A 41,461-nucleotide genomic window follows, 5' to 3' on the forward strand; every position below is an offset into this window, starting at 1 on the left:
CCCGGTGCCCGGAGACGGGCACGCCGGGTTCGGGAGGCGGCTCGGAGAAACCCACTGGTGGAAACACCAGCAGGGCGCCCCGAGTCGACCTCACCAACAGCGCGGTTCCTCTTGAGGCGGTTGATCCCGCACTCGACCGCATGGCGCTCGCGGTAGTCGACCGGGTCGAAGCACGGCGGCCGACCGCTGCGGGAGCCAAGCTTCCGGCGGTTGCGGGCCTGGTCGGCCTTGTCCGGGATGGTGCAGCGGATCACGCGGCGGCGCAGGTAGGCGCGGTTCTTGCGGGAGGCGTACGCCTTGTCGGCCCGCGCGCCTTCTCCAGCACGGGTTCGAACTGCAGCGAGCCCCCGCGCTGCCCTGCGGTCACCACGATCGACATGGGCTTTTGGCCCTGCTCGACGGCCAAGTGCAGCTTGGTGGTGAACCCGCCGCGCGACCTTCCCAGCCTGTGATCACCGGGCTCGGTGAACACGCCGCCAGGCGGTTCCTTCTGCAGGTCGCTCTGCTTGCGGGCCCCGGCCGCATGCTGATGAGCGCGGCACACCGTGGAGTCGACGCTCAGGTCCCACGTGATCGCACCTTCCGCGTCGGCCAGGGACTGAAGACGGGTGAGATCCGGTGCCAGGTGCCGTTCCACTGCCATCGGCGGAACAGGTCGTAGACCCGGCCCCATGGCCCGTACTCGACGGGGACATCCCGCCACGGAACACCGGTACGAACCCGGAACCGTATGCCGTCGATCAGCTGCCGCCGAGGCCAGACGGGTGGCCGCCCCACCTTCGTGCCCTTCGGCAACAACAGCTCCAGCGCCGCCCATTGCTCGTCCGTGAGATCTCCCCGACCCATGAACCGTGATCATTCGCAGCCAAGATCAACTTTCGATACACGGCCTAGCAGCAAACGAGCGGGAGGCTTTCCCTCAGCCTGCCGTGCGGCTGATGACGCGCGCAGGGGGAGACCCGCCACGGAAGGCGAACGGGCCTGCCCCTGCACGCCGGCCCGCTTGCCTCCCCCAAGAGGGCGGGCCCTGTGACCCTCCCTGCGGGTCACTTCCTTCAGCGCGTCATGCACCCGTAGCGTCACGGGGGACGGCTGATGGTTGGGATATCAACGCTGTTGTGAGGGTGGGCACTTGCCGTCGCCATGAGTTGGCCAGGTCAACTGGGGCGAGCGGGCGTCCTCAGTCCCCAAGGCCGTCATTCGGGATCACCCGCGTGGGGCAGGCGGGGGAGAGCGCGTGCCGCGCGGGCACGGTGCTGGCGCAGGGATGAGCTGCCCGGTAGCGGTGGTCGCTTGTGCCGCGATGCGGGCCGCCTCGTGCGATGGCAGGGTGCCTGCGGGCATCCCGCGCAGGACCTCCACATCAGTGAGACGTCACGCCTGAGACGGGCTGTCCTCCGGCAGTGGCTGTGCCGTCCAGACGGTCTTGCCTTCGCGGCTGTAGCGGGTACCCCAGCGTTCGGCCATCTGGGCCACCAGAAACAGACCGCGCCCTCCTTCGTCGGTGGCACGGGCGCGGCGCAGGTGTGGTGAGGTGTGGCTGGCGTCGCTGACTTCGCAGACCAGGGAGCGTTCGCGGATCAGCCGCAGGGTCAACTGGCCGCTGGCGTAACGGTAGGCATTGGTGACGAGTTCGCTGCTGATCAGCTCGGTGGTGAACGCGAGGTGCTCCAGTCCCCATTCGGTCAGCTTGTCGGTGACGAGTGCTCTGGCCCGGGTGGCTGCGGTGGCTTCCCGGGGCAGCTGCCAGGAGGCGACGTTGTGCTCCGGCAGCACCCGGGTGCGGGCGATGACCAGTGCGATGTCGTCGGTGGGGCGGGCGGGCACGAGGGTGTCCACGACTGCCCGGCATGTCTCCTGCAGAGGGTCCGCTGGGCGGCTCAGGGTTGCGCACAGCCGCGCCAGGGCGTCGTCTGCGTCCATGGTGCGCTGGCCGATCAGTCCATTGGTGTAGAGGGTGAGCAGGCTTCCTTCGGCGAGTTCGAACTCTCGGGCCTCGAACGGCAGGCCGCCCAGGCCGAGCGGCGGACCGGGGGGCAGGTCGAGCAGGCTCGCCTGCCCGTCCGGGGTGGTCACCACCGGTGGCGGGTGGCCTGCGCGTGCCGCGGAGCACCGGCGTGAGACGGGGTCGTAGACGGCGTACAGGCAGGTGGCACTGAGGTCCTGTTGGGTCCCCGGTCGTTCGCCGGCTGCCTCTTGCTCGGCTGCCAGCGAGTTGACCAGGTCGTCCAGGCGGGAGAGTACTTCGTCCGGTTCCAGGTCGAGGCTGGCCAGGGTGTGGACCGCGGTACGCAGTCGGCCCATCGTGGCGGCGGCGTGCAGACCACGGCCGACCACGTCGCCGACGACGAGGGCGACCCGCGCCCCGGACAGAGCGATGACGTCGAACCAGTCGCCGCCCAGGCCAGTGCCCGCCCCGGCGGGCAGATAGCGCGGGACCGCCTCGACGGCCGACTGCTGCGGCACCGCGCTGGGCAGAAGGCTGCTCTGCAAGGTGAACGCGGTGTGCTGCTGCTGGGCGAAGCGTCGGGCGTTGTCGATGGAGAGGGCAGCGCGTGAGGCGAGTTCCTGCGCCAGGGTGAGATCGTCGGATTCAAACGGCTCGGGGCGGCGCGAACGCCACAGGGTCATCACGCCCAAGACCAGGCCCCGCGCCGCCAACGGCACAACGATCAGGGAATGCGCGTCGGCTCCCGGAACAGGCCGACCCGTCGGCTTACGGAACAGCCGGTCGGAGACCAGCACCGGTTCCAGGATGGGGCGGCCGTTGGCCAGACAGCTGGCCTGGGGTGTGTCCGGCGCGTACTCGATCGGCTCACCCCGCGGGTCACGCGGGCCGGGTCCCTGCGCGCCGACGCTGCTTGTGGCCGCCCGTACCATGGGCCCCGACGGGGCGGGGGCCGGCTCCTCGCCGTGGGTGACCGGCTGCAGTAGGTCCACCGTGGTGTGGTCGGCGAGGTGGGGGACGATCACGTCGGCGAGTTCCCGGGCGGTCTGTTCCACGTCCAGGGTCGTTCCGATGCGCGTGGCGGCTTCGGCGAGGAGCGCGAGTCGCTGCTGGGCACGGTGGCGATCGGTGATGTCTTCGATCATCTCGGCCACTCCAAGGATCCGGCCGGAGGCATCCTTCATGGGAAAGGACGACACCGATGCGACGCGCTCTCGCGCCGGGTCCCGTTCCAGGCGGACGTACTGTTCGGAGTACACCTGTGGTCTCCCCGTCCGTATCACCTGGCGCACCCGTTCCACGGCCTTGCGTGCGTCGTCGGGGATGAGCATGACGCCGGTGGGCAGGCCCCGAAAGTCTGCGGCCGGGACGCCGGTGAACCGTTCGATCGCCCGGTTGACCCGCAGAACCCTCATGTCGGGGCTGTGCACCACCAGGCCGATTGGGCACCGGCGGTACAACCCGTCGAGGACCGCGCGGTCCCGCTGCCACTGAACGACGTCAGCCGCAGGGGCCCCGGCGAGAAACCACTCGCGGAGCCGGTCACGTGAAATCGCGGAGACCCTCAGCCCCAAGTCAACCCGGTGCCCGCTGCGATGTCGTACCGGAACCAGCCCGAACCAGCCACCGTCTCTCCTGCACCGCACTGCGGCATCCCTGACGGCCGGTAGATCGCCCGGATCCACCAGCACCTCGAATGCCGAACGGCCGATCACATCGGCGCCCGGGTAGCCGATCAGGTCCTGGGCGCGCCGGCTCCATCCGACGACGGTCCCCTAGTCGTCGAGCACTGCCAGGGCGGCCAGGTGCAGGCCGAGCGGATCGTCATCGCTCTCGCTGAGCTGTATCACCAGCTTCTCCACTGCTGGACATCACCTCGTCCACGCTTGGCGACCCTGCCCGGGGCCTGGGCCGCGGCACACCCGGGCCCTGGAGTAGCGAAGCCGGTTTCGGTGTGTCGACACGCCCGTCGACCACCAGACTCCTCGGGCGGGTACATCAGTTTCCGGCCATGCCAACAGCCTCTCCCCATCTGAGCTTGCGTGCATGCGGAGACGGCCGCCAGGGGAGACCACAGCTCTTGCCAGGTCGCCGGTGCGTCCACTGCTTTACAGGGCGCGGAGGAACCGGTGCTCCAGCACGTTGGCCCGCCCTGCCGGTGAGGCAGGAGCGAGGCGGGCCTCACGTACTGGGACGCGGTGCCTTGGTGGGCAATCTTCTCCTCGTGGGGGGCTGCTGCTTCGAGGCACGGATGCGGTCGAGACCCGTCCCAGCGCGGGGCGGGGCGTTGAGTCGCGTCTGCAGGCCGACGGTGCGGTCGGATCGAGCCGCCGGGCAGGATGGCTCCTGTGCTCTTCACTGTCGTAGAGATTCACGTGCCGTTGGAGCCGGCACCGAACCTGACGAACGACACATACCCGTTTCCATGGGTGGAGGCGGTCGAGGATTTCCTGGCGAAACTCGAGGGCCAAGGCGACATAGAGGTCTTTGACGACGGCGAGGAGCACGGGGACGCTTACGTCTTCTTGCTCTCCGGAGCCAGTGAGGAGGACCTTCTGACAGCGGCTTCAGGCGTGGCCGCGTTGCCCGGAGTCCCTGCCGGGACCTTCGCGGTCATCAGCGACGACGAGGCCGAGGACTTCGGCCCGGGGAGACGCGCTGCGCTGCCGTGGTCCACCAGTCGAGACCAGCGCCGTCCTCAGCAGTGTGGGGGCTGATGACGCTCCAGACCGTGCGGAGCCAGCCGCCGGTCAGGCCCGAACTGACGCCGCGTCTTCATCTCCAATCCGTGCCCACGCATGACATCAGCGAGCTGGTCGACCTGACACGCGAACGCCGGCGTCGCCTTGCCGATGTCGTGCACACTCGCCAGCCACACCGCCAGCCGCCGGCTATCCCCCTCACCGCCCGGCAGCACCTCGGATATCAGAGCCCGTACGTTCGCGGGCAGCCACCGGTCCCACAATGCTTCGCCCACACCGTCCGCACTGGCCCCTTGAGCCGATCACCCAGCCCAGAACTGCACTCTCCGTCATGCGCCATGCCTGATACATACAGCCAGATACCGCCTGACAACTCCCCCCTTCAGGAAACCGAACATCATCGCGACTGGATTCCGCCCAGCTCCGCGCAACAGCAGGTCTGACGGCGTACGATGCCCGGTCGGCCGCGACTTGACGACCAATGATGGGGAATTCGCACCATATGAGGGGAATGGCCGTCTCGGTGAAAGTACTTCCTAACGCCACTCGGCAGTCATGAATCCGCAGGGTCACTAAGCGTGCTCCCCGCACCCGCGGGGATGGTCCCGACCCGCGCTGGCGCAAGACCAGCAATGCCCGGTGCTCCCCGCACCCGCGGGGGTGGTCGCAAGAAGGTCACGTTGGGAATCACACACGGCGTAGTACGGCGCATCGACACCCTCGCCAAGATCGACTATGGAGAGAGTGTCGGCGCGCAGACCATCGGCTGCTTCGAGATCGGCATCGACCCCGACAACCCGCCCGCCGACAACGAGGTCAGCCGAGGCGGCGACTCGGGCTCGGTCTGGATGTTCAAGGCCGCGAACGGCCGACCCAGCAAGGTCCTGGCCGGCCTTCACTTCGGCGGTGAGACCGGCGACAACCCGGACTAGCACGCGCTGGCCTGCCTGCCAAGCTCGGTCTTCGAGGAGCTCGAGATCAGCCTGCAGCCTCCGTCGGTCGAGGAAGCCGAGCTCATCAAGGGATACGACCCCGACTTCCTGACAAGACGGATCGACGTCCCCAAGCTCAACGCAGCCATCAAGGACGACGCAGTCCTACTCGGCAGCTCCGAGGTCATCCCCTACACGCACTTCTCGCTGGCCCTCAGCGAGTCGCGGTGCTTCGCATACTGGGTGGCCTGGAACATCGACGGCGCCTCACTCAAGCGACTCAGCCGCAGCGGCATCAAGTTCGTCAAAGACCCACGCATCGACGACGACGTCCAGATCGGCAACGAACTGTATGAAGCCAACCGGCTCGACCGCGGACGCATCGCCCGCCGCGCCGACCTGCTCTGGGGCAGCCCGGCCGAGGCCATGAAGGCAAACCGGGACTCGTTCTTCTACACCAACATCACGCCCCGGATGGATGACTTCAACCAGAGCAGCAAAGGCGGAGTGTGGGGCCGGATTGAGGAGGCCGTGTTCGACGACGTCCAGGTTGAGGATCTGAAGGTCAGCGCGGTCGGGGGGCCGGTCTTCCAGGAGGATGACCGCCTGTTCCGAGACGTCCAGATTCCCCGCGAGTACTGGAAAGTCATCGCATTTTAGGAGAACGGTCAGCTCAAGGCCAAAGCCTTCCTGCTCACGCAGAACCTCAACCAGCTCGAAGCCCTCGAACTCCAGGAGTTCCGCGTCTTCCAGGTTAACCTGAGCGAGATCGAAGACCGCCGCCGGCTCCGCTTCCCCACCGCATTGCGCACGGCAGACACGCTAGTTGTGCCCGAAACACTGGACGGGCGAGCGCCGCTGGAGAGCCTCGCTGACATTCAGTGGCACTAGCGGTGGATCCCGTCATTGTGGTCCGGCTTCAGGGGATGTGGAGTTCCGTGCATGCCGGCCCGTGCTGCGTTTCGGCTTCGCATGCTCCCGGCTCGGACTCGTCTGGGTTAACGGCCGAAACCGCGACCACCGACGTTCCGGCCGGAGGCGAGAGCGGGATGTCGATCCGCTGCGCGACTTTCCCTTGATCGTCGGGCCTGAGCACACTCCAGTAGAGGTCTCTACCCCACTTCCCGGAGGAAAGATTCTGAGGGCTTACGGACACCTCGATGTGTGACCACTTCTGGACGCCGTCGGCGTGCACGCTGAAGTGCAGCCGCATGTTGGAGCGAGGTCCGTCGAGTCTGACGTCGGTGAAGGTCGGGCGGCCGTTTCCGCCCGCGGCCTGGGCGGCGCCGACCACGGCAATGCTCAGGGACGCCATGTAGAAGACAATGCCGAGGACCAGCACGCCCGTCTCCCACAGAACCCCGCGGCCCGTGGGGCGGATGAGCAGTGCGGCGATGCTGCAGACGATGGAGATGATGGCACAAAGCGAGGCCACGTAGATAGGCCAGGACCTGTTGTTGAGGGCGACAAACACGAACTTGCTGTTGAGTCCCAAGGTCGTCATGATGCCAGCCACCGCCACGAGAGCACCGGCCAAAATCTTGGCTACGTCGTCCAGGCGCTTTCCCAGCGTGGCCTGAATCTCTCCGATGGTCGGGGTCGGAGATTCCGTCGGTTTCGATGGCGCATTCGCCCCGCCCATTACGCGCTTCCAATCGTTGAGCCCTGCGGGCCAGGACAATTGTTGGACCACGTCAGGTTCACACACGGCCCGGGGCGGGGCAGAGATTGCGATCGCGGAAGGCCGGGCAGTCGGCGGATGTTCCCCTGGTCGGTCCAGAATGCGACGCCCGGCCCCCTAAAGTCGGCAGCCCGCGGCACCCGCGGCCGAACAGGTCGGGTCGGCGGACGAGAAGCGGTCCGGGACCTGCTGCGTGACGCGGGCGCCGACACCGTGCAGAGCATCACGGAGGTGCGCCGGCTCGTGGACGGGCTCAGGCCACCAGATTTGGACGAGCACGGACTGTCGGAGGCACTGCGGTGGTTGACGCTGCGGGCCGCGCGCCCGGCGCTGCGCGTCGGGGCCCGTATCCCCGACGCGGTGCCGGAGCTCGCGGCGGCCTGCGAGTTCGCCGCCTATCGCATCGCCGCGGAGGCGCTGACGAACGTCGTCAAGCACGTCAAAGCGTCCACCGCCGTGCTGAGCCTGGTCGTCGACGACCACGACCTGGTCCTGGAGGTCGTGGACGACGGGATCGGGATCGGGGACGGCAGGCGCTCTCAAGGGGATCCAGTACCGCCCTGACCTCGTCGACGGCTGCATCGCTGCGACCGGCCTGAGCTTGGACGGCTGACCGAATCCGGGAACCGGTCCCACATCACTCGTCCCAGTCCGCGTAGTCCCCGATCGCCACGTCGTCGCAGAAGGTCTCCCAGAACCCGTCGTGCACGAGAGCGGTCTCGTCCATGCCGGAGACGAGATCGCGCAGCTCTCCCGCCACCTCCTCGAACCTCTCCTCCTCGTCTTCCGCGTAGAGCGGGAAGCGTGCGATCACAGCCGCAGCGCATCGGTTGAAGGAGTCGAGGTTGCTGTTTACGTGACTGGCCGTCGCTGACTCGATCGTGGGAATCTTCACCACGTGACCAGTGGCCACGTCGACGGCAATACGTCCGAACAGGCCACTCGTCGCGATGGCGACCACCCCCCGCTCACCGATCCCTCCGAGGTACACCGGCTCGCTCAGCGGCCGGTACTCGTATCCGATCAACCCAACTGGGATGCCAGTGTCCCCGAGGTCGACAGCGATCCGGGTGGGCACCTCGGGTGGGGCATCGATGCGAAGCAAGACGAACTCGGGCTTCGACAACTGCGGCAGGGGCTGGCTCACAGGAGGATCCTCTCCCGACGGACTGCCCGACAACACCCACAGGCCTGCGAGCAGAGCGACTCATGTCGGGTGTCCGGTCCCGACATCGCGCATTCAAGTTCAGTAGTCCAGCTGGCCGACGACGGCTGTCTAAGTGCCTGTTCAGGCCAGAGGAACATGTTCGCCCAAGGATGCCCAGGTGAGCTCTGCGACGATGCCCGTGACGGGGAACAGTCCTGCGTTGGGCAGGGCTCCTTCGCTGGCCTGAAAGGCCTTCACGGCGATGAGGGTAGCCGTATCGAAGGTTCCTTGGGTGAAGGTGCCGGGGGGCAAGAAATTCAGACGTGACGGTCTGAACATGCCCTGTATGACAGCGATATCGTTAGCTTGGGGTCCGTCAACATCACCGAGCTGCTGTCGGGGACGGCTGCCGGGGATGGGGAGGAAGAGCACTTCCGGATCGCTGGCCGGGGGTTCTGCGGAAATAGCGGCATTACGGAACAGGCCCCGATTGACTGCGTTGCGTTTCTCCAGCAACGATCCTGCCATGTTGCATTCCCGGGCGGCGGCAAACCAAGTGCGCATACCGATAGCCTGGCGGAGTTTCTGGAACTTGGGCGGGCGCAGACCGTTCGGACCCACACCCCAGGCCATGCTGAGGATGGCGAGCTGAGCATCGGCTGGCCAGTCGTCGAATCCAGGGAAGATGGTGCGGATCGTGGTTTCGTTTTGGTTCAGCCGTGTCATTACGAGGGTGTCGATCGAGTCCTGGCTGAGATGAAGTGTCGTGGCCGTGCTGCCGCCCTTGACCTTGGTCCACTCGGTGGTGATCTCGGCGTTGGTCGCCGCCGTATTGGTGCCGTTCCGCAGCAATGGTGCCCCGAGAGAAGACAGGGCCAGTGCATCCGCCACGGGGTCGATCTTGTTGCCGATGCCGATGGTCACGTTGCCAAGGCTGTCTAGATACATGTGGTTGACTCGTCCCTCTAGCCGGGTAGAGAAGGCCGAGAAGTTGTTACGCACGGAGGGTCGCATTTCGTCAGCTCCTCATTAGAAGCACCGATGCTGCCCGTCGCACCGCTGCAGGTACTCCTTTGTCGTCAGGAGATGAGGCGTATCCCAGGATGGAGGGCCCCTGGGATATTGTCGTCAACGACAAAAGACGCGGGCAATGGGTATGCGTCGGAACTCTGTTGGCTTCCCTCGCGCCTGCTGGCGGCTCCTCTGCCCCACCGGCTATCCCGCTGTTTCGGCGACTCTCGGCGACTCGTGCTCTACGAAGTGCTCGATGTGGTACGCCTTGGCGCTGTGCCGTGGGTCGAACCGTACGTTGTGATTCGCTGCATCTTGCCGGGCTTCGGTTTCGGTGAACCATATTTGTTCGACGAAGCATGGTTCCTGGGGACACCAGACAGCCCAGAAGTCCGTGGCGCCGTCGTCCCCGAGCGATCCGATAGATCCCCCTTGGGCCTTCTTCTCGCCGGGCTCATTCATAAGAGATCAGTCCTCGCCTCTGTTTTGTTCGCAAATGCGATATAAATGCTAGTCGTTGTCGTCCGGGTCAACGAGTGGAGGGTCAGCGGCGTTGACGATCTGATGACGGGCCCTGCCTAATGTGTGCAGACACCGATCGCCCTCCGCCGGAGCATTCGCTTGCCCCGCCACCGGGACAAACCGAGGCCAGGGACCGGCGCCCTGGCTTGGGATCATGTGTCTTGGGCGGACGGAGGTTTGCCTTGGTGCTGCTCCGGACTCTGCACGAAGGTATCGCTCGGGTCACCCTCTGGGCGTCGTTCGGGCACGCGCTTGGGGACCACAGCGGTGCGAGTGGAACGACCGAAGACCTCAACTCCCTTTTCGGAGACAAGGCCGCGGATGCGGCAGGCGGGAGCGCCTGGACGGCGGACGGTGTACAGGTCTGCGGACAGACCGGAGTCAGCGGCGTTTTCCATCGTGCCGGCGTAGACCGGTTCGCCGGTGGTCCGGGTCACCTGCACTACAACGCCGTTCTCAGCGGACCGGTAGAGAATGAGAAGAGCGACGCTCAGAGTGCCGTTCTCCGAATTCATGCTCACGCCGTAGCCGAGCACTGCGGGAGCCGACAGTAGATGGCTGCGGCTCTGGTCATCCAGAAGGTCGCGACGGAGAACAAGGTAGATGGGCTGTTCCCCGCAGGTGATGTCCAGAACGACGTGGGCCTCCGCAGATACTTCAGGCGCCCAGTCGCGCACGGCCGTGAGAACGATGGATGCACGCGTCGCGCCGGTTTCACTCGCCACGAAGGCGTCACCGGTTGATCCTGGGTCGGACAGCAGCGCGAGCGGTGTCGGTTCGTCTTGGCCCCGCAGCCCGAAGCGGTGTGCGAGCAGTGTCCGGGCGAAGTCGCCCCGGGTGACCACCACTGGGCTTGCCTCAGGGGCATCGGCGAGCCCCGCGACCGTCCCCATGTCTGACGGTTCGCCCAGCCGCCCCAGAGCCGTGAGTGCAGCGAGGACGACCTGCTCACCCGGATTGCTCACGTTGCGAGCCGCTGTGACGGCGCGTGCGGGAGCCGTCCTGGCGAGGGCGCCCAGGGCGGCACCGCGGACAGCGTCGGCAACGTCGTGCGAGGCCACGGTCTCCTCCAAGAGGTCATCTCGTCCCGGCAGGTCGACTGCGACATTCGACAGGACGCTCATGGCCGCCTCCGCGGTCATCGTCGCGGAGGCGCCCCGTAGCGCGGCTGCAATAGTGTCGCGCTGCAACTGCGCGGCAGGGATGTCGAGATACAGCATGACGGTCAACTCCTCACGGCAGGCTCGTGAAGCAGTGCTGGGCTATTTGGACGCCTTGAGCGAAGGTGAGGAAAGGGATTCCGCCCGGGCCGCCGGAAGACACGGCGTAGTACATCAAGTTGGCCGGATCGCTGTTGTGGGCGAGACCCAGATAATGGCCGATCTCGTGTGCCATGGCGACGCCGGTAAGGGCTCCGATGAGCTCCACGACCGAGCCACTCATGTCCGGGTAGGTCACGTACTTGTTGCACGGGCCGGCGGGGGCGGGCGAGAGACCGGCTGTGGCAGTCGCATATCCCTTCACGAGGAAGATATCGATGGAATTCCCGGGGATGGTGTAGTCAGACGTCAGCCAGGTCGCTTCCGCGTCGCTGTCGATGTATGCATATCCCTGTGCATCGGCCACTGAGATGGAGTAGGCGTCAAAGCCGAAGATGTCGAACCCCACCTGCCAATAGATCTGGCGGGTTGCCCAGCAGGCCGCGTCGACGACTTCCTTGTCACTAGTGGTGAAATCTTCCCACCCCACGTAGATGAGATTGACGGGGACGTGAGGCATGATGCCTCCCCTTAAAGGAAGTTGAACGTCTGTGACGAAACGCGCGACTGCTGCGCAGATGCTCACCAGAACACCCCGACCGACCCCCGAGGCACGTCGAACTGCTGTCGCACCGTCTATTTGGATCACTCTTAGGGAAATGTGTCCTTGATTTCAGGTTCCAACCGGCAGTGCACTGATGTCAACTGCTCAGCGTTCGCCCCTCTGTGAGTCCCTCGGTATGCCGGAGAGCAGCCGGCGGTACGCCACGCGGCGGCTTGGTTTCCTGCTCAACAGATAACAGCAAGAAGCTGACGCCAACTCTCAGTCCTGCTGCTGCAGATCCGTCCTGGCTCATCACGGACCATCCTGAACCTAACGTGCTCACCGACGGGAGCTTGTGCGTGGACGGGCCGGTGAAGTCCCTGGTCCAACGCTGGCTGGCGGTCGAGCACCGACCGGGGGGACGGGGCCCTGCATGCAGTGTTGGACCGGGGCTGGCTGGAGCCGACGCGGTTGCACTGCACGCTGGCCTGCCTGCCGCTGCCGAGGGCGGCCGACGGGCGGATCGTGCTGGCCTTGGATGCCAGCAACTGGCTTTGCCCGAAGGCCCCGATCAGCGACGACCGGCTGTTTCTGCCATGTCTACGGCCGCGGAGACTGCAAGGCGGATCAGTTCGTGCCGAGCTGGCTGTACTCCTTCGTCGCCGCCCTGGAGAGCGGACCAACTTCTTTTGTCGCATTGCTGGACGCCGTGCGCATCGGGCCGGCGGATGTATCGACCGCCGTTACTGCTGCCCAACTGCGAATGTGGTAACGAGGGTGACGCAGGTCTGCCTGTGGCAGGCCTGCGCTCCGGAGACCTCGTCGTCATCGATTCCGGCTACGACGCCGCCTGCGCTTCGCCTCAGGCGTGGGGCCCCGTGCCTGAGGCGACCTGGCCGTTAACGGTGGGATGACGGCTCCCGCCTAACGTGCGAGAGAACCGACCTCTGCGGTGTGCATTCGCCGTCCTGAGGTGAACGACCCAAAAGAGATGTGTTGGCCGGCTGGGTTCTATAGATCACGGGAGCTGGTGCCGATGTGCGCTGCGGCCTCGGGGACACCCATGGACGGGACCACCGTCACCTTCCTCCGCCGTGAGGACATGCTCGTCCTGGACTTCACCTTCTCCAACATCTCTCGCTCGGGTTCGGCGGGCGCCGTCGTCCTCGGCCCCACCACGCCGGGCACCGCGGGAACGATCACCGTCCACTTTCCGCCGCAGTCCGCGCTGGAGGAGGCCACGTTGCTGGCGGCGGCGTCCACCGGCATCAAACGGGTGCGGTACTCCGGCGAGAGCACCCTCGCCCTGCGCGTGCCCCCGGGTACGTCCGTGCCGTTCACCGCGGAGGGGCTGCTGTCCTGGGCCGCGCTCCAGGCAGCCCAGGCGGGCACCGTCCTCGAATGCGTCTGGGGCCTCTTCTTCGGGCCCGCCTCCGCCGACCTGGTGTGGCGGCACGTGACCACCCCCGTCACGGGCAGTTCCGGGGCCACCGGCATCTGGCACACCCGGATCGCCCCGAAATCCGCACCCGAGCACGAGGGCGGCCCGGTGGGCCTAGTGGGGGTCGCGTCCCCCCGGGGCGGGCAACCCTTCACCAGTTCGCTCTCCGCGTCCGACCGACAGCTGATCAACAACGCCACCGGCGCTCGGCCGGTGACCGCCCACGGGGTCGTGCTGTCCGCGCTCGGCGCCAGCGTCGACCTCGCCGGCGGCTGGGAGGACCTTCCGGCGCTCGGCATCGCCGGCTACCGCCACCGCTCGGCGGGCGGCCGTGACATCGTCGTCCAGGTCGTCGTACGCGGTTTCCTGCTGCCGTTCGGATTCCCTGTCCAGGTCACCAAGCGCACGGAGCGACGGCTCGACTACGGACTCGTCCAGTCGACCCTGCTGACCGTTCTGAAACCCGAGATCGCCTACGAAGGCGTCGCCGCCCTCCCCAACGGCGGCCGGGCCTTCCCCTTCGTCCGGGTTCGGGTCGACCAGCCGATCGACACCGAGATCTCCGTCGGACCCCGACTCGAAGAGGTCGGCTACTGGGTGCACCGCGCCGACGCGCCCGCCATGGCGCTGCCCTTCGCCCTGAGCGCTGACGACCGGCTCGGCCACCGGGTCCACTTCACCGCCCCTCTCGTCTTCATCCGGGGCGACTTCGCCTACGGCGGCCTGAGCGGCCCCCTCGCCACGTACGAGAACATCACCAAGAACCTCCCGCTGCCCGCCACCGGCCGCCTCGAACTCGCCGACAGCGGCACGGACAACGAGAAATCCACGGTCGACATCGCCGAACTGCGAGTCGGAGCCCAACCGTCGCATGCCACCTCCGCCCAGCTCATGGCCGCCGGACGGCTGGCCGCCCACCCCCGGCTGCTCTCCGTCGGTGCCCGGATCCCGGCCCTGGACGCCCTCGCGCCCCCGCCCGCCGGTACCGGGGGCAGCGCCGCCGCGCCGCCTGCCGTCACCGGTACCGTCCACCAGCTCAAGCTGTACGACCGGTACGTGACCGGCGGCCTCGCCGCCTCTGGCCAGGTTTACGCGAGCCTGCCGAAAGCCGCCGACTTCGCACCACCGCCCGCTGCCTCTGGCGCCGTCGCCGCCCTCGGACTGCCGGTGAGCGGGCTCTCCACCACCACCGGTCTTGTCGGCGGGAAACTGGACAGCGCCGCCGCCGGACAGTTCGACCCGGGCGCATACTTCAAACCGCCCGCGGGCGCCGGCGACCTGCCCACCCGGCTGCTCGGGGTGATCGACCTGACGAAGCTGGTCGAGCCCGGACCCGTCGGCGCTGGCGACGGCACCAGCACTCCGAAGATCATCACCACCGTCGAACACAGGCAGGGGACCACCAAGCCACCGACCGCCGTCCGGACCGAGATGACCTGGCGCCCCAAGATCAAGGTCACCACCATCGGGCCGCTGACGACGACCCGGCCCGACAGCCTCGACATCAAGTCGACCAACCTCGCCACGTTCGGCGACTCCCCCTCGACCGCCGAGGTCCACGGCGAACTGCGGGACTTCAAGCTCAGCTTCGCGAGCATCCTCTCTATCGAGTTCCGCCGGATGGCCTTCACCGGTAAACCGGGCACCAGCCCCGACCTCGACGTCAAGATCGGCAAGGTCGGCTTCGAGGGAGACCTCCGCTTCCTCGACAAGCTCCGCGAATATCTGCCGTCGCCCGCCAACGGGCCCCGCATCGACGCAGACCTCAAGGGAGTCGAGGTCGGCTACGGACTCGCCGTACCGACCGTGGGCGCCGGGGTGTTCCTGCTCCAAAACTTGGTCCTGTCCATCAGGGTGCGACTCCCGTTCGACGGCACGCCCGTCCGCACCACCTTCGGCGTCTCCTCCCGTAACCACCCCTTCCTCGTCACTGTCTCCCTCCTCGGCGGCGGCGGATTCTTCTCCCTCACCGTCGAATCCGGTGAGGTCAAAGTCCTAGAAGCCCAACTGGAGTTCGGTGCAGCCGCCGCCCTCGACCTGGGCGTCGCCAGCGGCTCGGTCTCCATCACCGCCGGGGTGTATCTCAAGCTGGACCACGGCGCGAGCCTGCTGGAGGGGTTCCTGCGGGCCGTCGGCGCCCTCGACGTCCTCGGCATCATCAGCGTCTCCGTCGAGTTCTACCTCTCCCTGAAGACGACCGACGTCCCCAAGAACCCGGCGAATCCGAGCGGCCCGAAACGCAAGGAGATCGTCGGCACCGCCAGGGTGACCGTCCGCGTACGCGTCGCCTTCTTCTCCCAGTCCGTCAGCATGTCGATGGAGCGCCGGTTCGGCGGCGGGGGAGACCCCTCTTACAGCGATGCCTTCCCCACCCAGAACGCGTGGAGCAAGAGGTGCGCCGCCTTCGCCGCCATGGAGGACGCTTCATGATTAAGCAGACCCTGGTATGGACCCTGCTGCCCGACCCGGCGGCCCCCCAGACCGCCGCCGGGACGACCCAGCTGTCCCTCGTCCTCAGCATCCGGCTCTCGAACGACGAGGGCAGCCCACCCGGCACCGCCGTCCTCCCCCTCTCCCGCTACACCGAGATCGCCGCCTTCCCCACCCTCGGCTTCCAACCGCTGCGCGTGATCGTCAAGAAGGCGAACAACACCGTCAGGACCCCCGTCGCCGCCCTCGTCGACGAACCGCCGGACCCCGCGCTCTGGCAGGCGCTCTTCCCTGGGTCGATGCTCGTCGAACCCTTCGTCTTCACCCAGCACGCGATGACGGACCCCATCGAGTCTTATCCCGCCGCGAAGGTGGGGGCGGCCCTGTCCGACGTCTATACCCGCTTCCTGGCCGGTGCCGTCGACGCCGCCGTCCGGGATCCCGACGAGGATCCGTACGGCTCCGCCGACGGGCGCGGGGACGGCCCGGACTGGGAGATGGTCGAACATCTCGTCCGACGGGTCGGCGCCTCCAACCGCTCGGGCCCCGACTCGGACCCCGACATCGAAGCGCTCCGCCGCGAACTGCTGAGTACGAGAGCCGTCGAGGACGACGACGCACGTGACGCCGAAGGCTGGGCCCGGCTCGCAGAGTTCCACCGCGCCATGGCGCCCACGACACGCGAACTCACCCGCATGGGCCCCGGAACGCCGAGCCCGTACGAATTCCACGCCCTGCTCGCCGCGCTCGCCGACCATCCGACGCTGATGGTCCACCTCGGGCTGGTCCGCCGCTTCACCATCTCGCTCCCCACGGACCTGAACGAGCCCGTGACCATCATGGCCGATCCGAACTCGCTCCAGTTCATCCAGAACTACCGGCCACGTACCCGGTGCTTCACTCGCAACGGGAAACTCACCCTCGCCCGCCCTGACGGCACCTCGGCCTCGCTCTTCCTGCCGCTGAACGACAGCGGCGTCTACACCCCGATCGACGTCGACCTTGACGCGGGCGGACTTGCCCTCCAGAACTACGCCCAGGCCCTGAGGTCCCTGCCCCGCGACGAGGCCGCACCCGAGATCAAGCCGCCCGCGCTGCGCTCCGCGGGTATCTTCGTCGCCGAGGCGAACCGCCAGGTCAACTTCCAAAAGCTCCTCGACGTCGTCGCCGCCATCGACGAGGACCTCAAGAACGGCGGCGAGGGCGACAGAAAGACCCTGGATGCGTCCACTGTCCAGCAGGGCATCCGGGTGGATGTCCACGACGCAGGCTCGAACCGCTGGTACCCCCTCTGCCTCCGCGAGGGGAAGTACACCGTCGACGGCTACGGCACTCTGCCCATCAAGGACGAGGGCTGTGTCACCGACGCCATCACCCGCGGCACCGATGAGGACGGCAACGACACCGGGCGCCTCACCCAGGCCATCTTCCGCTGGAGCAACTGGAGCCTGGTCACCAAACCCCACGGCAGGACCATCGGCGTCGACGGCCAAGTGACCGACCCCGGCCCCGAGACAAACCCCGCCCTGCCCTTCGTCGCCGCCGTCGACTGCCCCGCCAACACCCTGCCGGCCCTCCGCTTCGGCCGCACCTACCGCTTCCGCGCCCGCCTGGTCGACCTGGCGGGCCGCAGCACCCCCTTCACCACCGCCCCCGCATCGGGCGAACCGGCCACCGTTCCCCTGCGGTTCTCCCGCTACGACCCGGTGCCCGCGCCCGTCATGGTGCTCCGCCGGCCCGTCACCGCGGGCGAATCCCCGGTCGACCTCGTCGTCCGGACCGACAACGCCGCCCCCGCCGCCCCTGTCGCCGGGCCCACCTGCGAACGGCATCTGCTCGCGCCGAAGGCTTCCGTGGAACTTGCGGAACGGCACGGCGTGCTCGACCTCGCGGCCGGTCACCGGCCCGACCCGGCCGTCCACGCTCTGCTGACGAAGTACGACGGCGGGAAGGTCACCGGCACCCCGGACCCGGGCGGGGGCGGCAGCCCGTACAAGGACACCGACACGATCGAACTGACGTGGCTGTGCGACCCGCTGGGCCGGGGCGTGGCCCTGCGCGGCGTACCGGGAACGCCCGAACTGCTCACCACTTGGCCCGCCGGGGGCCCGGGCTGGTACCAGCGGCTGCCGATGCGGCTGATCGTCGAGGCCGGACCGATGAGCAGCACCCAGTCCACGGCCGTCGTCGACGCCGTCACCCGGACGATCCGGGTGACGCTGCATCCGGCCGCGTCCTTCCCCGCCGTACTCAGCTCGATACTGGCGCGAGGCGACGAGGACCTGCTGGGCCAGTGGCGGTGGTACACCGAGCGGGTGACGGCCGTCAAGGAACCGGACGGCGACTCGGACGAGAGCCCGGACACCGGCAATGGCACCGGTTGCGACGCCGGAACCGGACTGGCCACCAGTACCTATACCGAAGGCGCCGAATCCGATGTCCACGAACTCCTCGCGGACATGGCGAGCACCGCACCCGAGCAGTTCGGGCCCGCCGGGAGCAGCGAGCGGGACGACACGATCCCCGCCCTGTCCGCCCCCGACCACGAAGCCGCCCTCCAGGCCGTCCTCGCAGGCCGGATCGGACAGCTCACCCCGGCGACCGAGCTGACGATGGTCCACGCCGTCCGTTGCCCCGTCACCCCGCCGGCCTTCGCGGGCCCGCGCATCCTGCGGGAGCCCGCACAGACCGTGTACGCCCTCGACGAGGCCGCGATGGCCGTCCACGGAGCCTCCACCCTCACCGTGCACACCCAGGCTTCGTGGACCGAGTACTCCGACCTGACCGGCAAAGGGCTGGTGAAGTCCCCGGCGTCGGCCGTGCTCCGCCCGGAGAGCGACTCCCTCGGCGCCCCCGGCGGCCCGGCACTGAAGAAGATTCCGTTCCGAAGCCGCCACGACCCCGGGGACACCCGCCACCGGCTCATCACCTACACACCCGTCGGCGCGTCACGCTTCGTGCCCTACTTCACCCAGCGTCGTACGGTCGTCCTCACCGGCATCAACCCCGAGAAGATCGCCCAGGCCTTCGTCCCGGGCACCGTCGTCGTACGGGCCGCCGTCCCGGCGCTCAACGCCGACGGCACCCCGGCCAGGCCGGGGGCGACGTACCGCGTCCGCACGGATGCGGACGTGAACGACGACAAGGCGGATGTGGACGTGAACGACGACAGGGGCGAGGTCACCCGGATCCCCACCGGGGCGATCCCGAATGGCGCGTCGGTGGAGGTCTCGTACGTCGTGCCTCCCGTTACCCGCGCCGGGCCATCGGTCACCCTCCACGTGCCGTCGACCGTACGGCCTCCGGCGCCCGTGGTGCACTCGGTGGTGCCCGCCTTCGCCTGGCAGCGGACCATCGCGGGCAACGCCACCACGAGCATCCGCAAGGAGGGCACGGTCCGGGTCCACCTCAAGCGGCCCTGGTATCTCACCGGGGAGGGCGAACTCCTGGGAGTCCGGGTCGTCGACGCCACGACCTCGACGACCGACCCGTCGATGCAGAAGTGGGCCACCGCCTGGGGCCGTGACCCGATCCGGGACAAGGGGGACGCGCCCATCATGGCGTACCCCACCCCCGCGAACCTGGACGAGCGCGCGGTCGACGTACGCCTCGACCAGGGACACGCCCTCGGCTTCCCCGTCGACTACGACGAGCAGCGGCAGCTGTGGTACGCGGACGTCCGGTTCAAGGGGAACACCCTCTACCAGCCCTTCGTCCATCTGATGGTGGTCAGGCTCCAGCCCGATTCGCTGACGGCCCCCGAGGACCTGCGGGCATCCCCCGTGGTCGACGCCGGCTGGGTCCAGCTCCCCGCCTACCGGCGCACGAAGATCGTCGTCGGTGGAACGGCGGCGGGGTCGCCGGTGAAGGTGTCGGTCGTGGGACCAAAGCCGCCGCCCGGAGCGGACGGCCTGACGTCCGAGTTCACCGTGGGCGTGCAGGTCCGCGACCCGCTGCTGCCAAACGACGCCGGCTGGATGGACAGCGCCCCGCCCGCACGGATGAACCCCGAGGCCGGGCTGGTCGGGGTGTGGACCCGGGACGTCGCGCTTCCGGCGGCAGTGGGATCCCGACCGATGCGCGTGGTGGTACGGGAGTACGACGTCCTCCCCGACAGCCCGGAGCCGGGCCGGACGACGCGCCGGATCTCCTACCTCGACACGATCCCCATCTGATCTTCGAGGGTTACGCCGATACGTCGCGCAGCACCTCGTACGCGTACGCCGCGTCGAGCAGCGGGGGGACCACGGACGTACGGCGCGCCGGGGGCCGGGGCCTGGTGACCGCGTCCCGTACCGCTTCGGCGGAGGCGCCCGGGAAGAGGGACCACAGCAGCGCCACGGCCCCGGTGACGACGGGCGCGGCGGCACTGGTACCGGAGAGCCCACGGGGAAGTGCTGGTGCTGTCAGACCGTGGCGGCCGATCGCCCGGCCCAGCGTCGATGTGGGCAGAGGTCGGCCCCCGTCGTCACACGCGACCACGGGGATCACCCAGGGGTGGCGGGCGAGCGGGGGGCCGCCGAGTGCGCCGTCGTTACCTGCCGCGGCGACCACGACAACCCCGTGACGGTGGGCCAGTTCGACAGCGTCGAGCAGCATGCCGATACCGGGGTCGTCCGCGGGGCCCGCGGTCGGGAGGCGCTGGAGCGCCAGACTCAGATTGACCACGCGGGCACCGGCGGCGACGATATCCGCCAGCGCGTCGGCCAGGTCGACGGGCGCGGCGGGCGGGACGTCGACCCCGGGGACGGGACGTACGACGAAGGAACAGCCCGGACAGATACCGGGCGTGGGCGCAGTGGGCCGGGCGGCGAGCGACGAGACGACGAGCGTCCCATGGCCCGGAGGAGCCCCCGGGGCTCGGGCGGGGACCGGGGCGCCGACGAACCGAACGGACTGGAGTGCCAAATCTGGGTGGGCAGGGTCGACGACGGCTCCGTCGACCACACCGACCACGACGTCGGGGCGTCCGGCGGTGCGTGCCGTGAGGGCGGACAGATGGACCGTGTCCACGGCGCCGGTCAGACGATGCACTCGTAGTCGACCACCTTCCGTTCAGATTCCCACGAGTTCCCGTCGCAGTCCCGGCAGGTCTCAACCTGAATGGTTGCTCCATTTTCGTCGCAGTATTGCTTCGTGGTGCAATGCCAGACGCAGAGGCAGTTTTTCATGCAGCGGCTTCGGCACTTCTGGCACTGGGACGGGTTCCTCTTGCACGTATTGGCGCAGTCGACGTTGCACTCGTTCCTGCAGGTTAGGGGGTCGGGTTGGGCGGGGAAGACGCCGTAGGCGCCACGCACACTCGATTCGGCGGTGAATCCGGGAATGGTCACCGCGATCACCTCATCTCAGAGGCTTGGCCCGAGACGGGTCAGCAAATAGGGATTCATACGCCAGACTCAGATTGACCACGCGGGCACCGGCGGCGACGATATCCGCCAGCGCGTCGGCCAGGTCGGCGGGTGCGGCGGGCGGGGCGTCGACCCCGGGGACGGGACGTACGACGAAGGAACAGCCCGGACAGATACCGGGCGTGGGGGCGGTGGGCCGGGCGGCGAGCGACGAGACGACGAGCGTTCCATGGCCCGGGGGAGCGCCCGGGGCTCGGGCGGGGACGGGGGCGCCGACGAACCGTAGGGGCTGGAGGGCCAGATCCGGGTGGCCGGGGTCGACGGTTCCGTCGACCACACCGACCACGACGTCGGGGCGTCCGGCGGTGCGTGCCGTGAGGGCGGACAGATGGACCGTGTCCACGGCGCCGGTCAGACGATGCACTCGTAGTCGACCACCTTCCGTTCAGATTCCCACGAGTTCCCGTCGCAGTCCCGGCAGGTCTCAACCTGAATGGTTGCGCCATGTTCGTCGCAGTACCGCCTCGTGCTGCACTCGTAAAAGCACTGGCAGCTGTTCATGCAGCGGCTCCGGCACCTCTGGCACTGGGACGGGTTCCTCCTGCACGTATCGGCGCACTCGTGTTTGCACTCGAAATCGCAGGTGGCCCAGTCGGGTTGGGCGGGGAAGACGCCGTAGGCGCCGCGCACAGTCGATTCGGCGGTGAATCCGGGAATGGTCACCGCGATCACCTCATCTCAGAGGCTTGGCCCGAGACGGGTCAGCAAATAGGGATTCATATACTGGGTGGACACCAGCACGGAGTACCTCTCCAAGAGGTCGGTGGTGCGGCTGGTATAAGTCACCGTGAATCTCATGACGCCCTGGTCGCCGCCGACCGCCGCCGGGCGGACCTCGATCGAGGTCAACGCGTAGTCGTCGGCGAACGCTTCGAAGGTCTTCAGATACACGGCCTCATACCGGGAGGCTATGAAGTTCGCGGCGCGGGCCGGGGGCGTGGCGCCCGCGTTCTCCGTAATCTGGAGGATCTTGGTCAGCACTTCGTCGGCGGTCGCCCGGAAGCGTTTGGCCGTCATGCTGTCCGGTTTCTTGATCGCTTTGAACAGCGACGGGCGGTCGAAGGAGTAGAGCTGGTGGAACTCCAGGACCGGCAAGGTGAGTCCGGCGCAGGAGTCGGTCGCCGCGAGGGGGCCGCGCACCCCGACCACAACATCGAGATCGAGCGGGGTTGGAGCGGGCCGGACGGCCTCGATCAGCTTGTCGTAGTCGTCCGAGTAGCTCGGCACGACGTCGTACGTGTCCACGCCCTGGATCTGGAGGACGTACTGCATCTGCCGGGCCAAATAGCGGTTTTCGGGCCGGGAGAGCACCTTCCGCAAGACCTCGTCCGTCGTCAGCCCCTTGGTGTCCGTCGCCCCCATTGCCTGGGTGAACTCCTTCTCGACCCCGGGGTCGCGGAACCGGGCGCGGATCTGTCCGATGGCGAAGACGTAGGGATGGTGGTGCTCGTGGGGCTTCTCGGCGGCCGGTGGCGGAGTCGCCGCCTCGGGCGTGAGGGTGTCGTCGCTCATGAGTGGCTCCCGGTGTCCTGTCGGCCGCCCGCGTGCGTCAGCGGCGCCGCTTGGAGAAGGTGATCCATTCGTTCATCCGCCGGGCCCGGCGGGCACAGCCGCCGCACGGGGGTACGCCCACGGCGCTCGTCGCTCGGCCCACCAGGTCGCCGAGGCCGATTTCGTCCTCTCGGACGAACCCGGGGAGACGAATGTCGTGACGCCCTCGCCCGTCGCGCTTCTGGTGTTCGTCGTGCTCCCGTCCCATGTCGGGTGCTCCTGACGTCGACCCCCCTTGCCTTTTCATTGTCCGCCTTGCGACAACGCCCCGCATTCGGAGGGGAGGTGGGGCGCTGCCGGTGTCCGGTCGGGCCCGGGGTCGGCCGGAAGGGGACGTAGCCGACGAAGTCGAACGAGTAGTTGGCCCGGGCGCGACAACAGGCCTGCCCCAGGAAGCCGACCTATGATGAGTGCGGCGGTGAAACAGAGGCCTCGGCCTCGCGAACAGCGTGCAGGGACAGCAATGAATCCCTCCCCCTCACCTCCTCAGCACACCGACCTGCAGCTCCTCGGCCAGTTCCGCCTGGAGATCCAGGGCGAGCCGGTTCCATTGTGCGGCAACGCCCAGCGTCTACTGGCATTCGTCGGACTCCATCAGCGGGTCTGCCGCTCCGTGGTCGCGCAGACTTTGTGGCCGGACGCGACCGAGTCACACGCCCGCGGGAGCCTTCGGACTGCGCTGTGGCACCTGGGTAACGACGGCCACAAACTCGAACTCGTCCACTGTGCGCAGGAGTCGCTTGCCCTCGGCCACGGCGTGAGAGTGGACGCTCACACCCTCGCCCGGACCGCACTCGACCTCGTCCGGAACCACGATCCCCTCTATGCCGATCCCCCGCTGATAGGTCTTCTCGACCGGGGCGATTTACTGCCCGACTGGGACGACGACTGGGTCGTCCTGGAACGGGAATGGCTGCGCCGACTGCGCCTGCAAGCACTCGACACCCTGGCGGAAAGGCTTGCCCGGCACAACATGCCAGCCCTGGCCTTGGAGGCCGCACTGGCAAGCATCCGCATCGAACCGCTCCGCGAGAACCCGCATCGGGCGGCGGTCTCGGCACATCTCGCGGAGGGCAACATGATCGAAGCCCTCAGACACTACGAGGCGTTCCGGCACCTAATGCGCACGGAGCTCGGCGCTGAACCATCCCCCTGGTTTACACGGACGCTCCCTCCCAAACGGCGCTGACGACCCCCGGTGATGACGATGGGATGACGGCACGGACCGACGATCGAGGGCGGGAGACCCTTCCGGAAGGAGACCGACGGTGAACGCTGTTCAGTATGCCCGAGGCAACCAAATCGTCGAGTTGATGCAGCAGCCTACGGAGCAGCGGGACACCACGTGGCTGCACGAAGCGGTGCAACAGGCGATCCTCTTGGAACTCGCCACTCTCCCCCCGTATCTGTGCGGTATGTGGTCGATCGACGACACGAGTGTGAAGGCCAACCAGATCCGCATGGCACTGCGAAGAATCGTCTTCGACGAGATGTCGCATCTCGGTCTCGCATGCAACCTGCTCACCACGATCGGAGGTACTCCCCGCCTCACCGGCGAGACGCTGGTGCCGGCGTACCCAGGTCCACTACCCGGCGGGGTACGGCCCGAACTCACCGTCTTCCTGAGCGGACTGACGACGGACTCGGTGGAGATGTACGCGAAGATCGAGAAGCCCGACCACCCGGTCACGCTGGCCGCCCCAGCTACCTATACCTCGATCGGCGCCTTCTACACCGCGATCCTCAAGGCCTTCCACGCGAACCCCAAGCTCATCACCGGCAAGCGGCAGGTGGAAAGGGACATGGCGCACCACGGTTCGGGGAACAGTCTCGAGCGCCTCGAGACCCTCGGTGACGTCGAGTCGGCCATCGCGGTCATCAAGGAGCAGGGTGAGGGCACATCCACGTCACCCGAGAACCCGTACCCCGGCGAGCAGGGTGAACTTGCCCATCACTACGCCTTTTTGAAAGTCCTGGAGATCCTGCAGCCAGCCGAGCCGCCCCAGATCAAGACCCTGCCGATGGGTGTTGTGCCCCAGGGGGGATGGTCCCGGACGGCCCCTGGCGTGCCCGCTTCCGACCTCGACACGTTCAATCGCACCTACAGCGACATGTTGAGACTCCTCGAACAGGCCTGGCAGCAAGAACTTCCGGACCCCGCCGCTGACCTGCTGCAAGACGCGGTGGACAAGATGCGCGAGCTGCGAACACCCGCTCGGAATCTGATGAAGATTGCTCTCCCTGACGGCAGTGGAAAGAACTACGGACCGGAGTTCCGCTACGTGGCGCCGTGAAGCAGCCCACCTCTGAGAGACACGATGGCTCGCTCGGAATCATGCTCCCCTCCCTGCCTCCGACTGCTCGGCCAGTTCCGGCTGGTGTACGGCGGCGAGGCGGTGCATCTGTGCGGGAATGCGCAACGTCTCCTGGCCCTCCTGGGACTGCGCTCGAGCGTCAGCCGGACGCTCCTCGCGGGGACGCTGTGGCCGGAGGCGACCGAGGCGCACGCTCGGGGCAGCCTGCGTAGCACCCTGTGCAAGCTGCCACATGGTGACCGGGCGCTGGTCACGTGCGGCAGAAACACGATTTCGATCGTCGACTCCGTAACAGTGGATGCCCGTGAGCTCGCCGAGACGGCGCTGCGCCTGGTGCGCTCGTCCGGGGCACCGGGCGACGAGCCGGTGTCGACGGTCTTGTTCGGTGAGGGAGAACTGCTGCCTGGATGGGACGACGAGTGGGCGCTGTTCGAACGGGAACGGCTGCGGCAGTTGCGCCTGCACGCTCTCGACGCGCTGGCCCACCGCCTGGCTAGGGAGGGGCGGCCCGAGCTCGCCCTGGAGACCGCGCTGACGAGCGTGCGAGGCGAACCGCTGCGGGAGAGCGCGCACCGGGCAGTGGTCGCCGCGCACCTCGCCCAGGGCAATGTGAACGAGGCGGTGCGGCACTACCGAGCCTTTCACCAGGCGCTGCGCGAGCAACTCGGAGTCCCGCCCTCGCCGCAGTTCACCCGGATGCTGGGGCTGGTTGCCGGTGTCCGTCCGTCGGCCGGCGACCGCCCGGAGGACGCATCGCGGGGTGATGACGCTGGGGTGACATACGCCCTCTATCATCCATAAGTGGGACGTAATCGCCGACCACTGTTGCCGGGCGGTTTGCCCCACACTGCATCGTCCTTCGCGGCATGCCTTTGAGAGCAGGTGGACCTCCCATGACCGCTACCTACGTCGACGTCTCCGCGCCGTTCCGCATCATCGGACCGGACATGCCGGGCGAGCCGGCGGACGAGCGGGAGAAATTCGCGAACATCACCAAGGAACATCCCGAGAAGAACGCGGAAGCCCTCCAGCGGGCTTTTCTGCAGAGCAGGCTCCGCCTGGCGAGGACCGACCCGGACGAGGATCTCGAAGACCGCGAGCGTATGGCGTCCGCCCTTGCCGAGAGGTTCGAGCAGGACTTCGGCGTCACGGAAGAGCCAGTGCCGGTCCGTCTCGGCTACGGCTTCCTCTATGACATGACGTTCAAACGGTACTTCGCGACAGGCACCTCGCTGGGCTGGGACATCATCTGCCCCGACACCCCGGGGGGCAACGTCAGCGACTTCCTGTACGTGACGGCCATGAACCGCGCGGTCCGGGGGCTCGAAGCGTTCGTCGCCTACTTCGCGCAGAACCCGCCGACCTTCACCGTGTGGGACTGGGCACGGCCCGCTCCAACCCAATTGCAGGTGGACGTGCCCTTGGCGTTCATAGGCGAATACCGCAGGACTGTCGATTCGCATGGTCTGCCCCGACAGGTCATCAGTGTCACGAACACCACTGTGGAGTTGTCCACCGGGACATGGAGCAACATGGTTCACCTCTGGAACCATGTCCAAAAGCGTCACGACCTCATCTACCGGTTCGATTACGCAGCGACGTTGGCCCAGCAGACAGCGATGAGCACCTTTGGTAACTGGGGGCCTATCGTGGAGACCTGGCAGCCCTACTACTCAGGCACCAAACCGCTGGGGTCACTCGGCACCTCCACCTGCACGCGGGACCCCGGCGGCAACTGGGGCCCATGGGGGTTGCTTACGCCCAACCAAAGCAAGGTCCACGACGGCAACGTCGGCTTCCGCGTCGAATTCCTCGACCCCAACTACAACTTCGCGGTCAGGAGCTGATCCCGCAGGAGCCAGCCGACATGTCCTACCTTCCTCCCCGCACTTCAAGGGATGCTGACGGGACCGCGGCATCACCCGGGGAACCGGCGCGAGGACTTCTCCGCATGAATCGCGTCGCGCTCCCCGTGATGCCGCCGCCGAGCGGGCCTTCATCCAGGGCAGGATCGAGATGATCCGCACCGGTCCTCGCATGACGGACGCGGAGAAGGACCGCGCCATCGCCGAGTTCCAGCGCAACCTGCGGACGCTCGCAGCCCCCACAGCCGATGGCCCCGACGTCCGATGCAGGCCCCCCCAAACGTGTGCACCGCGCCGCCGACCAGGCCGAGATGAGCGCCCGAGCAGCCGCCGTACGAGCAGCGCCCAACACCTTCATCCAGCACGCCGCGCAACCAGTCCGCTAGACACCCCCACGCGTTGCCAGCACGGTGGATCGGGAGGGCGTGGCCGTTGCTGTGCCGCACCGTAGGGGGCCGGCCGTCAAAAAGCGGTACAGAAGGCGTACAGCGCGCGCTCAAAGTCCGTCCACGGCGACCTGCTCGTGGACCAGGCGGAGAAAGAGAAGCTGGCCGAACTGCGTGAACTGAGACTGATCGTGCGGCAGGCAGTCCTACGCTGGCCCATCCTCACCCCCTGCGACACCCAAGACCTTGCACCCCGCCTTGACGCCGCAGCCGACTGCACCAGCTGCCAAAACGCCATCGACGAGCCTTTGCGCGCCTTCTTTCAGGAGACGCCACCGCGGGACGGCATCCAGGCCTGAGGCAGTCGACCGGCGGGCTCCCGCCCCCTGGGGAACGGCTCCCGTCCGTGCCGTCCGGCGCTGCCGGAAACCCTGTGCACACACGCACGCGGGGCTGGGATCCTCGGTCACGCAGCCTCGAAAGACTGGGAGCCCGACTGTTGATCATTCTGGACACCAGCATCCTCCGAACGTTCAGCCCGGAGAGCAGCAGCGCTGACCTGCTGCTGGCGATTCGCAGGCTCGACGCCGAACGGGTCGCGGCACCGTGGATGGTATTGGAGGAACTCGCCGCGCAGCAGGCCATCAAGTACCGCGACAAGTACGACAAGGCAGCTCAGGCTCTTCAGAAGCTGTGTCACATCTCCTTCCCGCAGGCCACGGCGCCATGCAGCACGGTGATACTCGGGTTTGATCAGGGGGGTGCAGCCGGGGGAGCCGGCGTAGGGTCGCGCTCTGGCTGGCCGGCGTGACGGGCGAGCTCTGCTGCGATGCGATCGCTGCTCTTCAGGATTGCCGTCTTCGCTTCGGCTGAGGGCCAGACGGTCAGGAGGTAGCGCTCGATCGGGTCGGAGTCGGTGCCGTCGGGGTTGGTACCACGGCCGTGTGCGTGGACGCGGACGCGATACCAGCCGGGCCCTGCCGTGGCCAGGTTGGGCAGCTCCTCGGTGGGGCCGAGGTCGAGGGACTCGGCGAGCAGCTGGCCGGACTGGCACTGGGCACTGACCTCGACGATCTCCTCCCAGGTGGTGTCGTCGTCCGCCGGGGGCGGGGTGTCCCTTGCCTCGGCGGTGACCTGGACGTCGCCTGTACGGATGCCGGTGAGGATGATGGCGCCGTGCGACATGGGTGCGGCCAGGCCGTTGGACCAGTCGGCTGTGTCCACGGGGATGTCTCCGCCGTCCAGCACTCCGAAGGTTCCCTCTGCGACGAACAGTTGAGCGGGGCTCATCTGCGAGCCTTTCCTTACCGGGATGGTTGTGGCAGTCCGTGGCTGCCCAGGCTGCGATGGTACTGCGGTGTGCGGCCGGCCGACGGGCATCACGTGGGACGCGGTGGCCGCCGGCCGGCCGAGGTGAGCGGTTAGGAGATGCGGATCTGGAAGGGGTCGCCGTCCAGCATGCGCTCGCTGCGGAAGAACTGCGTGTTCAGGCCGCCCTGGGCATTGTTGTCAGATGCGTTGATCATGCAGGCGCTGGCTCCCTTGGGGCCGGTGCCCGTGGGGATGTTCGGCAGGCCGCAGCCGGAGTAGGTGCGAGGGGTTCCCCCGGCGCTCAGTCCCTGCTTGGACGTGGCGATGGGGTATTCGTCGCACGATTTGCCCTGGACGCTGGGGGCGTCTCCGCACGCCTTTTGGCGGTTGTCCCGATGATCTGGGCATCAGTGGTGCGCGTCAGAGGACGCTTGAAGGAGCTGCCCGGCAGGCCGGAGGTCTGAGCACGCTTGACGTGCGAGGCCAGGTCCGGGTAGCTGGACTGGGAGTACCACAGGATCGACGGATACCAGGGGACCACGCAGCCGACCTGAGGCCGGCCCGCTGTGGCGTTGTCGCAGCGGAACTCATTGAAGCTGACCGGCAGGAGCGCATCGTTGTAGCCGGGGGCCTGGAAGGTCAGTGTCCAGGTGCTTTTGCACTTGCCCTTCGTGCCGGCGGTGCGGATCGTGGTGTCGAAGAACGACTCTCCAAGCCGCCAGGAGTTCTTGGGCAGCAGCGGCTTGTTCGGGAACTTCGAACTGCTGACCTTGCATGCGCCGCCCTTCGAGGCCGAGCCCTTCACCGAGCCCCTGTTGAGGGCATCGCCCCAGCCGTCTTATGCGGCGACCTCGATCTGGTGGCCGATGGTCCCCAGTCCGGAGTCGCCGTAGCTGTAGCTGATGTACAGCAGCTTCGCCCGGCCGGTCTCGCGCCACACGCCGTTGATCTTCTGTTTGGTGGTGTATTCGACGCCGCCGTCCAGGCACACAGCCTTGCGGATCCCGACGACCTTGCCCTTGCTGTTCTCACACCACTGCGGAGGAGCCACCCCCGCTCGGGCCGTGTCTGCTGCCATGGCAGTCGCGTTCTGGGGTATCGAGCCAGCCGGAACCTGCTCCACGCAGGCCGCCCGGCGCTCCTCGTCGGGCTCCGAACACGCTTCTGCTGTGGAGGACATGGGCGACTGTCGGGGCTTGGCGTACGGCAGCACGGCATCAGGACCCGTGGCGGAGTCTGGCTCTTCCAGTCCGGAATCCTCATCTTCCAGCGCCTCGGACACCGGCGCAGGATCGCCTTCCTCCGACGGCGATTCGGACATCTCGTCATCCACGCCCTGCGAGGCTTCCTCTAACGACGATGCCGAATCGTCGGAGACGGGCGCAGGGTTCTCAGCCGCCTCAGCCGCCTCAGCCGCCTCAGCGGCAACGTCCGGCCCGGTTGGAGGCCCATCAGCTGCCTGCGCGGTGTTCAGGCCGCTGACAAGCAGTCCGAGTGCGACGACGCTTGCAGACAGCAGCTTCCTCGATCTCAAGTTGTTCCCCCTGTCGTTGGTCATACAGCGCGAACACGGCTTACCTACTGACGTGTTCACGCCGGGTCGACAGGGATCAAAACACACGGGTGTGACAACGCGCCTTCGAATAGAGCGGCCCACAGCCGGCCAGGATGGCGACGGCGAGGTCGCGCCCCGTGCGACGTCGGCAAGCGAGGGTTACCGCCGCGCGCTCGCCGCGCACCAGCGGGCCCGCCCCGTCAATCGCGTCGACCCGGCCATCGCGGAAGCGGTGGAGCGGCAGAACAAAGCGATGCGCGAACTCAGCCGCCGTGCCTTCCCCGACCTCGAGGTGGTCCCGGCCGATGCCCCAACTGCGATCGACACGGCACGCGCCCAGCGCCGCCGCCAAGCCGCTGCGGCGTACGGCATGAACGCGCAGGGGTCGTAAGTACCTGGCCCACGAAGCTCGTTGACCATGCCTGGTCCGTAACCGACGGGGAACGGAGCGGCGAGATACCGCAGGACCTTAGTGGTGGCGCCAGTGCTGGTGGACTTGCTGTACGTCGGCTTCAAGGACGTCACGCAGGTCGTCGTCGCCCGCGGGTACGTCCAGGCCCAGGGCGTCAGCGACCGTGCGGTACGACGTCGTCATGTCCGGGTCTCCCGAGGCAACGAGAGACGACAGGAGTGCCTGGTCGGCCGGAGTGCTTTCGTCGACGAGCGTCAGGACCTGGATTCGGTCCGCGAGGGTCATGCGCGGGAGCGCAGAGCCAAGCTGCTGTTCCAGGCGTGCCCAGGTGGTGGTCCTCTGTTCCCGGGCGGACTTCTTCAGGGCTCCTCGCACTGCGGCGGCCGCGGCCTGGAGGACGTCCGGCGCGAGTTCCCGGCGCGCTGGGTTAGGCCGGGCCTGTCTCGGAGTCCGGGACGCTTTCCTGATCCAGAACCGGACCTCGCGCCACTCCTCGGCGGACAGCCAGTCGTCGGCAACTTCGGCGACGGTCTCCAGCTCTCGTGCGAGCTCGCGCTGCTCGTCAGCGGAGAGATGGAAGCGCTGCTTGTCGAGGTGGTCAAGGATGAACCGGGCCCGGCGCAGGGCCGCACGGCGGTCCCGCCGTTCCTGGCGGGAGAGGTTCGGCGCTTTCGTCTGCTGTCTGCCTCGCTCCTTCTTCTTGGGCGCTGGCTGCGGCTTGGGCACTTCCTTCCGTGCCTGCGGCCCGGGTGCGTCATGCGTCCTGACACGTCCGCGCTGGGGGGACGGCGCGAGGAGTGGGTGGAGCACGGGCCGAGCCCCCGACCCGGCAGCCGGGAGGTGATCTTGCTGGCGGAGGAAGGCGCGGGCTGCGGTCACAATGCGCTGCTCGGCCGCACTGGCGCCGCGTCGGGTCAGGGCCGTGGCGGTCTGGAGCTGGGAGCGCACGTCCCAGGCCCGCTTCTCGGATACGGCCGCTTCGAGGTCGGCGAAGACCCGCTGTTGGTAGTCCTCGTGGCCGGTCAGCCAGGACCGGGCCTCGGCCAGGGCCTGCTCGGTTTCGGCGCGTGCTGCCGGGTGGAGGCTGTCGAGAAAGTCTCTGCTGCCGGCGCACAGCCGGCGTACGTGCTCAACAGTGCCTGAGCGCTGGGCGGCCTCAAGGCCGCGTCACTCGGTGAGGGGGACCCACTCTGTGGGATGAGCCAGGCTCTGGGTGCCGATCCACACCCGGCGGCTGGCGCCGTCGCTCTCCAACCGGACCCGGTACACGTACGGGCAACGGGAGAGCACCCCCGGCTCCGGTATGACGCCGGGGCCCAGGACGGGGGTGCGTCCGCCCGCCCAGTCCGGCTGCACCGAGCCGTCCATGTGGACCCGCAGCGCGACGCCGTCGTCGAGGTCGACGTCCAGCAGCGAGCCGATCGGGGGCGGAAAGGCGAAGCGGCCGGCCCGGCCGTAGTCGAGGAGCGAGTGGCACATCGCTGCCTTCACATATAGGTGGTCGGCGCTGGACTCACCGACCTTGGGCCGGCGGCAGGCGTGCGGTGCGCCGGGCTGCGGGTGGTGCTGGAAGTGGCACTGCCGGTCGACGTACAGCTTGTGCGCGAGCTGGGCTCCGCAGCCGCCGAGCAGGAGCCCGCACCAGAACGTGTCGTGGGTGTGCGCGTGGCGAAAGGCGTCCAGCTCGATGGCTTCGGTCGGCAGGACGACGGGCACGTCCGAGTGCTCGTCCCCGATCACTGCCGTCTGCACCAGCCGCGTGTCCCGCACGATGACGACCCCCAATCGTCGGTGCTCAACGATAGGTCTGCAGACGACGCAGTCGACAGGGGACGGCAGGACCGTCCGCCAACAACACGGTCTCGGACCGCTGTTGGAGCACTCGCGCGACGGTGGAAAGACGAAGGGGCACTGTCAGCGCCGGGGGAATGGAAACTGGGATGCCCCCAGACACCTGCCTTCGAAGACCTGCTGGCCCTGGTCCAGGACCGCTCCGCCGCACTGCGCTGCAGTGTCGCGGGCCCCCCGATCTGGATGTCCGCGTCCCCGGCTACCCCGACTGGTCGCTCCGCGACCTCGTTGAGCACGTCACCGAGGTGCACCGGTTCTGGGCGGCAGCGGTCGTGGCCGGTCCCAGCGAGAAGCCACCGACCGTTGCACCGGCCGATGACATGCTGTCAGCCGACCTACTGGCCCGTTCGGCCGCAGCCACCCAGGAATTGATCGCCGCCCTGCAAGCGGCAGGTCCCGCGGTGGACTGCTGGACCTGGTGGGGCGACTCCGACGTCCCGACGACGAGTGGTGCCGTGACGCACGCTCGCCGTCGCCGTCGCCGTCGTAGTGTCCGCGGCCTGCGCGGCGCTGGCGGCCGCCGTCGGGGCCCACCCGGAGCTGGTGATGTGGCCGCTTCTCACCCCGGTCAGCGTGCTGCTCGCTGCCGTCGACCTTGTGGCGCATCGGCTGCCCGACGTTCTCGCACTGCCGCTTGCCGCGGCGGCGCTCGTGCTGCTCGGTGGTGCCGCGTTGCTGCCCGGCGCGGGCGGCAGCTGGACGTCCGCGCTGCTCGGCTCCCTCCTTCTGGGAGCGTCCTGATCGGAACGTTCGCCGGGCACCTGCTCGGCGCGCTGTACGGCATCGGTCTTCTCGCCGTGGGGCGGGCCGGACGGGACAGCAGAATCCCGTTCGGCCCGTTCCTTCTCACGGGAGCACTCGCAGGAGTCCTGCTGGGCTCCTCCCTCTCCTGAACGAGACGCTCTCACCAGCCGCGTTGTGTCCGGAGACGATGTACGGGGCGGATACGGGTCATTGGCCGGTCGGTGCAGATCGGCTTTGCATTGGTAGCGTGCCAGGATGCTGATGAACGACATGGGCGATGACACCGACGCACGCATGGACGACCGCATGCGGTTCAACATCACGATCGGCATCGGCATGTTCAACGGACTGATGCTGCTCGCCGGCCTCTTTTCGTCCGTCCTGCCACGCCTATTGGGCGCAGTGCTCGTCGCCGTAGCCCTTGTTGGCGGCTGGCTGACCTTGCGGGGACATCGCCGCCGTGACGGCAAACTGGTGCTCATAGCCGGCGCCTGTCCGCTGGGCTTCCTCTTGGTACTCCTCGCTCTCGACAAGATCACCGAATCGTGAGCCGTTGATTGGCACATTCCGCCCCCTGACATGAGCTCTCGCACAGCTTCACAAGGAGCGGTGGTTCCAAATGCGCTGCGCGTGCCCGGGAGTTGGTGAGGGACGTGCGGCCGCGGCAAGCCCTGATTTAGGGGGCGGGCTCGTACGTCACCGTCTCCTGGGGACAGCCTGCCGCCGCGCCTTCCAGGGCGGCGAGCTCAACGTCGTCGACGGCCAGGCCCCAGTGGAGCTTGGTGCCCACGCACTCGCGATATACCGGCAGTGCACGTCGGCGGCGGGCAGCAGCCACTGCGCGGGGTCTTGGTCGGCTTTGCTGCGGTTGGAGCGTGCGGTGACGGCGACGAGCGAGGCCTCGGCGCCCTGGTCGTTGGCGTACGCCTCCCGGCGCTGTGGGGTCCAGGCTGAGGCGCCGCTGTCCCAGGCTTCGGCGAGGGGCACCATGTGGTCGATGTCGAGACTGCCCGCGGATGTCACGACGGTGGCGTCGTAGTACGACCACCAGCTGCCGCCGGTCAGACGGCAGCCGGCGCCGATGGTGGGTGGGTCGAGCGCTTCGTGGAGGAGGACTTCGGCGCGGGTGTTGCAGCCGTCGGCCGGGTCGTCGCCGGTGTTCCAGTGGCGGAACTTGTTCCGGTCGTAGCCGTCGCGGGACTCCGTGGCCACGGGCAGACCAGCGACAGCATCGGTCAGGGGGAGAGTCTGTGCGGCGTGGGCAGGCGATGAGACGGTGACCGGCAGGACGGCGAGAGCAGCGGCAGCGAGGCCGCGCAGGACAGCATTGACCATGCGCCGTTGATAGCCCGGATGAAGGGGGCGTGATCAGCGGTTCATCCAGTGCGCCGCCCGTGTGAGTGGAAAGGTCATACCGGAGAAACGGAACGCCCTGCCGCCCCCCAGACCACCAGGGTTCAGACGCTGAACCGGGCTACCTCGCCGGGGGAGAGAGACCTTGAGGCGGGTGCGGTGCCGGCGTGTGGGGTGGCGCCTCGGCCGGCGCTGTCCCGGCGACGTCGACGTCGACTTCCACGATCAGGGCGGACCCCGATCTGACCGCGGGGCTGACTTTGCTGCCGCTGACGGTATCCACGGCTGGTCAGCCGGTCACCGGGTCTGGCTCTTCTCCGCTTCGTGCGCCGAACCGGGTTGCCGGCGCAGGTCCAGGAAGCAGCGCAGCCGCACGCCCGGCTCGCCGGGATCCCGCGTCGTTCGGTCAGCCGGCGCGATTGCCCACCGTTCGGCGAGCAGCTCCTGGATCGCGAAGGCGGTCTCGTCGTTGGCGGCCGCGACCTCGACTACAGCCAGCCCTGGCTCTGCCACATGTGCTTCATTGATCGGCCCCATGGACGGCACCACGCGCTGGTGGCTTGGGTGGTTCTGCGATGGGGAGGGCTTCACCCGACCGAGGCCCCCGGGCGATCTGATGCTCGGGATGTGGTGTAGGTCGGCTGCAGGTGACCCGTTCCGGCCGGGAGGGGCGCGGGTCTGTGGGTTGCTGCTGCCTCCACCATGGGACCCGCGGGAGCCGCTCCGTGCCTCCACGCGGGCCCACACACCGACAGACCTCACCACCTCAGCTGAGACGTCACCACGAACCACCACGACCGTTGTCGCTGCCGCTGGTGTCGTAGCCACTGCTACCGGTGTCGTAGTTGCTGCTGGTGTCGTAGCGGGCGGCACCGGATGAATCCACTGGCGCGGCAGCAGAATCCACCACCGGCTGCCCTGAAGGCGCAGACTCAACCGGCGCAGCAGGCGCCTCAGAAGCAGCGGGGGCTGGAGCAGGAGCCTCAACAGCAGGAGCGGCAGCCTCAGCTGGCGGCGCGGCCGACGCAAGAGCAGACTCCCCGGTTCCGCCACCCTGACCGACCAGTCCCGCCCAGTCCGTTGTACCCGTCCAACCACCACCAGCAGCAGCATCAGCCTGGGAGGCAGCAGTCGGCGCTGCATCCGTACCTGCGGACGTATCCGCGGCCGGCGCCATCGACATGCCCGTCCCCGGAGCCGAGGCAGCAGCGGACCCAGCAGGAGCCCCAAGCCCCGCAAGAGGAGCAACCTTCTCGGACACCGCACCCTTCACACCAGAATCACCCGCAGACAGCCCACCACCAGACAGCTGCTGACCCCACTGATCCGCAGCAGAGGCCGTCGGAGCCGCAGCCTGAGAGGCCCCAGGTACATTCGACGGATCCTTCAAAAGGTCAGCCCAGTTCGTCTGGCCACCCGGCTGCCAACCCCCAGCCGCCGCAGCGCCAGCCGATGAAACAGCACCCTGCTGATCCTGCTGCCCAGCCGCAGGCGTCGAAGGCAGGATCTGCTGCTGAGTGCCCTGGGCAGCCTGCTGCCACACGTCGGTCGCAGGCGCAGCCGACGGGTTGGCGGAACCGGAAAGGCTGGACGTGTCCGCAGGCTTGGCGGCCGCTGGCTCGGTGGTCCCACCGGCGGAAGTACCCCCCAGCCCCTGCTGGCCAGCCGCGGCCGCCTGCCGAGTCTGTGCCTGCTGACCCTCGTGCTGCTGCGTGCCGGACGCGTTCGGGTCGTAGGTCCACCTGCCGCCTCCCTCCTTGTTACTGGTAAAGGTCCAGTGAGGGTCCTTCGCACCCGTGTACTCATAATGGTCGCCAGTCCAGGTGAAATCGCTGGACGAACCCTGAGCGCGGGAAGAAGCACCAGCCGCGCCCTGCCCACCAGCACCACCGTCAGAACCGCCTAGCCGCGAACCAGACTGCTGCAGGTCACCTTCCGGCCGCGAACTGGCCTGCGTGACCTGCCGGGACAGGGCCCGCTGCCCGACAGGATCCGGAGCCAACAGATTTTCCTGCTCGCCAGTCGGGTTGTACGACCCCAGGATGGGCTTTCTATCACTGTCCGTCCCGATCTTCTGCTGGGTGACTGATTCGCCCGGGTGATCTTTTTGCCACATATCCAGATACTCGCCCGTGTGCGTTCTCGGATCGAAGACATGTGGGCCATATCTGCTGGTATAAGAGATGTAGGGCTTTTGGGGATCCGGAACGAAGGGCTTAGCGTTGCCCGTGCTTCCGCTCGGGCTGCCTGAGTTGCTACTGGTGTGTCCATCACTCGCACTCCCTGGCCAGTAAAGAATAGCGGTAGTGCCGTTTGATGCCTGATACCGCTCCCCGGTCTTCTTGTTGGTGTAGGTGCTGGTACTCGTGTCGATATTCCAGTTATCCGGATGATCCCAAATATCGCCCGGAAGCCAAGGTCGCAATTCGGCACCCTCCCCAGAGTTGTCGCTACTGTAGGGACCTGGCTTTCCAAGATGGCCATGGTTGAATTCGTTCGCCTTGACAGCCTCGTTATGAGAGGGTCCTGTTGACAGCCCGGTATAACCCGCGTTCATGGTTTCTCTTTCATGAACCGTCTCGACGGAGTGGTGCAAATGCAACGCATGGCCAGTCTCATGGGCGGTTACACCAGCCACCTGACCCTCTTCAATCGAATTGTCAAGCTTCGCTACAATGCAACCCTCCAGCGCTGGCGGGAGACAACTCCTCACAAAAGGAGCCCGGCCTAACACATCGCCGTCTCTCTCCGGGTTGAGAGTGGCCATTTGTATCTGGTATCCAACCGGCTCCCCCGACCTGGCCAGCTGAAAGAGGCGGGGATTGTTCTCGGCTTGATTCCACGTGCTGAGCCCCTTCTGTACACCGCTGAAAATATTTGGAGGAAGGCCCGGGGCGTTCCATACGATGGTGCTTGCGCCAGGCTTTTTGACTGTGAACGGGATGTTCACATCTGGATTAAGGGGGACCGGATTGACGACGGCCGAACTGGCGGTGGCAGCAGCTACTTGTATACCACCGGTGACGGCCAGAGTCGCAGCTGTTGCGGTAAGAAGGCGTTTCTTCTTCAGGCTGACCGCGGGCTTGTCCATGCGGTGTCGGCCACGCTGGTTCTTCGAGATGGTCATTTTTCTACCCTTCCTAGGAGGCTGCTCGCGTGGAGAGGTGCTGATGCGGAAGGAATCCATTCCCTCCATGACCCCTACCTAGCGGAGTCTTTGCCAAGTGCACAGACGTGCTCCGCTTTCCGTGGGCCCTCGACCGGAAACCGTATGCTCCATGCCCATTAAGAACCGCGAGCGGCACACTCTGTTATGTGCCGAAAGTATTCACCCGGCAATCACCGATAAGCCGAAAGAAGCCAGCACATACAACTTTGGTCGCAGCCTGTCATCCGAAAAGTTCCGCCTCCCGCCTCGATCGTTCACCGCAGCGACCGGTTGATCTTGCGCCCGTGATGTCCCGTTCGTTCTTCCCGGTGTGCTTGGCCGGGTAGGCATGGGCGTCGACCGTCGCGTCGGTGGCGCCGGGTTCCACGCTCCGGGAACTGCGGACTGGCCTCCTTTCAGGGTGAGTTGTGGTGATTCCAGCTGGTCAGGTGGGGGCCAGTAGGCGGCGGAACGCCGTGAGGCGCTGATGCTCCTGACTTGTTCAATAGAGCTCAGACGCTCGGTCTGCAGCCGTAGCGTCCAGGGTGCCGGTCGGCACGGGCCCGGATGCTCCTTGCCGCCGTCTGGCTGGCTCTTCCATAGCCGCCGCCGGCCGGCACCCGCGCGGTGTGGCTTGACAGAGGCATGAACGTGACTGGGCTTGAAGTCAGGGTGCCCACCGCGCTCCGTTCCCTGTCGCATCGAGTGCAGGGTCGGCTGCCTGTGATCCTCATTGGTATTGATCCCCACCAGTTGTCCCACACCGCCGTCGCTGTCGATCTCACGGGCCACGACGTGGCCCGGCGCCGGTTCGTCGTCAATGCCGGCACCATCCGCCTGCTGATGCGCTGGTGCGAGCAGTGGCCCGAGCGCCGCTTCGCCATCGAGGGCGCCCGCGGCCTGGGCCGAACCCTCGCCCAGCAGCTGGCCGCCGCGGGCGAGAACGTAGTCGACGTGCCATCCACCCTGTCGGCACGGGCCCGGCTGCTGGCTACTGGCGGCGACCGCAAGAACGACGCCAACGACGCCCGCCACGTTGCTCAAGTCGCCCTGTTCCGCCAGGACTTGCGGCCGGTCGAACCCGAAGACCAGACGACGATCCTGCGGCTGCTGACCGAACGGCACGACGACCTGGTCCACGAACGCACCCGCGCCCTGAACCGGCTCCACGCCGTGCTGCGCGACCTGCTGCCCGGAGGTGCCCCCACGGGGCTGTCCGCCGACAAGGCCGCCGCCGCCATGAAGGGCATCCGCCCCCTGGCCGCCACCGATGCCTGCCGCCGGGACATAGCCCGCGACCTGCTCACCGACCTGCGCCGCCTGGACCGGCAGGTCAAGGACAACGAAGCCGAGATGCGCGACGCCCTCGCCGCAACCCGCACCACGCTCACCACCCTGGCGGGCCTGGGCACCGTCCTGGCCGCCAAGGTCATCGGCCACGTCGGCGACAGCCGGTTCCCCACCGAGCACCACTTCGCCAGCTACACCGGCAGCGCACCCGTGGACGCCTCCAGCGGCAACAACGTCCGCCACCGGCTCAACACCGGCGGCAACCGCGCGCTCAACTCGGTCCTGCACGTCATCGCCGTCTGCCAGGTCCGCGACGGCGGCCGCGGACAGGACTACTACCTGCGCAAGATCGCAGAAGGAAAGACCCCGGCGGAGGCCCGCCGAGCCCTGAAACGACGGCTGTCCAACGTGGTCTACCGGATCATGAAACGCGATCAACGGACCCACCTCGCCCAGGCCGCTTGACACACAGAGGCGCTATGGATGTCAAATAGTGGCTTCTGCGGGGCCTGATGGTCAGGTGCCTGCCTTGTTAGGACGATGAGCCGGTAGATCTCTCGTGCGGTGTATCGCTTCAGGCAGCGGATGGTCTCGCGTTCTGCACACCGGTGATCTTCACGAAGACCTCGTCGAGGTGTCACTTCTCACCCGGCTGCGGGCGGCGCCGGCGTAAGGCGGCTGCGTAGGCGGGGCCGAACCGGCGCGTCCACTGGTGGACCGTCTCATACGTCACCTCGATGCCGCGCTCGAGCATCAACTCCTCGACGTCGCGCAGGCTCAGGCTGAACCGGTGGTACAGCCACACGCAGTGGGAGATGATCTCCGGCGGGAAGCGGAAGCCCCGGTACGACGGCGTGTCCACGCCCAGCCCCTCCAGCAATCCGACCAGACAGATGATCATGTCACCAAAGAGAGCTCCCGCTCAACCTGATAACGCCTGTCCAGGACATTGCCGTTCTGTCCACCGCGCGCCACAGATAGTGGATCTTCCCGTTGATCTTGATGAAGACCTCATCCATCTGCCACCTGTTCCCCCGGCCGCGGGCGACGTCGGCGCAACCCGTCGGCCCCCCGCTCCAGCAGGAGTTCCTCGACCTCGCGGAAGGAGGGGAAACCGGAAGCAGCCACACCGCGTGCGCGATGACCTCCACCGACTAGGGGACCGCCGGTACGAGATCGTCTCACGGAGGCCCGCGCTCAAGTTGACGGTGCTGGCTCTGGAGTCCCTGCAGTTCACACGTTCATGCCTCTGTCGAGCCGCACCGCGCGGGTGCCGGTCGGCGACGGCACGCTAATCATGAGCCAGCCCCGAAGGGCGTCAAGGAGCTACGCGAGCCAGTGCCGACCGGCGCCCTGGACGCTACGGCTCAGACCGGGCGTCTGGTGTCGATCCAACAGTCAGGTGCTGCGGGCCCCCGCGAGTGCATCGCTGAGTAGGACCCCGTCTCGCGGTCGTCCGGATGCACGTGCACATCGAACGGGCGGAGGAACCCGTGGCCCGGATCTGGGCGAGGACGGGCATTGGCAAGACCCACCACCACACCGTGTGCCCGACGCTGAGGGCAAGCGGCTGCTGTCTCGGGGGGTGCTGAACGACGAGCCCGAGTTGCTGGCCCTGCTCGCCGACGTGCTGGCCCTGGACGAGGACGTCGATTGGGCGGTTTACGTCGCCGACGGCATGGCCACCCTCGGGATCAACATTTTCCTCAACCACGGCCAGCAGCTCGTTCGTCTACATACCCGGTCTGGCGGTGAACCGGGGCCTCGGCCGGTTACAGGGGCCCGGCAAGACCGACGCCAAGGACGCGACCGTCATCGCCGATCAGGCCAGGATGCGCCGGGACCTGACTACCCTGCGGCCGGAGGAAGATCAGGTCGTCGAGCTGTGGGTGCTCACCAATCGCCGGGCCGATATCGTGACCGACCGCACCCGGAAGATCAACCGCCTGCGCGGTCAACTCGCCAGATCTTCCCCGCCTTGGAGCGTGCCCTGGAACTGGGCAATCTCAGCCCAGTGCTCCTGCTTCGCGGCTACCAGACCCCGGTCGGGCTACGCTGGATCGGCCGCAAACGGCTGGAAGCATGGTTGCGCAACCGCAAGGGCCGCGGCGCCGAAGCCCTGGCTGCAGCCGCGCTGGAAGCGGCCGCACGCCAGCACACAGCCCTGCCCGGGGAGACGGTCACTGCGCGGGTGGTCCGGGCCCTGGCGAAGGGGCCGCCTGTGGCTGTCGTGGTGGCTGCAGGGCCGGCCGCGTACTTCCGCAATGGGCATTCCAGTCGGAAGTTCCACGCGGTGGACCGTTACATCCACGCGCGGCTGACGCTCTTCGCCAGCCGTGAACATGGCCGTACGGTCCCGTAACTGGGCCACCCCGCTACAACGGTGGGCGGCTGACACGGCTCGGGGTCTTCCGCCTCAGCGGGAACGTGCACTGGGTAACGGCGCATGTCAGCCGGTGAACGATGTCCGAAAGTCCATCGCGAGAACCGCATGCACGGATTGAAGCGGCGGGGCTGGAAACGGAGCGTGGCACGCCACCGCGCCAGTTCCCGGACCTACTGATCTTTATCCCAGCGCTTGACGGTCACTCCAGCAATGCCAGCTTTGTTCCGGCGAGGAATCCACGCAGGAGATGCGGTGCCTTCTTGATC

The 41,461-nt window shown here is 67.4% G+C and carries 34 protein-coding genes and 8 pseudogenes; 19 read left to right on the forward strand and 23 right to left on the reverse strand.

Annotation, left to right across the window (positions count from 1 at the left end):
• Positions 1-95: 95 nt before the first annotated feature.
• Positions 96-846 (reverse strand): annotated as a pseudogene (locus ACZ7NC_RS39175) (IS5 family transposase); the annotation flags it as partial.
• 528 nt (positions 847-1,374) lie between these two features.
• Positions 1,375-3,798 (reverse strand): annotated as a pseudogene (locus ACZ7NC_RS39180) (SpoIIE family protein phosphatase).
• Positions 3,799-4,296: 498 nt separating this feature from the next.
• Between ACZ7NC_RS39180 and ACZ7NC_RS39185 the strand changes: the two are divergent.
• Positions 4,297-4,665, forward strand: a complete 369-nt coding sequence (locus tag ACZ7NC_RS39185) for a hypothetical protein (RefSeq protein ID WP_471495922.1) — start codon at positions 4,297-4,299, stop codon at positions 4,663-4,665.
• Here the strand turns inward: ACZ7NC_RS39185 and ACZ7NC_RS39190 are convergent.
• Positions 4,647-4,925, reverse strand: coding sequence for an HD domain-containing protein (locus ACZ7NC_RS39190; protein WP_471495924.1), 279 nt, complete (start codon positions 4,923-4,925; stop codon positions 4,647-4,649). The two genes, ACZ7NC_RS39185 and ACZ7NC_RS39190, sit on opposite strands and share 19 nt — an antisense overlap.
• 405 nt (positions 4,926-5,330) lie before the next feature.
• Between ACZ7NC_RS39190 and ACZ7NC_RS39195 the strand changes: the two genes are divergently transcribed.
• Positions 5,331-5,582 (forward strand): hypothetical protein, encoded by a 252-nt coding sequence (locus ACZ7NC_RS39195; protein WP_471495927.1) that lies wholly within the window; start codon positions 5,331-5,333, stop codon positions 5,580-5,582.
• 147 nt (positions 5,583-5,729) lie between these two features.
• Positions 5,730-6,242 carry a DNA/RNA non-specific endonuclease gene (locus ACZ7NC_RS39200; protein WP_471495991.1) on the forward strand — a complete coding sequence of 171 codons (513 nt, stop codon included), beginning with the start codon at positions 5,730-5,732 and terminating at the stop codon, positions 6,240-6,242.
• A 259-nt stretch (positions 6,243-6,501) separates the two neighbouring features.
• Here the strand turns inward: ACZ7NC_RS39200 and ACZ7NC_RS39205 are convergent, their stop codons facing one another.
• Positions 6,502-7,275, reverse strand: coding sequence for a hypothetical protein (locus ACZ7NC_RS39205; protein WP_471495929.1), 774 nt, complete (start codon positions 7,273-7,275; stop codon positions 6,502-6,504).
• A 201-nt stretch (positions 7,276-7,476) separates the two neighbouring features.
• Here ACZ7NC_RS39205 and ACZ7NC_RS39210 point away from each other — a divergent pair, with 201 nt between their 5' ends.
• Positions 7,477-7,827: a sensor histidine kinase gene (locus tag ACZ7NC_RS39210; protein WP_471495931.1), complete on the forward strand. Its 351-nt coding sequence runs from the start codon at positions 7,477-7,479 to the stop codon at positions 7,825-7,827.
• Positions 7,828-7,900: 73 nt separating this feature from the next.
• Here ACZ7NC_RS39210 and ACZ7NC_RS39215 read toward each other — a convergent pair whose 3' ends face one another.
• The 4 genes from ACZ7NC_RS39215 to ACZ7NC_RS39230 form a co-directional block, all read right to left on the reverse strand.
• The gene (locus ACZ7NC_RS39215; RefSeq protein WP_471495933.1) at positions 7,901-8,410 is read right to left on the reverse strand and encodes an SUKH-4 family immunity protein; all 510 of its coding nucleotides are present in this window, start codon (positions 8,408-8,410) and stop codon (positions 7,901-7,903) included.
• A 141-nt stretch (positions 8,411-8,551) separates the two neighbouring features.
• The gene (locus tag ACZ7NC_RS39220; protein WP_471495935.1) at positions 8,552-9,334 is read right to left on the reverse strand and encodes a peptidoglycan-binding domain-containing protein; all 783 of its coding nucleotides are present in this window, start codon (positions 9,332-9,334) and stop codon (positions 8,552-8,554) included.
• Between the two features lie 761 nt (positions 9,335-10,095).
• The gene (locus ACZ7NC_RS39225; protein WP_471495937.1) at positions 10,096-11,163 is read right to left on the reverse strand and encodes a hypothetical protein; all 1,068 of its coding nucleotides are present in this window, start codon (positions 11,161-11,163) and stop codon (positions 10,096-10,098) included.
• A 13-nt stretch (positions 11,164-11,176) separates the two neighbouring features.
• On the reverse strand, positions 11,177-11,722 hold the full coding sequence (locus ACZ7NC_RS39230; protein ID WP_471495939.1) for a matrixin family metalloprotease: 546 nt from the start codon (positions 11,720-11,722) through the stop codon (positions 11,177-11,179).
• A gap of 1,087 nt (positions 11,723-12,809) precedes the next feature.
• Here ACZ7NC_RS39230 and ACZ7NC_RS39235 point away from each other — a divergent pair.
• Entirely contained in the window at positions 12,810-15,617 is a 2,808-nt protein-coding gene (locus ACZ7NC_RS39235) for a hypothetical protein (protein WP_471495941.1), read from the forward strand.
• Complete coding sequence (locus ACZ7NC_RS39240; RefSeq protein ID WP_471495943.1) at positions 15,614-19,792, forward strand: hypothetical protein; 4,179 nt, start codon at positions 15,614-15,616, stop codon at positions 19,790-19,792. Before ACZ7NC_RS39235 ends, ACZ7NC_RS39240 begins: the two co-directional genes overlap by 4 nt.
• Before the next feature lie 10 nt (positions 19,793-19,802).
• On the opposite strand, the gene ACZ7NC_RS39245 is transcribed toward ACZ7NC_RS39240, so the two are convergent.
• The 4 genes from ACZ7NC_RS39245 to ACZ7NC_RS39260 all read right to left on the reverse strand — a co-directional run bounded on the left by ACZ7NC_RS39245 (position 19,803) and on the right by ACZ7NC_RS39260 (position 22,787).
• Positions 19,803-20,651 carry a S8 family serine peptidase gene (locus tag ACZ7NC_RS39245; protein WP_471495945.1) on the reverse strand — a complete coding sequence of 283 codons (849 nt, stop codon included), beginning with the start codon at positions 20,649-20,651 and terminating at the stop codon, positions 19,803-19,805.
• A 309-nt stretch (positions 20,652-20,960) separates the two neighbouring features.
• Positions 20,961-21,392: a S8 family serine peptidase gene (locus ACZ7NC_RS39250; RefSeq protein WP_471495947.1), complete on the reverse strand. Its 432-nt coding sequence runs from the start codon at positions 21,390-21,392 to the stop codon at positions 20,961-20,963.
• Between the two features lie 314 nt (positions 21,393-21,706).
• On the reverse strand, positions 21,707-22,540 hold the full coding sequence (locus ACZ7NC_RS39255) for a cyanobactin maturation protease PatG family protein (protein WP_471495949.1): 834 nt from the start codon (positions 22,538-22,540) through the stop codon (positions 21,707-21,709).
• 37 nt (positions 22,541-22,577) lie between these two features.
• The gene (locus ACZ7NC_RS39260; RefSeq protein WP_471495951.1) at positions 22,578-22,787 is read right to left on the reverse strand and encodes a hypothetical protein; all 210 of its coding nucleotides are present in this window, start codon (positions 22,785-22,787) and stop codon (positions 22,578-22,580) included.
• Positions 22,788-23,042: 255 nt separating this feature from the next.
• Here ACZ7NC_RS39260 and ACZ7NC_RS39265 point away from each other — a divergent pair, with 255 nt between their 5' ends.
• The 6 genes from ACZ7NC_RS39265 to ACZ7NC_RS39290 all read left to right on the forward strand — a co-directional run bounded on the left by ACZ7NC_RS39265 (position 23,043) and on the right by ACZ7NC_RS39290 (position 27,956).
• A complete protein-coding gene (locus ACZ7NC_RS39265) occupies positions 23,043-23,768 on the forward strand; it encodes an AfsR/SARP family transcriptional regulator (protein WP_471495953.1) in 726 nt (241 codons plus the stop codon).
• Between the two features lie 79 nt (positions 23,769-23,847).
• Positions 23,848-24,873 (forward strand): ferritin-like domain-containing protein, encoded by a 1,026-nt coding sequence (locus ACZ7NC_RS39270; RefSeq protein WP_471495955.1) that lies wholly within the window; start codon positions 23,848-23,850, stop codon positions 24,871-24,873.
• 315 nt (positions 24,874-25,188) lie between these two features.
• Positions 25,189-25,695, forward strand: a complete 507-nt coding sequence (locus ACZ7NC_RS39275; RefSeq protein ID WP_471495957.1) for an AfsR/SARP family transcriptional regulator — start codon at positions 25,189-25,191, stop codon at positions 25,693-25,695.
• A gap of 92 nt (positions 25,696-25,787) precedes the next feature.
• Positions 25,788-26,741, forward strand: a complete 954-nt coding sequence (locus tag ACZ7NC_RS39280; RefSeq protein ID WP_471495959.1) for a hypothetical protein — start codon at positions 25,788-25,790, stop codon at positions 26,739-26,741.
• Positions 26,742-27,282: 541 nt separating this feature from the next.
• Positions 27,283-27,504 carry a hypothetical protein gene (locus tag ACZ7NC_RS39285; RefSeq protein WP_471495961.1) on the forward strand — a complete coding sequence of 74 codons (222 nt, stop codon included), beginning with the start codon at positions 27,283-27,285 and terminating at the stop codon, positions 27,502-27,504.
• Positions 27,505-27,644: 140 nt separating this feature from the next.
• Positions 27,645-27,956 (forward strand): hypothetical protein, encoded by a 312-nt coding sequence (locus ACZ7NC_RS39290; RefSeq protein WP_471495963.1) that lies wholly within the window; start codon positions 27,645-27,647, stop codon positions 27,954-27,956.
• On the opposite strand, the gene ACZ7NC_RS39295 is transcribed toward ACZ7NC_RS39290, so the two are convergent.
• The 4 genes from ACZ7NC_RS39295 to ACZ7NC_RS39310 form a co-directional block, all read right to left on the reverse strand.
• Positions 27,899-28,435: a hypothetical protein gene (locus tag ACZ7NC_RS39295; RefSeq protein WP_471495965.1), complete on the reverse strand. Its 537-nt coding sequence runs from the start codon at positions 28,433-28,435 to the stop codon at positions 27,899-27,901. The two genes, ACZ7NC_RS39290 and ACZ7NC_RS39295, sit on opposite strands and share 58 nt — an antisense overlap.
• 131 nt (positions 28,436-28,566) lie before the next feature.
• Positions 28,567-28,782, reverse strand: a complete 216-nt coding sequence (locus ACZ7NC_RS39300) for a hypothetical protein (RefSeq protein ID WP_471495993.1) — start codon at positions 28,780-28,782, stop codon at positions 28,567-28,569.
• Complete coding sequence (locus tag ACZ7NC_RS39305; RefSeq protein ID WP_471495968.1) at positions 28,758-29,261, reverse strand: hypothetical protein; 504 nt, start codon at positions 29,259-29,261, stop codon at positions 28,758-28,760. Before ACZ7NC_RS39305 ends, ACZ7NC_RS39300 begins: the two co-directional genes overlap by 25 nt.
• Before the next feature lie 33 nt (positions 29,262-29,294).
• Positions 29,295-30,014: a hypothetical protein gene (locus ACZ7NC_RS39310; protein ID WP_471495970.1), complete on the reverse strand. Its 720-nt coding sequence runs from the start codon at positions 30,012-30,014 to the stop codon at positions 29,295-29,297.
• 67 nt (positions 30,015-30,081) lie between these two features.
• Between ACZ7NC_RS39310 and ACZ7NC_RS39315 the strand changes: the two genes are divergently transcribed.
• On the forward strand, positions 30,082-30,402 hold the full coding sequence (locus ACZ7NC_RS39315; RefSeq protein WP_471495973.1) for a hypothetical protein: 321 nt from the start codon (positions 30,082-30,084) through the stop codon (positions 30,400-30,402).
• 78 nt (positions 30,403-30,480) lie between these two features.
• Here ACZ7NC_RS39315 and ACZ7NC_RS39320 read toward each other — a convergent pair whose 3' ends face one another.
• The gene (locus tag ACZ7NC_RS39320) at positions 30,481-31,149 is read right to left on the reverse strand and encodes a hypothetical protein (RefSeq protein WP_471495975.1); all 669 of its coding nucleotides are present in this window, start codon (positions 31,147-31,149) and stop codon (positions 30,481-30,483) included.
• A 120-nt stretch (positions 31,150-31,269) separates the two neighbouring features.
• Between ACZ7NC_RS39320 and ACZ7NC_RS39325 the strand changes: the two genes are divergently transcribed.
• On the forward strand, positions 31,270-31,566 hold the full coding sequence (locus ACZ7NC_RS39325; RefSeq protein ID WP_471495977.1) for a hypothetical protein: 297 nt from the start codon (positions 31,270-31,272) through the stop codon (positions 31,564-31,566).
• Positions 31,567-31,590: 24 nt separating this feature from the next.
• Here the strand turns inward: ACZ7NC_RS39325 and ACZ7NC_RS39330 are convergent, their stop codons facing one another.
• Positions 31,591-32,193, reverse strand: coding sequence for a hypothetical protein (locus ACZ7NC_RS39330; RefSeq protein WP_471495979.1), 603 nt, complete (start codon positions 32,191-32,193; stop codon positions 31,591-31,593).
• Between the two features lie 170 nt (positions 32,194-32,363).
• On the opposite strand from ACZ7NC_RS39330, the pseudogene ACZ7NC_RS39335 reads away from it, so the two are divergent.
• From ACZ7NC_RS39335 to ACZ7NC_RS39345, 3 genes and pseudogenes are all read left to right on the forward strand, one after another.
• Positions 32,364-32,687: pseudogene (locus tag ACZ7NC_RS39335) on the forward strand (maleylpyruvate isomerase N-terminal domain-containing protein); the annotation flags it as partial.
• Between the two features lie 58 nt (positions 32,688-32,745).
• Positions 32,746-33,167: pseudogene (locus ACZ7NC_RS39340) on the forward strand (prepilin peptidase); the annotation flags it as partial.
• 106 nt (positions 33,168-33,273) lie between these two features.
• Positions 33,274-33,567, forward strand: a complete 294-nt coding sequence (locus ACZ7NC_RS39345; protein WP_471495981.1) for a hypothetical protein — start codon at positions 33,274-33,276, stop codon at positions 33,565-33,567.
• Between the two features lie 127 nt (positions 33,568-33,694).
• On the opposite strand, the pseudogene ACZ7NC_RS39350 reads toward ACZ7NC_RS39345, so the two are convergent.
• The 3 genes and pseudogenes from ACZ7NC_RS39350 to ACZ7NC_RS39360 all read right to left on the reverse strand — a co-directional run bounded on the left by ACZ7NC_RS39350 (position 33,695) and on the right by ACZ7NC_RS39360 (position 37,498).
• Positions 33,695-34,353, reverse strand: a pseudogene (locus ACZ7NC_RS39350) (HNH endonuclease family protein).
• Positions 34,354-34,668: 315 nt separating this feature from the next.
• Positions 34,669-34,908: a DUF6207 family protein gene (locus tag ACZ7NC_RS39355; protein ID WP_471495984.1), complete on the reverse strand. Its 240-nt coding sequence runs from the start codon at positions 34,906-34,908 to the stop codon at positions 34,669-34,671.
• Positions 34,909-35,149: 241 nt separating this feature from the next.
• Entirely contained in the window at positions 35,150-37,498 is a 2,349-nt protein-coding gene (locus ACZ7NC_RS39360) for a zinc metalloprotease (protein WP_471495986.1), read from the reverse strand.
• Between the two features lie 744 nt (positions 37,499-38,242).
• Between ACZ7NC_RS39360 and ACZ7NC_RS39365 the strand changes: the two genes are divergently transcribed.
• Positions 38,243-39,274 (forward strand): IS110 family RNA-guided transposase, encoded by a 1,032-nt coding sequence (locus tag ACZ7NC_RS39365; protein ID WP_471495989.1) that lies wholly within the window; start codon positions 38,243-38,245, stop codon positions 39,272-39,274.
• 175 nt (positions 39,275-39,449) lie between these two features.
• Here the strand turns inward: ACZ7NC_RS39365 and ACZ7NC_RS39370 are convergent.
• Positions 39,450-39,710 (reverse strand): annotated as a pseudogene (locus ACZ7NC_RS39370) (hypothetical protein); the annotation flags it as partial.
• 55 nt (positions 39,711-39,765) lie between these two features.
• Positions 39,766-39,960, reverse strand: a pseudogene (locus tag ACZ7NC_RS39375) (DDE-type integrase/transposase/recombinase); the annotation flags it as partial.
• Positions 39,961-40,302: 342 nt separating this feature from the next.
• Between ACZ7NC_RS39375 and ACZ7NC_RS39380 the strand changes: the two are divergent.
• A pseudogene (locus ACZ7NC_RS39380) lies at positions 40,303-41,021 on the forward strand (IS110 family transposase); the annotation flags it as partial.
• Positions 41,022-41,461: the final 440 nt, after the last annotated feature.

It is taken from the genome of Streptomyces sp. NPDC111802 (assembly GCF_055634335.1).

Excerpts from the sequence above, each read along its gene's own strand:
- ACZ7NC_RS39295 (WP_471495965.1), bottom strand. The coding sequence starts at position 28,435 with ATGAGCCCCGCTCAACTGTTCGTCGCAGAGGGAACCTTCGGAGTGCTG.
- ACZ7NC_RS39310 (WP_471495970.1), bottom strand. The coding sequence starts at position 30,014 with ATGACCAACGACAGGGGGAACAACTTGAGATCGAGGAAGCTGCTGTCT.
- ACZ7NC_RS39240 (WP_471495943.1), top strand. The coding sequence starts at position 15,614 with ATGATTAAGCAGACCCTGGTATGGACCCTGCTGCCCGACCCGGCGGCC.
- ACZ7NC_RS39265 (WP_471495953.1), top strand. The coding sequence starts at position 23,043 with ATGAATCCCTCCCCCTCACCTCCTCAGCACACCGACCTGCAGCTCCTC.
- ACZ7NC_RS39355 (WP_471495984.1), bottom strand. The coding sequence starts at position 34,908 with ATGGGGCCGATCAATGAAGCACATGTGGCAGAGCCAGGGCTGGCTGTA.
- ACZ7NC_RS39345 (WP_471495981.1), top strand. The coding sequence starts at position 33,274 with ATGCTGATGAACGACATGGGCGATGACACCGACGCACGCATGGACGAC.
- ACZ7NC_RS39225 (WP_471495937.1), bottom strand. The coding sequence starts at position 11,163 with ATGCTGTATCTCGACATCCCTGCCGCGCAGTTGCAGCGCGACACTATT.
- ACZ7NC_RS39255 (WP_471495949.1), bottom strand. The coding sequence starts at position 22,540 with ATGAGCGACGACACCCTCACGCCCGAGGCGGCGACTCCGCCACCGGCC.
- ACZ7NC_RS39360 (WP_471495986.1), bottom strand. The coding sequence starts at position 37,498 with ATGACCATCTCGAAGAACCAGCGTGGCCGACACCGCATGGACAAGCCC.
- ACZ7NC_RS39235 (WP_471495941.1), top strand. The coding sequence starts at position 12,810 with ATGGACGGGACCACCGTCACCTTCCTCCGCCGTGAGGACATGCTCGTC.
- ACZ7NC_RS39260 (WP_471495951.1), bottom strand. The coding sequence starts at position 22,787 with ATGGGACGGGAGCACGACGAACACCAGAAGCGCGACGGGCGAGGGCGT.
- ACZ7NC_RS39230 (WP_471495939.1), bottom strand. The coding sequence starts at position 11,722 with ATGCCTCACGTCCCCGTCAATCTCATCTACGTGGGGTGGGAAGATTTC.
- ACZ7NC_RS39280 (WP_471495959.1), top strand. The coding sequence starts at position 25,788 with ATGACCGCTACCTACGTCGACGTCTCCGCGCCGTTCCGCATCATCGGA.